58 protein-coding genes and 1 pseudogene (1 of these 59 only partly in view) are annotated in these 57329 nt (G+C 66.8%); 36 read left to right on the top strand and 23 right to left on the bottom strand.

Annotated features, from left to right (window positions below; genetic code table 11):
• Positions 1-1549 precede the first annotated feature (1549 nt).
• From I1A62_RS00580 to I1A62_RS00570, 3 genes are all read right to left on the bottom strand, one after another.
• Positions 1550-2464: a hypothetical protein gene (locus I1A62_RS00580; RefSeq protein ID WP_257890304.1), complete on the bottom strand. Its 915-nt coding sequence runs from the start codon at positions 2462-2464 to the stop codon at positions 1550-1552.
• A 582-nt stretch (positions 2465-3046) separates the two neighbouring features.
• Entirely contained in the window at positions 3047-3304 is a 258-nt protein-coding gene (locus tag I1A62_RS00575) for a hypothetical protein (RefSeq protein WP_219453401.1), read from the bottom strand.
• A gap of 14 nt (positions 3305-3318) precedes the next feature.
• Positions 3319-4503, bottom strand: a complete 1185-nt coding sequence (locus I1A62_RS00570; RefSeq protein WP_219453400.1) for a tyrosine-type recombinase/integrase — start codon at positions 4501-4503, stop codon at positions 3319-3321.
• A 684-nt stretch (positions 4504-5187) separates the two neighbouring features.
• On the opposite strand from I1A62_RS00570, the gene I1A62_RS46795 reads away from it, so the two are divergent.
• A complete protein-coding gene (locus tag I1A62_RS46795; RefSeq protein WP_308340731.1) occupies positions 5188-6171 on the top strand; it encodes a DUF3024 domain-containing protein in 984 nt (327 codons plus the stop codon).
• 421 nt (positions 6172-6592) lie between these two features.
• Here I1A62_RS46795 and I1A62_RS00560 read toward each other — a convergent pair whose 3' ends face one another.
• The 3 genes from I1A62_RS00560 to I1A62_RS46790 form a co-directional block, all read right to left on the bottom strand.
• On the bottom strand, positions 6593-6889 hold the full coding sequence (locus tag I1A62_RS00560; protein ID WP_219453399.1) for a hypothetical protein: 297 nt from the start codon (positions 6887-6889) through the stop codon (positions 6593-6595).
• A gap of 245 nt (positions 6890-7134) precedes the next feature.
• Positions 7135-7710 carry a hypothetical protein gene (locus tag I1A62_RS00555; RefSeq protein WP_219453398.1) on the bottom strand — a complete coding sequence of 192 codons (576 nt, stop codon included), beginning with the start codon at positions 7708-7710 and terminating at the stop codon, positions 7135-7137.
• A gap of 103 nt (positions 7711-7813) precedes the next feature.
• Positions 7814-8242 carry a hypothetical protein gene (locus tag I1A62_RS46790; protein WP_308340730.1) on the bottom strand — a complete coding sequence of 143 codons (429 nt, stop codon included), beginning with the start codon at positions 8240-8242 and terminating at the stop codon, positions 7814-7816.
• A gap of 429 nt (positions 8243-8671) precedes the next feature.
• Between I1A62_RS46790 and I1A62_RS46785 the strand changes: the two genes are divergently transcribed.
• Complete coding sequence (locus I1A62_RS46785) at positions 8672-8863, top strand: hypothetical protein (protein WP_308340729.1); 192 nt, start codon at positions 8672-8674, stop codon at positions 8861-8863.
• 1047 nt (positions 8864-9910) lie between these two features.
• On the opposite strand, the gene I1A62_RS00545 is transcribed toward I1A62_RS46785, so the two are convergent.
• Entirely contained in the window at positions 9911-10147 is a 237-nt protein-coding gene (locus I1A62_RS00545; RefSeq protein ID WP_257890303.1) for a toxin-antitoxin system, read from the bottom strand.
• A 165-nt stretch (positions 10148-10312) separates the two neighbouring features.
• Between I1A62_RS00545 and I1A62_RS46955 the strand changes: the two genes are divergently transcribed.
• Genes I1A62_RS46955 through I1A62_RS00530 form a run of 3 tightly spaced genes read left to right on the top strand, consistent with a single transcriptional unit; the run spans position 10313 to position 12749 of the window.
• Complete coding sequence (locus tag I1A62_RS46955) at positions 10313-11197, top strand: nucleoside hydrolase (RefSeq protein ID WP_374710654.1); 885 nt, start codon at positions 10313-10315, stop codon at positions 11195-11197.
• Positions 11198-11241: 44 nt separating this feature from the next.
• On the top strand, positions 11242-11733 hold the full coding sequence (locus I1A62_RS00535; RefSeq protein WP_219453395.1) for a hypothetical protein: 492 nt from the start codon (positions 11242-11244) through the stop codon (positions 11731-11733).
• Complete coding sequence (locus I1A62_RS00530; protein WP_219453394.1) at positions 11730-12749, top strand: DUF6545 domain-containing protein; 1020 nt, start codon at positions 11730-11732, stop codon at positions 12747-12749. Before I1A62_RS00535 ends, I1A62_RS00530 begins: the two co-directional genes overlap by 4 nt.
• Here I1A62_RS00530 and I1A62_RS00525 read toward each other — a convergent pair.
• Complete coding sequence (locus tag I1A62_RS00525; protein WP_219453393.1) at positions 12706-13074, bottom strand: hypothetical protein; 369 nt, start codon at positions 13072-13074, stop codon at positions 12706-12708. The genes I1A62_RS00530 and I1A62_RS00525 overlap by 44 nt on opposite strands.
• A complete protein-coding gene (locus I1A62_RS00520; protein ID WP_219453392.1) occupies positions 13067-13660 on the bottom strand; it encodes a helix-turn-helix domain-containing protein in 594 nt (197 codons plus the stop codon). Before I1A62_RS00520 ends, I1A62_RS00525 begins: the two co-directional genes overlap by 8 nt.
• Before the next feature lie 1023 nt (positions 13661-14683).
• On the opposite strand from I1A62_RS00520, the gene I1A62_RS00515 reads away from it, so the two are divergent.
• The 22 genes from I1A62_RS00515 to I1A62_RS00410 all read left to right on the top strand — a co-directional run bounded on the left by I1A62_RS00515 (position 14684) and on the right by I1A62_RS00410 (position 35981).
• Positions 14684-15742 (top strand): hypothetical protein, encoded by a 1059-nt coding sequence (locus I1A62_RS00515; protein ID WP_257890301.1) that lies wholly within the window; start codon positions 14684-14686, stop codon positions 15740-15742.
• A gap of 13 nt (positions 15743-15755) precedes the next feature.
• On the top strand, positions 15756-17312 hold the full coding sequence (locus I1A62_RS00510; protein ID WP_257890300.1) for a cutinase family protein: 1557 nt from the start codon (positions 15756-15758) through the stop codon (positions 17310-17312).
• Positions 17313-17376: 64 nt separating this feature from the next.
• Entirely contained in the window at positions 17377-18132 is a 756-nt protein-coding gene (locus I1A62_RS00505; protein ID WP_219453391.1) for a hypothetical protein, read from the top strand.
• Complete coding sequence (locus tag I1A62_RS00500) at positions 18129-19076, top strand: hypothetical protein (RefSeq protein ID WP_219453390.1); 948 nt, start codon at positions 18129-18131, stop codon at positions 19074-19076. Before I1A62_RS00505 ends, I1A62_RS00500 begins: the two co-directional genes overlap by 4 nt.
• On the top strand, positions 19076-19717 hold the full coding sequence (locus I1A62_RS00495; RefSeq protein ID WP_219453454.1) for a DUF6668 family protein: 642 nt from the start codon (positions 19076-19078) through the stop codon (positions 19715-19717). Before I1A62_RS00500 ends, I1A62_RS00495 begins: the two co-directional genes overlap by 1 nt.
• Positions 19718-19757: 40 nt before the next feature.
• The gene (locus I1A62_RS00490) at positions 19758-20042 is read left to right on the top strand and encodes a hypothetical protein (RefSeq protein WP_005561382.1); all 285 of its coding nucleotides are present in this window, start codon (positions 19758-19760) and stop codon (positions 20040-20042) included.
• A gap of 11 nt (positions 20043-20053) precedes the next feature.
• The gene (locus tag I1A62_RS00485; RefSeq protein WP_257890299.1) at positions 20054-20290 is read left to right on the top strand and encodes a hypothetical protein; all 237 of its coding nucleotides are present in this window, start codon (positions 20054-20056) and stop codon (positions 20288-20290) included.
• 17 nt (positions 20291-20307) lie between these two features.
• Complete coding sequence (locus tag I1A62_RS00480; protein ID WP_219453388.1) at positions 20308-21000, top strand: hypothetical protein; 693 nt, start codon at positions 20308-20310, stop codon at positions 20998-21000.
• Positions 20997-21896, top strand: coding sequence for a hypothetical protein (locus tag I1A62_RS00475; protein ID WP_219453387.1), 900 nt, complete (start codon positions 20997-20999; stop codon positions 21894-21896). The genes I1A62_RS00480 and I1A62_RS00475 overlap by 4 nt, the downstream gene beginning before the upstream one ends.
• The gene (locus I1A62_RS00470; RefSeq protein WP_257890298.1) at positions 21872-23440 is read left to right on the top strand and encodes a hypothetical protein; all 1569 of its coding nucleotides are present in this window, start codon (positions 21872-21874) and stop codon (positions 23438-23440) included. Before I1A62_RS00475 ends, I1A62_RS00470 begins: the two co-directional genes overlap by 25 nt.
• A 13-nt stretch (positions 23441-23453) precedes the next feature.
• Positions 23454-23624, top strand: coding sequence for a hypothetical protein (locus tag I1A62_RS00465; RefSeq protein WP_219453386.1), 171 nt, complete (start codon positions 23454-23456; stop codon positions 23622-23624).
• Positions 23621-25117 carry an SCO6880 family protein gene (locus I1A62_RS00460; RefSeq protein WP_219453385.1) on the top strand — a complete coding sequence of 499 codons (1497 nt, stop codon included), beginning with the start codon at positions 23621-23623 and terminating at the stop codon, positions 25115-25117. Before I1A62_RS00465 ends, I1A62_RS00460 begins: the two co-directional genes overlap by 4 nt.
• Before the next feature lie 17 nt (positions 25118-25134).
• The gene (locus I1A62_RS00455) at positions 25135-26805 is read left to right on the top strand and encodes a hypothetical protein (RefSeq protein WP_219453384.1); all 1671 of its coding nucleotides are present in this window, start codon (positions 25135-25137) and stop codon (positions 26803-26805) included.
• The gene (locus tag I1A62_RS00450; protein WP_185950159.1) at positions 26802-27104 is read left to right on the top strand and encodes a transposase; all 303 of its coding nucleotides are present in this window, start codon (positions 26802-26804) and stop codon (positions 27102-27104) included. Before I1A62_RS00455 ends, I1A62_RS00450 begins: the two co-directional genes overlap by 4 nt.
• An 8-nt stretch (positions 27105-27112) precedes the next feature.
• Positions 27113-28801 carry a peptidoglycan DD-metalloendopeptidase family protein gene (locus I1A62_RS00445; protein WP_219453383.1) on the top strand — a complete coding sequence of 563 codons (1689 nt, stop codon included), beginning with the start codon at positions 27113-27115 and terminating at the stop codon, positions 28799-28801.
• 35 nt (positions 28802-28836) lie between these two features.
• A complete protein-coding gene (locus I1A62_RS00440) occupies positions 28837-29520 on the top strand; it encodes a hypothetical protein (protein ID WP_219453382.1) in 684 nt (227 codons plus the stop codon).
• A 4-nt stretch (positions 29521-29524) separates the two neighbouring features.
• Entirely contained in the window at positions 29525-30121 is a 597-nt protein-coding gene (locus I1A62_RS00435; RefSeq protein WP_219453381.1) for a hypothetical protein, read from the top strand.
• Between the two features lie 102 nt (positions 30122-30223).
• A complete protein-coding gene (locus I1A62_RS00430; RefSeq protein WP_219453380.1) occupies positions 30224-32011 on the top strand; it encodes a type IV secretory system conjugative DNA transfer family protein in 1788 nt (595 codons plus the stop codon).
• The gene (locus I1A62_RS00425) at positions 32008-32727 is read left to right on the top strand and encodes a DUF4913 domain-containing protein (protein ID WP_219453379.1); all 720 of its coding nucleotides are present in this window, start codon (positions 32008-32010) and stop codon (positions 32725-32727) included. Before I1A62_RS00430 ends, I1A62_RS00425 begins: the two co-directional genes overlap by 4 nt.
• Before the next feature lie 21 nt (positions 32728-32748).
• Positions 32749-34269 carry a hypothetical protein gene (locus I1A62_RS00420; protein ID WP_219453378.1) on the top strand — a complete coding sequence of 507 codons (1521 nt, stop codon included), beginning with the start codon at positions 32749-32751 and terminating at the stop codon, positions 34267-34269.
• Between the two features lie 34 nt (positions 34270-34303).
• Complete coding sequence (locus I1A62_RS00415; RefSeq protein ID WP_219453377.1) at positions 34304-35128, top strand: hypothetical protein; 825 nt, start codon at positions 34304-34306, stop codon at positions 35126-35128.
• A 151-nt stretch (positions 35129-35279) separates the two neighbouring features.
• Positions 35280-35981 (top strand): hypothetical protein, encoded by a 702-nt coding sequence (locus I1A62_RS00410; RefSeq protein ID WP_219453376.1) that lies wholly within the window; start codon positions 35280-35282, stop codon positions 35979-35981.
• A gap of 339 nt (positions 35982-36320) precedes the next feature.
• Here the strand turns inward: I1A62_RS00410 and I1A62_RS00405 are convergent, their stop codons facing one another.
• The 7 genes from I1A62_RS00405 to I1A62_RS00375 are packed head-to-tail and all read right to left on the bottom strand — an operon-like array spanning position 36321 to position 43209.
• On the bottom strand, positions 36321-36782 hold the full coding sequence (locus I1A62_RS00405; protein ID WP_219453375.1) for a MaoC/PaaZ C-terminal domain-containing protein: 462 nt from the start codon (positions 36780-36782) through the stop codon (positions 36321-36323).
• Complete coding sequence (locus I1A62_RS00400) at positions 36782-37540, bottom strand: SDR family NAD(P)-dependent oxidoreductase (RefSeq protein ID WP_219453374.1); 759 nt, start codon at positions 37538-37540, stop codon at positions 36782-36784. Before I1A62_RS00400 ends, I1A62_RS00405 begins: the two co-directional genes overlap by 1 nt.
• A gap of 44 nt (positions 37541-37584) precedes the next feature.
• Positions 37585-38730, bottom strand: coding sequence for an acyl-CoA dehydrogenase family protein (locus tag I1A62_RS00395; protein ID WP_219453373.1), 1146 nt, complete (start codon positions 38728-38730; stop codon positions 37585-37587).
• Positions 38731-38739: 9 nt separating this feature from the next.
• Positions 38740-39516 (bottom strand): enoyl-CoA hydratase-related protein, encoded by a 777-nt coding sequence (locus I1A62_RS00390; RefSeq protein WP_219453372.1) that lies wholly within the window; start codon positions 39514-39516, stop codon positions 38740-38742.
• Complete coding sequence (locus I1A62_RS00385; RefSeq protein ID WP_219453371.1) at positions 39513-41183, bottom strand: long-chain-fatty-acid--CoA ligase; 1671 nt, start codon at positions 41181-41183, stop codon at positions 39513-39515. The genes I1A62_RS00390 and I1A62_RS00385 overlap by 4 nt, the downstream gene beginning before the upstream one ends.
• Positions 41184-41191: 8 nt before the next feature.
• Positions 41192-42367: a thiolase family protein gene (locus tag I1A62_RS00380; RefSeq protein ID WP_219453370.1), complete on the bottom strand. Its 1176-nt coding sequence runs from the start codon at positions 42365-42367 to the stop codon at positions 41192-41194.
• Positions 42364-43209, bottom strand: coding sequence for a CoA transferase (locus tag I1A62_RS00375; RefSeq protein ID WP_219453369.1), 846 nt, complete (start codon positions 43207-43209; stop codon positions 42364-42366). The genes I1A62_RS00380 and I1A62_RS00375 overlap by 4 nt, the downstream gene beginning before the upstream one ends.
• Before the next feature lie 50 nt (positions 43210-43259).
• Between I1A62_RS00375 and I1A62_RS00370 the strand changes: the two genes are divergently transcribed.
• From I1A62_RS00370 to I1A62_RS00360, 3 genes are all read left to right on the top strand, one after another.
• The gene (locus I1A62_RS00370) at positions 43260-43928 is read left to right on the top strand and encodes a TetR/AcrR family transcriptional regulator (RefSeq protein ID WP_219453368.1); all 669 of its coding nucleotides are present in this window, start codon (positions 43260-43262) and stop codon (positions 43926-43928) included.
• A gap of 378 nt (positions 43929-44306) precedes the next feature.
• Positions 44307-44858, top strand: a complete 552-nt coding sequence (locus I1A62_RS00365; protein WP_219453367.1) for a hypothetical protein — start codon at positions 44307-44309, stop codon at positions 44856-44858.
• Between the two features lie 207 nt (positions 44859-45065).
• Positions 45066-45281 carry a hypothetical protein gene (locus I1A62_RS00360; protein WP_219453459.1) on the top strand — a complete coding sequence of 72 codons (216 nt, stop codon included), beginning with the start codon at positions 45066-45068 and terminating at the stop codon, positions 45279-45281.
• A 513-nt stretch (positions 45282-45794) separates the two neighbouring features.
• On the opposite strand, the gene I1A62_RS00355 is transcribed toward I1A62_RS00360, so the two are convergent.
• Both I1A62_RS00355 and I1A62_RS45545 read right to left on the bottom strand, forming a co-directional pair.
• Positions 45795-47513: a relaxase/mobilization nuclease domain-containing protein gene (locus tag I1A62_RS00355; protein WP_219453366.1), complete on the bottom strand. Its 1719-nt coding sequence runs from the start codon at positions 47511-47513 to the stop codon at positions 45795-45797.
• Positions 47510-47908 carry a plasmid mobilization relaxosome protein MobC gene (locus I1A62_RS45545; protein ID WP_374710653.1) on the bottom strand — a complete coding sequence of 133 codons (399 nt, stop codon included), beginning with the start codon at positions 47906-47908 and terminating at the stop codon, positions 47510-47512. The genes I1A62_RS00355 and I1A62_RS45545 overlap by 4 nt, the downstream gene beginning before the upstream one ends.
• Positions 47909-48510: 602 nt before the next feature.
• Here I1A62_RS45545 and I1A62_RS00345 point away from each other — a divergent pair.
• The 6 genes and pseudogenes from I1A62_RS00345 (at position 48511) to I1A62_RS00320 (ending at position 54335) form a co-directional block, all read left to right on the top strand.
• Positions 48511-48867: a hypothetical protein gene (locus I1A62_RS00345; protein ID WP_219453364.1), complete on the top strand. Its 357-nt coding sequence runs from the start codon at positions 48511-48513 to the stop codon at positions 48865-48867.
• Between the two features lie 409 nt (positions 48868-49276).
• Positions 49277-50392 (top strand): annotated as a pseudogene (locus I1A62_RS00340) (tyrosine-type recombinase/integrase).
• Positions 50389-50715 (top strand): helix-turn-helix transcriptional regulator, encoded by a 327-nt coding sequence (locus tag I1A62_RS00335; RefSeq protein WP_219453363.1) that lies wholly within the window; start codon positions 50389-50391, stop codon positions 50713-50715. Before I1A62_RS00340 ends, I1A62_RS00335 begins: the two are co-directional and overlap by 4 nt.
• A complete protein-coding gene (locus I1A62_RS00330; RefSeq protein WP_219453362.1) occupies positions 50712-53009 on the top strand; it encodes a hypothetical protein in 2298 nt (765 codons plus the stop codon). The genes I1A62_RS00335 and I1A62_RS00330 overlap by 4 nt, the downstream gene beginning before the upstream one ends.
• A 95-nt stretch (positions 53010-53104) precedes the next feature.
• On the top strand, positions 53105-53731 hold the full coding sequence (locus I1A62_RS00325) for a hypothetical protein (RefSeq protein WP_257890296.1): 627 nt from the start codon (positions 53105-53107) through the stop codon (positions 53729-53731).
• Between the two features lie 97 nt (positions 53732-53828).
• The gene (locus I1A62_RS00320) at positions 53829-54335 is read left to right on the top strand and encodes a hypothetical protein (RefSeq protein ID WP_257890295.1); all 507 of its coding nucleotides are present in this window, start codon (positions 53829-53831) and stop codon (positions 54333-54335) included.
• A gap of 323 nt (positions 54336-54658) precedes the next feature.
• Here the strand turns inward: I1A62_RS00320 and I1A62_RS00315 are convergent, their stop codons facing one another.
• The 5 genes from I1A62_RS00315 to I1A62_RS00295 form a co-directional block, all read right to left on the bottom strand.
• Positions 54659-54820: a hypothetical protein gene (locus I1A62_RS00315; protein ID WP_219453361.1), complete on the bottom strand. Its 162-nt coding sequence runs from the start codon at positions 54818-54820 to the stop codon at positions 54659-54661.
• 36 nt (positions 54821-54856) lie between these two features.
• Positions 54857-55174, bottom strand: a complete 318-nt coding sequence (locus I1A62_RS00310) for a WhiB family transcriptional regulator (protein ID WP_257890294.1) — start codon at positions 55172-55174, stop codon at positions 54857-54859.
• Positions 55175-55243: 69 nt separating this feature from the next.
• Complete coding sequence (locus I1A62_RS00305; protein ID WP_219453446.1) at positions 55244-56353, bottom strand: alcohol dehydrogenase catalytic domain-containing protein; 1110 nt, start codon at positions 56351-56353, stop codon at positions 55244-55246.
• Positions 56354-56464: 111 nt separating this feature from the next.
• Positions 56465-57085, bottom strand: a complete 621-nt coding sequence (locus I1A62_RS00300; protein ID WP_219453445.1) for a cysteine hydrolase family protein — start codon at positions 57083-57085, stop codon at positions 56465-56467.
• 29 nt (positions 57086-57114) lie between these two features.
• A protein-coding gene (locus tag I1A62_RS00295) for an LLM class flavin-dependent oxidoreductase (protein WP_257890311.1) crosses the window boundary here: on the bottom strand, positions 57115-57329 show its end. It continues 487 nt past the right edge of the window; 215 of the gene's 702 nt are visible here — the last part of the coding sequence; its start codon lies off the right edge, out of view; it ends in the stop codon at positions 57115-57117.

Below are 57329 nucleotides of genomic sequence, written 5' to 3'. Positions count from 1 at the left end.
GGTTGTGTATCTCACGGGTATTGCACAATTTGCGTGGGCGGCGACGTCTGGCGCTCGGCTGCCGAGCGCCGCGCCGGCATCCGGATTCGAGCGGCGCGCATTGGCGGCTGTGCGGGCCGTTGCGACGCACAACCGGCCGCCGGCGCTAGTCGGGGTCCGGGCGAGGCATTCAGCGATCGCAGAACGGCGCTCAGGCGGCGGCGTCGAAGACGGAGAATTTGGCCAGCCGGCGAAAAGCGTGGGGAGAAGTCGAATCGGGAGCGCCCGTTTTGCCGCCTCATTGCCCCGTAGAGCGCCGAAACCGGCTTCCGTGAGGGGATTGGACGCCAAACGGCCTTCGGGACGCTCAGAGGCGCGCGGTGAAATCGGTGTCCGGAGTACCGGCGACGAGGTCGCGCGCACCCGGCGATCGGCGGCCCGCGGAACGGCTTGGAACCGGCCGCGGCTGGTCGGCTCGCGGGCGGGCACCTCGTCGGAGTTGCTGAAAGTCGCGAGGGCGCCGGCGCCGACGCCCGCGATGGCGAGCAACAGGTGCGGCACCAACGCCGGAACGCTGAGAGCAGCGACCAGCTCGGCGACGATGCTCGGAATGTGTGGCCGACCCCGGCCCTTCACCCGGTGTTGCACGCCGATCCGGCGGCGCCTCCGGCCGCTTCAATCTCCCCAGCTGTCGATCGGACAGCGGTATCCCGGGGAGACAGCCGGCGGTTCGGGAGACACCGCGGCCACCGCGGAAGGAATCCGCGGACAGCTTCACGATTGGGGGGGAGTTGCCTGGGCGGTGCACCCAGCGCCCCTGAGCCGCGAGTCCGCGGAACACCCATGCCAAGAACGCGTATGGGGCCGACACCTCGAAAGGTGCCGGCCCCGTCGTCACGCCGCGCCCAGACGACCACCAGAGGCACCTGGACGACAGCCCTGCGACCACCATCCGACTACGCGGACAGGGTCGGATTCCTCGATCGGATCGGATCCCGCTACCACCACGGAGGGCGGCGTGAACGATCTCAGCCTACGTCGAACGCGCCTTGACGACCGGTGAACCCGTCCGCGCACCTGCGGCGTGTCACCGAGCCCGCGGGCGGCTACTGGCTCCGGCTGCCGCCACAGCGGCCGGTCACCGCCCCAGCGGGCCGCCAGTTCGGACAGCACGCCAGGGGAGGAGCTTGCCTCGTTGCTGGATGCCCGCTGCCGCGCGTTCTTCCATCGCACATTCGCGTTGGCCCGGTTAATTCCGCCGAGCACCTGCTGGCACTGCCGCCACGGCACGGCCAGTTCCCGGGCGCACACCATCGCTGCACCAGTCACCGCGGTCGCCATTGTCAGCCGGCCACGCTCGTCGACGTCCCGGGCCTACGCGCCACGCAACGCCTCCAGCGCCGCGGCTTGCTATATCCAGGAGCGAGGAAGGTGTCAGCCGCCATGTTGCTCGACGTATACGAGAAGGTGGGACAGGCCCTGTCCGAACAGCTTCTCCCTCATGCTGGCAGAGGGTAGAGAGCAGCTTCTCCACCCTGGAATTGGTTGTATTAGGGGCGGCCTCACCACCTCAGGCGGTTGTGTCTTGGTTTGAGTCCGCTGATTCGTCGAGGGTGTCGAAGATGGCCTGAATGCGGGCGAGGAGTTCGTCGGTGCGGTCGTCGAGGTCTTCGAAGGTTGTCGTCAGGTCTGCCATCGCTTCGGCTGTGCCGCGACGTGCTGCCAAGCCCGATTCATACCGGGCCGCGATCTCTTCGGAGGACAGCTCGGGTTGTTCGACAGGTGTCGTGTCATCGCCGCCGTTGATGGCCTCGACGACATCCTCGACAGCGTCGGTCCAGCCGTCGTCGAAGAATTTCACCTGGCGTTGGATGCGGGTGTGGGTGGCGCCGGTGAGGTGTGCGGTGAGGATGCGCGTGGTGGCGCGACGGGAGAGTCCTGCCTTGCCCGTGTTGGCGTGGCCCCACTTATCGAAAGAGGGCAGCAGCGGCCCGTTGTCTCGGATGGAGGGGAGCAGTTGGAGGCCGGTGATGGTGTCGTCGGTGACCGGGGTGGCGGTGGTGAGGGAATCGCCGAGCCATCGGTTCGACGGCGTTCGGTCGGTGAATGCCTGCAGCCGGGCCCATCGCAGGTACACGGCGACCGTGTCGGTGCGCGGTGATTCGTCGAGGTCATGGTCGACGGTGATTCCGTGGCTGGGGATGCGGACCGTGTGTCCGTCGAAAGTAACGTCGCTACGCTTGAGTCGCCCGATCTGGATGGGGGAGAGCTGCAGTCGGCACGCGAGGGTGAGGAGGAGCGCGTCGCGTCGACCGAAGAGACCTCCGGGCCAACCTGTGGTCGGCAGCCGGCGGATGACCTCGTCAGCGGCGTCCCGAAGGTCCGGGCGAGGGCGGTTGCGGCGGGTTAGGCGTTCCCGCAGCGCATGTGCAGTTCCCGGTTTCGGGTAGCCGCTCCGGTGATGGACGGTGTTAATCGCAGTCACGCGGCGCCGGTGAGTGCTTGTGGCGGCGGAGTGTTCGTCCAGGTACATTGCGATCGTGAGCGGGTCCGCAGGCAGCGCGGACAGGTCAACCGCGGTACACCAGTCAGCAAACAGCTCCCAGTCGTATCGGTATCTGGCGCCGACCGCGATGGCCGGCGCCATGTTCACTCGCGGGGAAAAGCTCACGGAGTCATCGTCGCATCACTCTCGTCCAGAGCGCGCGTGCCAGGGATTGACGTGCTGTGGGGACCTAGAGGCATCCAGCAATGTCTGCCTCCAAAATCGTCCACAGGTCGCGGCGGCCCGCCTCCCCTCGATGGTGGGGGACGGACCGGTGATCGTTGATGCTGGGGCTGGGGCTGGGGCTGGTCAGGATGCTAAGCAGCCCGACCGCCTGCGGTAGGCACTCTCGGCGATGTTTCGGCGCTCTGCGACCGTGTGCATCGGCGTTGTGCTGGTGGTATCCCTATTGCGGAGTTTCACCCTCGTCGGACTGGGGCCCGGGCTCAACCACGGCTTCCGCTTTGCGGCAGCGGGCACGAAAATCGATGTGATCATTCCCCGTCGGACTCCGCCATGGTCCTAGTCGGGCTTGTACTTGAGGCCTACGATTTCCGAAAGGGGCTTCTGCCCACTCAAGCCGTCGACAATCGCCTTGAGGATGTTGCTCCGCGTTTCGGCCGACATGCCCTGCACGACGCCTTCAAGTTGCGATGCATGCTCCACCGCTTCAGCAAGTGGCAGCAGCCAGTTTCTGGGGCCTTGCCGAGGTGCGAACTCGCCATGTTCGAGCCGAACGAGTTCTCCTACGGTGATCCCGTCATCGGCTTGCGTTTCCACTGCCGGCGTGGAAATTAGCGGGCGAAGCGGGTGACGGCGTTGCCGGTCATCGGGTTGTGCTCGCGGGCGTAGATCCCGACCGTGGTGGGGGAAGCGTGCCCGGTCTGCCGCTGGATCTCATGCGGCTGGGCACCGTTGCGGAGGGCTTCGGTAACGAACCCGGCGCGGACGGAGTGGCCACCGAGCTGCGCGATCTTCGCTGGGGACAGCCCCCCAGCTTGGGCTGCCCTTCGGTACACCGCGTGGATGGCCTGACCGGACAGGGCGGTGTCACCGAGATTGCCGTTAACGCGGATCGGCCGGAACACCGGCACATCCACCTCGTCGATGTCGGGGTGGGGGAGATGGCAGACGTGACCGGTGGCCTCATCGGCGGTGCGGAGCAGCCTGATGATGCCAGGCCGGCCGGCCTGCTGGTGGGCGATGAGGACGTCGAGCCAACGGCGGTAGGTGCACGGCCCACAGATGGTGTGGGTGACCGCGACCGGTGCGGCCTTGACGAGGCCTTGACCGGTCTGGTCGGTCTTCGAGCGGCGGACTCGCATGTGTAGTCCGTCGCTGGAGTGGATGAGGACGTCGCGAATCTGCAGGTCGGACAGCTCAGAGCGGCGGAACGCGCCGAGAAACCCGAGCAGCAGCAGTGCGGAGTCGCGGCGTTCACGCATCCGGGCCTGCCAGGCCGACGCCTGCGAGCGGAGTGTGGTGACGATGTGTTCGATCTCGGCGAGCTCAAGCGGGGCGACGCGTTTGACGGGGCGGTCGCCGGCTGCGGCGTACGTGCGGCGTAGACCGACGACCGTGTCTTTGACCAGCTGAAATTCTCCGGGGCCACGGTGGTCGACCGCTCGGTGCCAGTAATTGATGGATGCCACCCAGCGGGCGAGGGTGTTCATCGAGTAAGCGCGTTCGCCGGTCTCGGTGCGCAGGTCAGCGCAGTTGGTGAGGTAGTCGGCGACAACTGCGGGGTGCGCTGGCAGCGCGATGTGGCCGTTCGTGGTGCACCAGGCGGTGAACTTCTCCCAGTCCTGCCGGTAGTTCCGAGCGGTGGACGGGGCATGGCGCTGCTCAAGTGCGGCGACAATGCGCGCCTCGGCGGCGGGGGAGAGGACCGGCAGGGCCGCAACCTCGTTGGTCACGCGGACGGTAGAGGTGGTTGCCGCGATGACAATGGCCGCGTCCGTCGTGGTCTCGGTGGTCATCGCCGCTCCTTTCCTGTTCAGAGGGAGCCTACTGAGCTACACCGACGATTCTGCGTAACCCCAGCTCATACGCCGCGGCCCCGGCTCACTTGGGGCTGGTCCAGGTCGGTCGAAGGGATTCTGGGGCACTGTTTCATCACTGTGACGTTTCGATCGAGTTCCTTGCCCGGGGCGGGGGTGCCGAAGCCGGGAGTTCGCGGGGGAATGAGGCGTCCCAAGGGAGAGCACTGGAGGCGTCTATCTGCTGCCGCGGCCCGAAGTAACCCTTGTGCCCCGAAATAACCGAAATCGGCGTCTGCCGAGGTCATTCAGCGCCCGCGACCCGGAATCTCGGCCTCCCGTGGTCATCGAACTGATGATGGCGCTAACTGCCATTAGCGTTATTTAAGCCATCAAAACGGGCCGCTACTGAAACTGGATTCCGATCCACTCCTAAAACCCAGGTCGTGTAGGTTCCGCAAACCCGTGTTCTCCAGAATCGGTCTGCCTCATGAGACATGAGAATTCTGGCGTCGAGGCTGGTCAGCGAGGGGTTCGTGCCGGGCGGTCGGAATGGCTGCACCGACTGACTCGTGAGATGTCGCCCGCCGGCTGCAGGGCTCGCGATCACGGTGGCCGGCGGTGATCGCCGACGGCGACGAGTCGACCGCGGTGATCGAGACGTAGTCGAGTACCTTCTGCAGCGTGCTCGTCACCGATCTGCGTCATTTCCTCGATCTGCCGGATGAGGTCCCCGGGCCGGCCCGCCGTCTCGCCGAGCAGCTGTACGACCTGGTTCGCGCCGCCACCGCCGGTGACACCGGTGCCGCCTGGGTGAGCGCGCTGCCGTGCCGGCGACGTCCGGGCAACCGCCGCTGCACCGGCAAGATGCTCGTGCTCCGCGCCGCTACCGAGGGCCCCATTGCCTGGGAATGCAGCACCTGCGGCGACGGGGGACGCATCAGCGACTGGGAGGGCTCACCGTTCGACCTCCGACGCGCTCGACCGAGGGAGATCAGCTCGGTGCACCACCTCCGCATCCCCGACGAGGTGGCTACGACCCTGCGCGGCATCATGCTGCTGGACGCCGACTGCGAACGCGTCGTCTTCCGCGCGTATCTCGACGGCGACGACATCATCCTGCCCATCCCCGACGACGACCTTGAGGAGCTGATCGGGTACGTCGCCGCCGACGCCAACCACGAACCGAACCGGCGCCGCCAACAGCGCCTCGACGCCGCGTTCACCGTACTCAGTGAGGCCGTCGAGAACCCGCACAGCTCACCCCCGGCACTGGTGGCTGCCGGCGACAGAACCGGCGATGTGCCGCCGTGGCCGGGACCGGCGGTTCCCCGTCTGCCGGAGCTGGATATTGCGCGGGTGCAGCGGTGGTGCGGTGCCCGCGTTCCCGAGCACGCCCGGCATGAGGTTCGCCTCGAATGCGAGATCGCGGCGCGACATCTGACCATCGTCGAGCGGCGCGCCCCCTGGTGCGACGACGTCGGGCCGGAGTGGACCAGCCTGCCGATCGCCCGGCTGCGCTACACCAAGGCCACGAAGACCTGGAGTCTGTACTGGCGGGACCGCAATCTCCGCTTCCACGCCTACGAACCGCTCGCGCCGTCACCGCATCTCGAGACCCTGCTGACCGAACTCGACCGGGACCCGACCTGCATCTTCTGGGGCTGATGAACCCAAGTGCGTCCGATGACGGGGGTGCCACATCAAATCCCCGCACGAAGCGACACTGCGGGACCTGACACCGACACGATCGCCGGAATCCGTCATCGACACATCTCCGGAAAAACTCAGATCAGGATGACATAACTGACATCGCCGGTGCGGCCTCACTGGCGTGAGCAGGGACGACGTTGCGCTCCGAGCGCCCGGTTCCCGCACCCTCACCGGCTTCCCCGGGTGGCGACTGACCGGCAGGGAGCAGGTCAAGCGTGGCCATCGGGCCACGAACGGGCCGTGGTGGTTCTCCTCCTCGGGCGGCGGCCGATTCGACCTCCAGGCCCCGCGGGGTACCTGCTACGTCGCCTTCGACGAGAGGACCGCGATCCGGGAAATCGTCGGGGAGGCGCTGGCGTCGCTCGGGGTGGATCGCTCACGCCTTCGCCGCCGAACGGGCCCTGTCGACCCTACGGGTACCGGGCGCCCACGAGCTCGCCGACACCTGCGCCGAGCCGGCCGCCGACTTCGGGGTCACCCGCGAGTTGTGCACCATGACGCCGTACGACGTGCCGCAGGCCTGGGCGGCGGCATTCGATGCCGAGTTCGACGGCATCCGGTACCAGACGCGGTTCACCACCGGAGCGACCGCCAACGCTGCCGCCGTGTTCGGTCCGGCCGGCGGGGCCTCCTGGCCGGAGCCGTTCGCGGCGGCGGCGCAGCGTTGCGGCATTGCGGTACAGCCGCTCCACGAACGGTGCGCATCGTCGACCCGCCGATCTGACGACCTGACAAAACCGCGCCCGACCCGTCGGCGGCCGACCCAACGTCTCGTCAACCCCGAACGGCCCAGCGACTTTCTCACCGTCGGGCGCTGTCACCGTGCGGCGAATCGACCGATTCCAGCGCCCAAGTGCTGGCACCGCCCGGTATAGGCGATGCGACACGGCATTTCGCCCCACAGCCGGTCCTTCGCGGTCACCGGACCTGGGTGTTGCTGCGGGCGGGTCCGTGGATGGTGACGCCGCGTTGCGCTGTTGCGTGGGCGCCCTCGTCGAGCAGGATTCGGCTGTTGTCGGTGGCGTGGACGGTGGTGTGTCCCTCGGCGTGGACGGTGACCTGGTCGTAGGCGTAGATCGTGGATTCGTCGGTGCCGCGGACCTGAGCGCGGTCGACGGCGTAGACGGTGGTCTTGTTGCGGGCCTCCACCCGAGCGTCGTCGAACGCCTCGATGACGGCGATGGTGTACGCGTAGCAGCGGGTGTGTCCTTCGAGCTGCACCAGCGCCGCGTCGGTGACGACGATGGTCGGTGACTTCGTCTGGTTTTGCGGTGTGCTGGTGGTGATGCGGACGCGGGAGGTGCCGGTGATCCGCAGGGTGCCGGCGCCCTCAAGATCGTGGAGTTCGAGGATCTGCTCGGGTGGGGCGTCGATGACGACGGTCTTCGCGCCCTGGGCGAACCGGGCGACGACGTCGGTGGCGGTGCGGCACGGAGTCCGGGGTGCGCGGCACTGCTGCTTGCGTGTACGTGTCGAGGTGGTTGGGCGCCTCATGCTCGACAACCTAGCCGCGATCGCCGCCGGGGGATGGGTGCCGCGCGGGAGGCGACGACGTGAGTCATCGCGACAACATTCGCCGATGCCGTCGATCGTGCTGTCATGCCGCCGACCGACCGGTGGAATTGATCTGAGCCACAATGGCCCGGGCCCTGGAGTAGTCAGCCCGCCCGTTCGATCTGGTGGGGAACCTGCCATAGCGGACCCTCGCCGGCGCTGAAATGGGGAGCGCAAGCGCTCCGGTCGAAGTATTCCGACGTGTCCCGCGCTTCTTACCCCGCGTGGTTCTCCACTCTTGCTCTTCGTTCCACCAGGTAAACAGCTCGCGGTCGACGAGATGTCGGGAGGCACGTCGCGCGTTGAAGCCCGCAACCCCAAGGGTCTGCGCCGCCATCTCGAACACCCGCAGCAACTGCTCACCCGCGGCATTCTCAGTGAGCAGCCCCGCCGAATGCAGACGGGTGAGTGCCCTCTGAATGAAATTTGTGCCGTAGCCGGTCTTCTCCGACAATCCGTTCAGGCTCTCCACCCCGGACCGATAGAACCAGTGGACACGTGCGGTTGCCCCGCCGAGTCCGCCGCACCTCGGCGGACTCCAGAGATCGTGGGTGTGGTGAGGCAGGAGCGAAAGCCCGGATCCAGAGGCGGGGGCGGGTTCCCCTTGTGTTGCATGAGAAGAAGTCTCTATGCCCACATCAGACGGCAGGTTCAGGGTCCACCTCGCAGCTCGTGTGCCTGCGCTGGGAGTGGTCAAAGTGACCCAGCCTTCCCCCGCCAACACACGCAGCCTCCGCGATACCGTGGAGGCGTCCAGGGCGCACGCCTGTGCCAGACGCCGGCAATCGATGTCGAGAACCCTAGTCCGGGCGGTACGCGCCAACACGGTCAGCGCGTGCAGGATCCGCTCGTCACTGGCCCCGCCGCGCCGGCCCCAACGCGCCGCTGTCGCTACGAGGGCATGCTCGATGCCGTCGAGTTCGTCGTCGATCGGTTCACGCGGCGCCTGGCCAGGGTCAGCGGTGAAGGCGGCGGCTCGGGCGAGGGCGCGGGACCACTGGCGTTCAGTGTCGCCGCGGCCGCGGGCCGCGTCCTCACGAAGCCTAATCAGCCCCGGGGCGGCGGCAACGGCGGCCCGGGCGTCGTCCAGTGAGTGCCCAGCCCGCGCCATGGACAGGAAGATCGTGTGGGTCAGGGCGCTGCGGTCGGTGCCCGGCGCCGGTGCGGCACCTAGTAAGGCTGCGGTGCGGTGGGGAAGGGGTCGGCGGGGGCGGTCAAGCCGGGGACCCGCGGAGTCCTCCACGATCCGCAGTGCGGGCGAGCTACGGGCGACGGCGGATGGATGCGGTTCACTGTGGGGATGGCGCGCGAGTAGCCAGGTGACGACTTCGGGGGTGGTTCCGCGGCCGACTTCATCGAGCACCGCCGAGAGGGCCTGGCCTTGCAGATGTGGGGTCGAGCGGCCTCCTGCCCGGTGTGGCGCTCCCGGCGGGCGCATCGCACCCGTCACCGGATTCGTCAGGGCCGAGGTGTCGAGACTGGGGTAGTGCTGGGCGAGGGCATACGCCAGTCGCCGAACCTTGTCCGGGTCTGCGCCGGCTTCGGCAAGCCGGACCCATACGTGTTGCCCGCCGGTGGGTCCGGAGTGAGTTCGCAGATGCGCCACTCCCAGCTCGGTCAGCTGAGAGGCGAGACGGTCCGAATCCTCGAGCGCGATGCCGCGTCCATGGCGGCCGCTGTCGAAGTCGAATCCGAGCAGGCGAAACCGCCGGTCGGAGTCGGTGAGGTAGACCGCCCACGGAAACTCCGGCAGCTGCGCTGGGATGGAGACAGTGGCACTGTAGTTGTGTTGTCGGTCGGGATCGATGCGGACTCGTCGGCGCGGCGACCACAGTCGAGTACACGTGCTGTAGAGCCGTTGTGTGTTATCGGGGTCACCACTTGGCGGGGTGACACGCGCATGGGTTTCTAGACCTGCATCAGGGCGTGAGATACCCTGAGACCAGACCGGCAAAGTCTGTCCCTTCGGGGAGATGCAGTACCACTGAGATTCGAGCTGGTAACTCGAATCTCACCAACCTCGAAAACCCTCGGCCTACCCGCCGGGGGTTTTTGGTTTCTCAGCTGGTCAGCGGCACCGCGGATAAGTATGTGGCGGCTCGCGAGTCATCCTTTGGTGTCGGAGTCCCGCTTTCGCGTCCTATGCGGAGAGTGGCAACACCCCCTGGTCCAGTTCGCGCACTAGCTCGGGATGCCCGGTATGCAGGGACAACAAGTCAGAGACGTACTGGCTAACTGAGCTTGCCCCAGCCTTCTCGGCCAGTTTTTCGAGATCGCTGTACACGGCAGTCGGAACACGGCCCAAACGGCCACGATCGCCTTTGCTTGGCATAGCCATCCGAATCTCCTTGCCTTGAAGCTTCTCTACGACGTCCATCCTGGTCCAGATTGGACCGCCAAGGCGCTCCGACACGCTGGGTAAATCCAGATATTGTTGCCGTCATGTCCGAGCAAGTCGTTCCGTTCCTCTAGTTATGTTAGCGGTACATGAGCGATATGGCACTTAACTATATCTGGGAGACTCGATTTGCGACACGTTCTCGTGGACAGCGACTGCGGGGTGGACGACGCACTGGCATTGGCCTTTCTGGTCGGCTCGACAGACATCGAGCTAGTAGGTGTCACGTCGACCTGGGGAAATTGCACGGCAGAAGAAGCGGCAGCGAACGCCCGATACGTGCTCGACGCGGTGGACGCAAACCACATACCGGTGACCAGCGGGTCTCATCCACACACTTCGTGGCGGCGCGGCGACGCTCACGGACCAGATGGCCTCGGTGGGACCGAAGTGCCTCGGCCGCGGTGGGCCGGTCCAACGAATGCAGCAGAGATGCTCGTTCGGTTCGCTCGTGACCATGCAGGTGAAGGTGAATTGCTATGCATCGGGCCTCTGACGAATCTGTCGGCAGCTCTAACGCGTGAGCCACGGTTACCCGAGCTGCTCAAACACGTAGTGATCATGGGTGGTCACGGCGCGAGCAATAGTGAATGGTTGCGGCAGGTCGGAGATACCAATACTCGACATGATCCGGTTGCCTCCCAGCATGTCGCGTCCTCGGAACTGCATGCACTCTGGATAGGAATCGATGTCACTCGCACCGTGCTGCTCGCAAACGAGGACTTCGGCGGTAATGCGCCCGGCAGAATTCTTCGCCGAGTCCATCAGGACTACGGGGTCAGCCGAGGAGCGGCCTACGGGTACGACCCTCAGGAGTGCTGGCGGGTTCCGGCACACGATGGCGTCACTGCCTCGTGCTTGGTGGACGCGGCGGCAGCTGGCCTTGTGACGGAGTCCGGCCGGCTGAGCGTGGTCGACGGATCTGATTCCGGACCTGTACTGAAGGTTGTAGGACCAGGTCCTCACCAGATCGCGACAGGAATTGACGGAGAAGCAGTCCGCACGATGTTGCGGCGGGGGACGCAATGATCGGGCTGAGACGGTATCTCACTCGATTGAAGGCGCGACGCATTGTGGCGCAGGCACTCAGCCACCACGCAGTGACGGTCGAGGACCTGCGCCAGTTCTGCTCCAACCGCACAGGCAGGAACGTTCTGCTCGTACCCTTCCCGGTCTCTGGTCTGGAGGATCGGCCTTCCGGATTCCTCTTGCGCGCCCGAAACAACACCGATTACGTGTTCTACGATCACAGAGCAGGATCGTGGCGGGCCACCCTGATTATCTGCCACGAACTAGCACATATCCTTCTGGACCATAGCTGCGGAATGACCGAAGTACTGGACGACCAAATGCTGACCGCTTGGTTCCCGTCACTGTCTCCGGAACTGCTCAAGGACGCACTCAAACGAACCGAATACGACACGATCGCGGAGTACGGAGCCGAGTACTTGGCTACCAAACTGCTGATCCTGACGCTACTCGATGATCTGGACTTCAAAGCGTTGCGTAGCTCTGTGCAGATCGTGTGTGCCAACAACATGATTCAGGCCTACGCGAGCCGATGAGAAACCACTTACCACTCGCTCTCGATCTCGGCATACTCATCTTTGCCTGGATCGTTGTGATCTCCCGCTTCTGCCTGGTCCGCAACAGACATGCGCGGATCGTCACCGTGCTCATCCTGTGCTTCACCGCGGTAGACACTCTTAAGGCTGGCCCCATCAACGACGCGCTCACCTTCTACCTTGATGCCCGCACGGTCCGGTTGGCTGCACATGTCCTGTGTGTAGCAGCAGCCGCGGCTGCAGCTTGGGCAGCAGCAAGTGCAGCGAAACGGCTACGGCCCGCACGCCTCGCCTCCGGGGTCGTCGCTGCATCAGCCGGCCTTATCGCTCTTGACGGGCTGGCTGGTCAACGTGACCATGTCATTGAAGCGGTGCATCCGCAGGGCATCGCGGTCGCTTATTTCACAATCTATGCAGGCTCGATCGTCGTGTTCGAAGCGTATGCCGCGACAGTTCTCGCCGCCGCGATCCGAACCGATAGGCCGAACCGCGGACTGCTCGCGCCTTCGGCTACGGTCGTTGCCCTCTTCCTGGCCACAGGTCTCAATGCGCTCACGCTGTTGTGGTACGCAATTCGTGCCGCCGCCGGCGATATTGGACCGGTAGAGCAATTCCAGCGGAACTCAAACGGAAACCTCTTCGCGTACTTCACATTGGTGGTGGCGTTGGTCGGTGCAACAGCGGTGATGCGACGAACGAGTGGTGAAAGTGCTGCCAACCGTTCATCCGTCAACGTCACCGAACTTCAAGCTCTGTGGGGAGACCTGACCGATGCCGCGCCGCACGTAAAGCTCGATATGAAAGACCTAGACCCAGACGCGCGCACAGTGCGGATGATCACGGAGTGCATTGACACCCTCTATGACCTCGGACTAGACCCAGCGACAGTCACCATCACAGATCTACACTCCAGCTCTACCGCGCCGAACCTGAAGACCCTCACTGATTCCCGCGTCACCGCAACTGATGTCATCAATCTTGCGCGACGCTGGGATTCCCAATCTCTTCGAGACTGACCAGGAGGGCTTTACGCTGACTAGCGCTAGCAGACCCACGCAACATGACGCACTCGGGCCCCGCAGCGACCAGCACCTTCAGCAGCCGGAGTTCAGTGTAGGCGTCATTCTCACCAGGAGTTCCGAAGTACGTGGCGTGAGCGGTACTTCTGTCGTTGAAGACACCGCTGATCTCAACGAAACGATGCTGCTGGTCCGCTGTGAGGTCGCCAGCCAAGAGAGCCTGCTCGCTGCAACCGATCGCCGCCGCAACTTCACCACTACTCAGCGCCGTAACACTGAGAAGCAACTCAACCTTTTCGTGGTCGGTGACTTCCTCAGACATCTGCATCATCATCCTTTGTCAGGTCGTGGGCAAGAGAACGACGTCGAATATTGGCCTTCGTTCGGGCCGGGGTGATGTCGTCCGGAGGGACGGACCAAAATTCTTCAAGCGCTTGCGCAACCCATGTCGGGCTGATGTGCCCCTGTTCTCCTCGATCTCGGAGCATGGCCGATGCGACTCTGCCTATGTGCGGCGAAATCAACGTTCGTAAACGGTCGACAGCGGCAGCCAGCTCTGGCTCGTCAATATCGTTGGCAAGCCGACGAAGCTCGGCGCTCACCTCAACAAGTTCGCCCAATGCTGAGTAGGTAATCGATACTTCACCAGCTGGTACACCGACCTCAACAGAGTCCAAGGGTGTCGGCTCGCCACCCTCGTACGCCGTCGCGGCACTTCCCTCGGCCCACCGCAGCACGTGGTCAAGTTTCTTGAACGTCGCGACACGCAATGGCGGTGACTCCCCGCTTTCAATCCGCACCATCGTCGGCTCAGATGGCCCGCCTGATGCTGCGACAGTGGCAAGGCTCAGCCCCAACTGACGTCGACGCAGATTGACCACATCGGCGAACTGCTGCATGTCGGGCATGGAAGCAGCGTACTTAAAGAGGCCAACCGACTTTGACCCCAATACGCCAATACGCTCACCACACCCACATCATACTTAAGCGTTGCGTAAACACAGCTCGGTTAGGTACATTCTTATCGCTAATGTATGCAGCTTATGTAAGCGCAGCAGACGACGTTAAGCGGGTACGACGACTTTCGGGGGAGGGTCTGCCAGGTGACTAACCGACGTCAGTATCGACCGGTCCCAAGAAGCCGCGGTGCCATTGCCGACGGCTCGCCGTGCAAGTCCTCAGGTGCGTTAGTGATTGGCGTCTCTGCACGCACCTGGGGTCTCCCGCTCCCTGCATTTAGACGCGTTGCGCATCCATGCCGCAGGATCTCAGATCCTCGCGGGTCGTTTCCGCACCCATCTGGAGGAGCCGATGAACTCGGGCATTCGGCCGTACCCGTCTGCTGATCGTACCGACGCATCGAACCTGTTACAGGCGACTTCCGCCTCGACGTCCTCGTACAAGTCATTCGACAGCGTGCGCCGCCCGGTTGGTCTCGTCGAACTATGCCCCGGCCGCCAGCCGGGGCACATCTGTTACCGCCTCAGACTGTCAGGTTTCCCTGTTTGTCCAGTAGGCCACGCGCTGGTTCCGTACACGTCACCGACGATCGGTCTTCAACCCGCCATCTGATCCAGATGACGGAAATTCATTTCAAAGTTGTTGTCATTCATATATTTCCGATTCGCCTTCGGTACCTGCGGTTGCACAGAGGTGCATCGCAACGGCGTTTCTTCGAGAGAAAGCGAGTAGCGATGAGTAGATCAGGTGGGGGCCGGCATCGTCGGCGGGCGGAGCGGGCGGCGGTGTGGTGTGCGGTTCCTTTGGCGCTGTGTGTGGCGTGTGCGGGTGTGGCGCAGGCTGCTCCGTCGCAGCCGGGCACCGGTGGTGGAAGTCAGCCTGGGACCGGTGGTGGGAGCCAGCCCGGAACGTCTGCCCCGGCGCCGGAGCAGGCACGGGATTATCTGCCTGGGTACACGCCGTCGCCGAATGTGCAGAACTCGGAGTGGCGGCAGTACTCGGATTGGGAGACCGGGTACCAGCAGCCCCAGTACGAGGCACCGCAGTACGCGCAGTGGTCGTCTCTGCAGACCGACGACGACGCGGCGCCGTCGTACCAGCAGTCGTACGTCGAAGAACCGGGCCAGGCGGCTCCGTCGGTTGGCGAGCCCCTCCCTGCTCCGCCGATGGTCGAGCGAAAGGGGATCGCGCCGGTCGAGGCACCGGAGGGGTACATCTTCACCGGTGCCGGCCTGGTCAAGCAACCGGATTGGATGCCGGATGAGGACCGGGACCGGATCACGAACACGATCGCGGCATTGCAGGCCGACGCCGGAAACGCCCTGACCGACGCCGGCGTGAACGCACCACAGGCGGACCGGATCACCGGCGGTGCGATCGGTGGCGGCCTGCTCGGCGCGGGAATCGTCGGTACCGGCCTGGCTGTGCCAGCCGCTGCTATCGGTGCCGGTATCGGCGCGGGTATCGGTGCTGGCATCGGTGCGGCTGTGACCGCTCCGACCGGCGGATGGGGTGTCGGTCCGGGTGCCGCGATCGGCGCCGGTACCGGGGCGGTCGTCCTCGGTGCACCCGCGTTCGTGCTGGGCGCCGGGTTGGGCGGTGTCGGCGGCGCGGTGGCTGGTGCCACCGTCTTCGGCGGCCAGGACGTGACCGTTCAGGAGCCCGCCCCGGTACCCGCTCCCGAAGCCGCTCCGGAGCCGCTGTGGACACCCCCGGTGGTCGACACCACGGCGGTATCGGCTCAGACCTCCGCTGTTGTCGAGCAGGTTCAGGCCCTTCCCGGTGGTAGCGAAGTTGTCGAGCAGGCTCGGGATTTCGCGGCCGCGGCACCTGTGTACGTCGAGCAGGCGACTCCGCGAGTTGATGCGTCCGCTGCCCTGGTCCGGGACGCGGCGCTGGCGCAGCCGGGTGGAGACCAGGTCGTCGCCTCGGTGGAATCGGCCGGGACGAACGCGGCTGCTGCGGCCGCACCGGTCATCTCGCAGGCGGCCGCGTTCGCGGGCGCCGTCGTCCACGGCCTGAACGCCTGAGCGGGGTGAGGACATGAAGTTACTTCCCCGGGTGGCCGCGGCAGCGGCGGTGGCGGTGATTGGGGTCGGGTCGGCGGGAACGGCGTATGCCGGGCCCGCCGGGCCGGCGAGCGAGCTGGTCGGTCACTCGTGCCCGGTGTTGTTCGCTCTCGGGATCCAGGGAACGGGGGAGTCGTCCCCGGACACTCCGGCGACGCTCGACACCGGCATGCTCTCGCAGGTCTTCATGCCGATGATGGTCAAGACCACCGATTCTGCGGGGGATACCCTCGCGGGCCGCGCGTATGTGCCGTATCCGGCCGGGTTCGGTGGTGCGGTGCCCGGTGCGAATGTGCCGTATTCGCAGTCGGTGGAGGAGGGCCTGCAGAACCTCATCGACACCGCCGCAGAGGTCGCGCAGGCGTGCCCGAACACGGTGTTCACCGGGGCAGGGTATTCCCAGGGTGCGCATGTGATGAGCATGTTCGCCAAGCGTGTCGGCGCCGGTGAGGGGCCGATTCCGGCGAACAAACTCGTCGGGGTGGCACTGTTCGGCGATCCGACGCGCGCACCGGGTTCGCCGTTGTTCCCCGGCGCCGCAGGCCAGACGTCACCGAAGCCCGCCCCGGGCACGACCGGCGCCCAGGTCGGGAAGATCTCGGCCCCGGCGCAGGCGACTCCCGAAGGCGGCGGTATCGGACCGACCGCGGACACCGCGGTGGCCTATGGGTCCCTCACCGGGCGTGTGGCGTCGATCTGTGAGCCGGGTGATCTTTCGTGTGATGCACCGGCGAATGCGCCGATCATGCGGGCGGTGACCAATATCGCCGGGCAGAGCGAGCTCTCGTCGGGGGATCCGATTCGGTCGTTGACCTCGATCAGTGAGGCGTTGGCGCTGACGACGATCAAGACGGCAGTGCCGGTGATCAATGAGGACATCCAGGGCACCACGCTGGCGAACTTGTCGATCGACCCGAAGAAGTCGTTGTCGGAGCGGGTGGCGATCGCCTCCGATCCGCGCACGGAAATGCCGACCGCGCAGGAAGCGATCAGCGCGGTGTTGAAGGTCGGCACGATCGGGTTCAACGCCGTCAAGACGGTCGCGAAGGAGGTCCTCACTCCGGCGAACATCGCCGAGCTGGCCACGGTCGGTCTCGCGAATCCGGCTGCCGGCGTCGCGTTGTTTGCCACGAAGTTGGTGGGGGCGATTCCCAAGCTCGTGCCGCCGGCGACGACGTCGCGGCTCACTCGGCAGGCGTTCGACGTGGTCAAGGACAACATCAGCGACAACGCCGACCTGGTGTCGACGACAGCGCTGACGAAGTACTGGAACACGGTGCGTGCGCACGGTTCCTACGGGTCGACGCCGGTGACCTCGACCGGGCAGTCCGCGGCGCAGTTCGTGGCCGAGTGGTTCGCCGCTCTCGCCAAGGATGTCGCGGCCGCAGCCGTCTCGTCGTCGGTGACGTCCACACCGCGGGTGACCTCGCCGACCACCACGACCCCGCGCACCAGTGCGTCCGCTACCCCCACGTCGTCGGGGGCGACGAGTGCGCGTCCGACGTCGACCAGCCCGGTCGCTGCCGGATGACCGACCCGGTTCCCTGGACGGGTTTCGTCCGGGGAACCGGATTCGCACAGAAAGGGATTCGATGATGACAGATACCAACTTCCGCAGGCCTGACCCCACAGCTGGTGAGCTGACCCGCTGGTATCCGTCCTTCACCCCCGCCGCTGCTGCCCTTGCGGACACCTCGCCGGTCGAGCGCCCCACCGAACCCACCCCGGTCCTGCCCGTGGACCCGGCCCCGCCGGTGGCAGCGCCCGCACCGGCACCTTCGGTGGCAGGGGGCACGCGGCACCGGATTTCGCCGCGCGCAGTCGCCGGACTCGGGTCCGCTGCCGCGACAGCTGCGGTCGCGGCGGGCCTGGGGGTGTGGGCGCTCGGTGGCGGGCAGGACAGCTCGCCTACCGCTGCTGCCGTGACCGCGCAGCCGACCACGGCTCCACTGTCGTCAGCGGCTCCGCGCCGATGGTGCGATCCGGCCGCAGCCGTGGACGGCGTGATCATCGGCAACGGCCCCGGTGGAACCGACTCCGGCCCCGCCGCGATCCTCGCGTTCGACTTCGCCTACTACGTGCAGCGGTCCGGAGAAGCGGCACGCGCCGTCGTCGCTCCCGACGCCGTCGGTGTCGAGCCCGCCAACCTGCTCCAAAGCGCCATCGACACCTACATTCCCGCCGGCGCGGAGCACTGCGTGACCATCCGCGCGGCCGAGCCGCAGCGATTCCTCGTCACGCTGCGCGAACGCCAGCCGAGCGGGGAAGAAGTCGCCTACACCCAGCAAGCCATCACCACACGAGTGGTCGATGGACGTCACGTGATCACGTCGATCGGAGAGGCATCATGAGCACCGAACCCGAATGGATGCAATGGCTGGGCCAGGAGCCGGAGCCCGAAACGGACCTGCCCCCGGCAGCGGTGGTGCCGCTGCGAGGGGCCGACAGCCCGGCCGCGACCCCGGACAGTGCGGCGCCAGCCGAGCACCCGGCACCCGCACCCCGAGACCAGGACCCGCAGCGCGAGGCTGCGGCCACACCGGTGTGGCCGCAGCCTCGCGCTACAGCTCCGCCGCTGGTACTGGTCACCGGCGTAGGCGGGGGAGCGGGAGCCACAACGACCGCGGTCGGCATCGCCGGGGCATGGGCGACCCACGACGCCCACTCCTCGGTGGCGGTGGTCGATCTGACCGTCACCGGCGGTGATCTGGCCTCCCGCGCCGCCGCCGAGGACCGGGTCACCACGATCGACACCCTCATCGAAACCGCTGAGCCTGCCGCGATCGTAACGGAACTGCCCCGGTCGACGGCCGGCGCTCGGATCATCGGGCGGGGCGAGAGCCGGTTCGACGACGCGGTAGTGCACCGGGTGCCTGACCTTCTGCGCTCTCACGTCCACACCGCGGTCTACGACCTGGGCGCGGACGCGCTTGGCCTGCATGAGTGCGTCCGGCTGCGGGAGGACGCCGATGCGGTGTTCGTACTGGTGGTGCAGGCCCGGGCGGATGCGTTCAACCGGCTGCGCGGCTACCTGGACCTGCTCGCTAACGCCGTCGGGGAGTGGGTGTTCGGGCGCACCGTCGTGGTCATCTCGCACCAGAATTCCGCCGAGCCCGATGTCGACCCGTCCGAGCTGATCGCCCATCTGGCTGGGCTGGTGCGCGTCGAGGAAGTGCCCTACGACCCGCACCTGGCCACCGGGTTGGCGATTGCGAGTTGGGAGCTGCGCGCGGCCACGGTCACCGCATACGACCGGATTCGGCGGGCGACAGCATCCGCCGAGGGTCGGCAGTGATGATGTCTGCCCGCAGCTTCTCCCGCTGGTCACAGCCGCAGGCAAGCGGTTCGGGCATCCCCGTCCGCCCCCCGAACAGGGTCGCGGAGATCTGGGATCGGCCGGTACCGCGCGGGCTGGGCAGCCCGGCACCGCTGGTGTGGCTGCTCGGCGCCCACGGCGGCGCGGGAATCAGCACGCTCGGTCATGTCCTCGACTTCGCGAGCGAGTGCGGTCAGAAGTGGCCGGCACCGTTCGAGGGGGAGTCGCCCTTCGTGGCGATTGTCGCCCGCGAGCGCGTCGATTCCCTGGACATGGCCGGTGACCTGATCCGCCAGCATGTTTCGGGCATGGCCGGTAACAGCACGCTGATCGGTCTGATCACCATCGCGGACCGGCCCGGCCGCAAGATCCCGAGGGAGATCGACCAGACCCGAAAGATCGTCGGAGGCCTGGCCCCGACCACGTGGCGGATCGAGTGGATCGAGCACTTCACGCTCGTTCGCGACCGAAGAGAACTTCCGGTCTGGTCGCACCGCGACCCGGTACCGGAGAACAAGAAACGCGCAGCCCACGACCCGACGGTCGTTCCCAGCGAAATCGCAGAGATCGCTGGGGCGCTTCGCAATTCGATCATCACCAGGCTGGGCCCGGGCACCTGACCGGGGCCTGGAACAACAAGGGAAAGGGACAACTCGAATGATGCTGCTACAGAGCACACTCGACACGATCAGCGTGCTGGCACAGGGGATCGAACTGCCCCCCGAGCCGCCGCCGAAGTCGGAGAAGCTGCTCGAACTCGGCCGTTGGGCGTCGTGGGTGGTGATGTTCGCCGGCGTTCTCGCCTTGGTCTACGGCGGCGGGAAGTTCGGGTGGGAGAAGTTCAACGGTGGCTCGCTCGAGTCGCCGAAGATCATCGCTGGCGCCCTGGTCGGCGGTGTGATCGCGGCCAGTGCCGGCGGAATCATGGCCTCGGTCGTGTCGTGACGGTCGTCGCGATGTGGATCCCCTCGGACGCGGTGACCGAGCCGCTGCTGCAGCTCGGCCGGTGGGTGATGTGGATCATCTTCGCGATCTTGACCATTCGCCTCGTCTGGTACGGCGGGCTGTTCGCCTGGAACAAGCAGCGCAGCCCGTACGAATCCGAACCCGCCGCTCGAATCGGGATGACGCTCGTCGCCGCGGTGCTGTGTTCGGCGGGCAGCGGTATCGCCGCAGCTCTTCTGACGTTCTGACAAGGAAGGACCATCTGATGATCACAACCCGCCTGGCGGCAGCGGCACTGGTCGCTGCCGCCGCGGCGGCGCCGATGATCGCTGGTTGCGGTTCCACTGAGGAGACCACCGCAACCGACTCGGTCACCACCCCGGCGCCGCCTGACCCGACCACCCCGCCCGCACAGATCGAATGGGACCGCTTCCAGTCGATCTGGCTTCCGTTCGCCGAGGAGGGCCCCACTCGCAACACGGGCAACGGTGCGGTGTCCGGGTTCTCGCACACCCCGCAGGGTGCTGCCCTGGCAGCGATTCATCAGACCGTGCGCATGTCGGTCGCCCGCGACGACCAGTGGGCGGCCGTTGTTCACGACGGTCTCGCACCGGGACCCGAACGTGACGCGTTCGCCGTCAGCCGCGCTCAGATCAGTGTCACCGCGATCGCCGACCCCGCCGAAGCGCCGACGCTGGGTGGGTATGTCGTCGCCGACTACACCGATGAGCGCGCCGACATCGCGATCCGCACCTCGTTCTGTGACCAGTCGGCCGCGATCACCGACACCACGGTCGTGTGGACCGGCACGGACTGGCAACTCCAGCTCCCGGCCGCCGACGATTCGGCATCCCGCGTCCATGTCTACGACCCGCAGACCACCACCTACGACACCGGCCGTGAGGTGGCTCTGGCCGCGCCGAGCCCCGCATGCACCGACCAGGAGGGCACCCCGTGACCACGGACAACGCCGAAGGCACCGACCAGAAGCCCGAGGGCTCCGAGTCCGCCGACCAGCGACCGCGCTCGGGCCGCACGGCAGCGACGAAACGCGGCCTGGGGTTCACGTTCTGGCTCGCCGTCGTGTTCCTGGTGATCGTCGTTGCCGGCGGCAGCGCCGCGTACTTCGCGTTCGGTGACACCGACGACACTGCCAGCGCCCCCGCGCCGGCGGTCACCGTTGCTCCGCAGACCGAACGGCCCGACTGGGGTCTTCCGTTCACCGACGACCTCGGCCGCCGCGTCGAGGTCCCCCCGAATCCCGATGGAGTCGCCCTCGAGCAGGACACCGACGTCCGCAAACCTGCCACCGACATCACCGGCGCCCCGGGTGGTCTGCAATGGCAGCAGATCCGCAATTTCCCGCTGCCGTTCTCCACCACCGACGGACCCACCGGCATCGACGGCCGCATGGCCACCGGATTCGCCCAGACCCCCCGGGGTGCGGCACTGGCCGGTCTCCAGCTCTACACCCGCGGCGGCGCCACCATGGCCGGTGCCGCCGAGTTCTACGCCGACCGGGTCATCCCCGACAGCGACCCACTCGAGCAGCTGCGCCAGGATTTCCTGCGCCGGGCCACCGATGCGATCGCATCCGGTCGAGGCGACGAGCGGGCCCTGTTGCCCTACTTCCGTGTCGATGCCTACCGAGTCACCCAGTGGGACCCGCAGCGCCCGGACTACGCGGTGGTCGAGTACGCGATGCTCAAGGAGAGCCGCACCGGCTGGGTCTCGAAGTCCGCGGAACTGCTCTGGCGCGACGGGGACTGGCAGATCAAGCTCACCGCGGATCTCTACGGCGGGCAGAAAGAGGTCAGCAATCTCGGGGGGTGGACCCAGTGGCCCGCCCGCTGACCCGCATCGTCACTGCGCTGGCGGTTGTCCTCGCGATCGTGCTCGGTGCGGCGACCACCGCGGCCGCGCAGGACACCGAACCCAAACCCGGCGAGGACCGGTCGGTGGTGTGCCAGGGCGTGGAGGTCGCCGGCCAGGGACTCGGTCAGCTGATTCCCGGTTTCGGCGGAGTCAACGTCCCGGGCCTGCCCAGCACCGGCGATGTCGTCGGCAACTTGTCCGGCAGTCTCTGCGACAACAACGGCAACCCCGTCGGCGCGGTCAAGGACTTCGCGAGCGAACAGCTTCAGGAGCAGTGGGATTCGCAGTTCGGCAATATCGTCTCCTCGATCCTCGAGGGAATGTCTCAGGCGATGGTCATGGCGATCACCTGGTGGATCAAGATTCCCAACGCCGACCTCGAATCGTTCGGCCCCCTCGCTCAGATCAACGAATACACGCTGTGGATCCAGTCGTTCCTTCTGATCATCTCGATCGGATTCATGTCACTGCGGCTGGCCGCGGCCCGGCGGCAACTGATGGTCGAGCAAGCCGAAGAAACCTTCCGGACCTTGTTCCGTGTGGTCGTCACCGCGGCGACGATGTCCGTGCTTGTCGCGCTCGCCACCCGCGCCGGTGACGCGTTCGCGATCGAGGTGGTGGGCGCGACCTCGAACAACGACCCCGCCGGGACCGTGCAGTCGATGATGATCCTGGGCGCGTACTCCGGGATGGCGCCGGGACTGATGCTGATCATCGGGTTCTTCGGCGCGTTCGGCGCTCTCGCACAGGCGTTCTTGATGCCGATCCGGCAAGGGTTCCTCATCGTCGCCGTCGCCGCTCTGCCTGTCGCGGCCGCGGCGAGCGGAACCAAGACCGGATCGCAGTCCTACGACAAACTCCTCGCCTGGGTGATCGGGTTCTGCCTGTTCAAACCGGTCGCATCGTTGGCGTATGCGATGGCGTTCTTGACCACCCAATCCTCCGCGCTCGACGTTCCCGAAGGTCAGACCCCGACTCTCCAACAGTTCCAGTACTCGCTGATCGGAATCGCGCTGCTCGCCTCCACGGCGCTCGTCCTTCCGGCACTGATGCGGATCATCACCCCCGCAATCTCGGCGGTCGGCAGCGGCGGCTCCGGGGCAAAGGCCACCGCCGGGGCGCTTCTCGCCGGTGCGGCCCTGCTGACCGGCGGCAAAGCTCTCGGCGGCAAGCTCGCCGGCGGCAAGGCAGTCCCGCCCGGCGGCGGATTCTCCGGTGGCGGTGGCGGAAGCGGCACACCCGGTCTCGTCGGCGGCGGCGGAAACCCGGGGAACGGCGGTGGCAGCCGCGGGAACAACAGCGGAAGCCGAGGCACCCCGTCCACCCCCGGACCCCGCCAAGGCGGGCCCCGCGGCAACGGGGCGAATGCCGGCAGCGGCCCGAAGAAGGGCAGCGGCGCGAAGGCCGGCAAATGGGTCGGAGCCGGAGGAGGCCGCGGCAGCCGGTCCGTCGACAGCGCCGCCGGTGACCTCGCCGGCGACAACTACGCCCACCCCACCAGCCGCCACAACATCCCGCGATGACCAGGAGATACCGATGACCAGTGAGATTGCGCGAATCCAGCTCGGGAAGACCGGCGACGTGTGCGAGCTCTACCGAGCTGGCGTGTTGCCGCCGGTAGAGGCTTTCCGCGCCGCCGATCCCGGCTCGTGCGAGGTTGACCACGCACCGACCTTGCTGCCGCCCACCGGTGGTGATCGTCGGTGAGCGCGACCCGAACGAACAGCGAACCGCAGGTCTATCTCGGGGGCCGGGCACCTCGAAATGAAGGCGTCATGGGCCTGTCCGGGCCGGTGACCTGGTTCATCCTCGGCACGCTGATCATCTCGCTGCTCGTGCTCATGCGCTGGGGCCTCAAAGTCGGCGCGATCACCGGCGGGATCCTCCTGCTGGCCGTAGTCCCCATGGTCCTCAAACGTCACGGCCTCACCGGATACGAAAGGTCCCTTCTGGCAATGCAATTCTTCGGCGCACTCCGACGTAAGGAGAACATCTACCGCGGCGGCTTGTTCTCCGAGATGCCCGGCGGGAAATCGCAGCTTCCCGGTGTCCTGGCTCCGACGAAGATGTACGAGGGCGAAGACAGCGCCGGCTACCGGTTCGGCATGATCCACATGCCGAAGACGAACCAGTACACGATCGTGATGCGTGCCTGGCCACAGGGCGACGAGGCCGTCGACCGGGGGCTGGTCAACCAGTGGGTCGGGGAGTGGGGAATCGTCCTGGCCTCGGCGGGTCTGACCAGTGACATCGAGGGGATCGTCCCGGTCCTCGACACCGTTCCCGAGACCGGCAACGCCCTGCTCACTCAGGCCCGGGCCATCACCCGCGTCGACGCCCCCGCACTGGCGAAGGCCGTGGTGTTCGAAGGCGCGACCGAGTTCCACCGCGACGAAGTGCAACTCGCGGCCCGCGTGGCGATCACCTTCGCCGCGACCACCGATGAACGCAAGAAGGACCCCGGTGCGCAGGCCGTCGAGATCGGGCGCCGTCTGCCCGGCATCCGCGCCGCCATCGAGGCCTCCGGTGTCGCGGTGCGCCCGATGACCGCCGCCGAGATCACCGGGGTGGTGCGCCGCTCGTTCGACCCGGCATCGCAGCTGACGATCGAACGGGCCGAAGCCACCGGCGACGACCACGGGATCACCTGGGACAACGCCGGTCCCATCTCGCACGAGAACAAGTGGGAAGAGTACTGGCACGACGGCGGCCGGTCGGTGACCTGGCTGATGAGCGCGGGCCCGAAGAGCGCCGTCGACGAATCGACGCTGCGCCGTCTGATCGCCCCGCACCCGGACCTTCCCCGCAAGCGCGTCGCAATCGTCTACCGCCCGCACCGTGCCGCGGACGCGGTCAAGATCATCGACGACGACTACCGCAACGCGATCGTCGCCGCTCAGAACCGCAACCGGGGCATCAGCTCGGCCGCCGCCCAGATCGACGTCGAACTCGCCGAACGGTCCCGCGACGAACTCGCCCGCGGACACGGCGCCACCCGCATCGGGCTGCTGATCACCGTCACCGAACCGATCGAGGCCGACATGCCCCGAATCGATGCCCTGGTGGGCGACCTGGCTGTGCAGTGCCAGCTCAACATTCGCCGCTGCTACCGGTTCCAGGACGCGGCATTCGCCGCCTCCCTCGGCATCGGTGTGCTGCTGCCCGACCACGCGTCGATGCCGTCGGCGCTGACCGCCTAGAAGAAGGACGCACACTGATGTTCGAGATCATGACGCCCGAACAGCGGGCCAAGTATCAGACCCGTGTCTACGCCGGTGGAATCGGCGGCGGCTGGGCGAAGTTCAAGATCCGCACCGACGACAACCGTCGCCGCAACGCGAGCGCCCGCGAGCGCACCGAGCTCGCCGCCACCGCGGGTGGCCCGAAGCTGAGCGATCGGGGCCACCGCGGGGCCGGCGGCGGCCGCGCCGCATCGGTCGGCAAGCAACCCGAACTGCGCTCGACGAGTGTGCACGCTGCCGGCGCGTTCTGGCCGTGGTCCGTCGGCGCCGGTGCCCCCGCGGTCGGGCCGGTGATCGGCAGCCACCTGGTCACCCACGCCCCGGTCTCGTTCGGGCTGCTCAACTGGTTCCGCCGCGGCTTCATCACCGCCCCGGTCGCGTTTGTCCTGGGCCTCAACGGCTACGGCAAGTCCTCGTTCGTCCGCAAAGTGATTCTCGGCGCGATGGCACAAGGGGTGACCGCGCTATTCCTCGCCGACAAGAAACCCGACTACCGCAAGATCGTCGAGGAAGTCGCCGGTGAGGACGCGGTCGTCGATGTCGGCTACGCCTTCGGGCACATCAACCCACTGGCCGGTGGTGTGCTCGGGTCGATCATCCCGCGACTGGCCGCGTTTCCCGATCTGCAGCTGCGTTGGCTCGAGGAACTGCGGGGCCGCCAGACCGAGACTGTGAGCGCCCTGATCGAATTGCGGCGCGGACAAGCGATTGAGGACTGGGAAGAGTCGATCGTCGGCTCGGCCATCGCGATCCTGTTCGACGAGAAGGGCTTCACCCCCGACGAGCCGCCGCTGCTCGAGGACATGCTCGGCCTGATCATCGAGGGTCACCCCCAGCTCCTCGAGGACGCCGGAGTCGACACCATCGAGGACTACCGCGAGGCGGTGCGGCCGCTGCGCCGATCCCTGCGCGCCTTCGTCAATCCCAAGAGCCGGTTCGGGCGGATCTTCAACGGACAGACCACCCACCCACTCAGTCTCGATCACCCGGCGATCGGCTTCGACGTCTCCCACCTCCCCAACGGGGACAAGAAGCTGCGCGCTGCGGTGATGCTGGTGTGCTGGTCGGACGGATTCGCCCTGATCGACGCCGCGAACGCCCTGACCGACGCGGGCCTGGCTCCGCAGCGGTTCTTCGAAGCGGTGATGGATGAAATCTGGGATGTGCTCGGACTGGGCCCCTTCATGGTTGACCGGATCGATGCCCTCACCCGCCTGAACCGGCAGATCGCCACCGGGCTGTGGATGATCACCCACTCGATGGCGGACCTCGAGACCGCCGCCGACGGCGCCACCACCTCCCGCGCGGTCGGATTCCTCGAACGCGCCCGCGTGAAGATCATCGGCCCGATCCCGGAGAAGGAAATCGACCGCCTCGACGGCGTGGTCACCTTCACCGACACCGAAGCCGACATGGTCACCAAGTGGTCGTCCCCGCCGCCGATGACCGGTGAGCAGCCTCGGGAAGACCAGCCCGCCCCGCCCCCGCCCGGAACCGGAAACGTGCTGATCAAGACCGGTGACGACCCGCGCGCCCCCGGAATCCCGGTCCACGTGATCTTCACCCGCTCCGAGATCGAATCCGGAGTCCACAACACCAACGCCCGCTACATCGACACCGCCGCCCGTGAGGAGGACGCCGCGTGATCCCGCAACGCCGCTACCGGGACGTCTCCCCGGAACTGAGGACCGCCGCCGTCAAAAGTGTTGCCCTCCTCCAGAACGAGGTCTCCTCCCGCTGGCGGGCGATCCAGCTCGTCGCCGAAGCCACCGGCGTGCACCCGAACACGCTGCGCAACTGGGTCGAAGCGCACCCCGACGGACCCCGATCCCCGCGCCGCGACCTCGAACGCGAACTGCGCGAACGGGATGCGGCGCTGGCCGCGGCGTCGGAGATGATCGCCGACCTGTCGTCCCGGATCCCGGGCCACGCCGGGCGGGACTGAACCCGGCCGTGGACATCAAGAAGCTGGTCGCCGCCGCCGTGGCCGCCGTGTTGGGACTCGTACTGCTGGTGGTCGTCGTCGCCTCCGACAGCGGCAACGAGTGCCCGGCCCCGGCGACGCCCGGCGGCAGCACAGCTCCTGCCGGATCACTGGTCAAACCGACCAAGTCCGGCACCACCACACTGACCTCGGGGTTCGGGCCGCGGTGGGGGACCGAGCACCGGGGCATCGACTTCGCCGGCGAGGTCGGCACTCCCATCTACGCGTTCACCGACGGCCGGGTCATCGCTGCCGGTCCCGCCTCCGGATTCGGTAACTGGATCATCGTCGACCATCAGATCGACGGGAAGGTGTACTCGACCGTCTACGGGCACATGTTCGACGACGGTGTGCTGGTCAAGGCCGGTGACCGGGTGTCCGCCGGACAAGAGATCGGCCGTATCGGCAACGCCGGCGACACCACCGGCGCGCACCTGCACTTCGAGGTCTGGGACGGGGGCCGTCTCCCGGACGGTGTCGGCACCGCCGTCGACCCGGCTCCCTGGGTGGACCAGGCCATCGAGCCCGGCCAGGCACCGGCTCCCGAGACAGGGGAGAGAGACGGTGGGGCGCCGACCTCGCCCGGCACCGGCGCGGCCCCGGGGCTCGCGGTCTACAACGCCCGCCAACTCGCGATCGCCAAGCAGGCCGTCGCGATCGGGGAAGCGATGGGTGTCTCCGAGCGCGGCATCACGGTCGCCCTCGCCACGATCGGCCGCGAGTCGACGTTCCGGATGCTCGCCAGCTCCGTGGTGCCCGAATCCCTGAACTACCCGCACGACGGCGTCGGCAGCGACAACAAGTCCGTCAACCAGTACCAGCAGCAGGTCGGGATCTGGGGATCGGTCGAAGAGTTGATGAACCCGGTCACCGCGAACGTGAAGTTCTACCAGGCCCTTCTGCAGGTCTCCGGGTGGGAGTCGATGCCGGTCACCCTCGCCGCTCAGACCGTGCAGGCCTCGGCGCACCCGGAGGCGTATGCCCCGTGGGAAGACGCCGCCCACGCCATGTACAGCGAGTTCAAGGGTGCAAGTAGAGAACTCACCACCGACGAACTGTCGCAGATTTCCTCCGCCGGCCGGGCGACGGCCGTCGCAGCGGGAGGAATCTTGCCCGATGCGTGCCCACCCGCAGGTGGGGAGCACGGTCCGCTCGCACCGGGCCCGTTCGGGCAGAAGGTCATCGAGGCCGCGTCCCGGTGGCTCGGCACCGAATACGCGTGGGGCGGCGGTGACGTGAATGGCCCCACCCTCGGGATCAGCGACGGCGGCGGTGCGGCCGACGCCCACGGGGACACGGGCAAGATCGGCTTCGACTGCTCCGGCCTGACCCTGTACGCCGTCTACCAGGCATCCGGGGGTGCGATCAGTCTGCCGCACTTCACCGGAGATCACTCCAACCCCGGCCAGCTCTACGACGCTCGCGGGCAGGACATTCCGTTCGAGAAGAAGCAGCCCGGTGACCTGATCTATTTCGGGTCCGGTGGCAGCACCCACCACGTCGGCATCTACCACGGCGTCACAGACGGCCAGGACATGCTCCTCAACGCCCCGCAATCAGGTGATGTCGTCTCCATCCAACCGCTGTCCAACTGGGCCGGCGAAGACATGTACGTCCGCCGATTCGGCGACCAACCCACAGAAAGGCAACCCCAGTGACGAACACGATCCAGGACACGAAGGGGACAGGGCACATGACGGACAACGTGATCGAGAACCCCGCACCGAAGAGCGTGGCAATCAAGAGTTGGGGCCAGGAAGAAGTCGACCCGCACAACTGGGCTGCCACGGTGCTGGGCGAGCAGACCGACATCCTCGAGGCGAACGGATGGCAGATCACCGAACGTCAACGCGACATCGCGTATCTGTCGGCGCTGGAAGCCCTGGATGCCGAGGTTCTCCGGCGGCCGCTGCGGGGGCGGGGTCAGCCCTCCCCGGCGTACGCCCGCACGATCCACCAGATCACCGCCGCCGAACTGCGGAAGGTCGCCGGTCAGCCGGACCCGGTCCGGCCCTGGGAGATGGTGTCGCGGTGGCTGCTTCTGGCGGCGGCCGCGGCCACCGTCGCCCTCACCTGGAAGGTGGCCCGCGACACCGCCCGTGAGTTCCTCCGGATCGACGACACCCTCTGGTTGGGGCCGCAGCGGCAACAGATGGCAGCGAACTGGTTGTTCTGGCTCGGGCAGAGCGGTGCCGTCGCCGCCGGACTCCTGCTGGTACCCGCGCTTATCACCACGATGGTCACCCTCGTGCGCCGCGTCCGACCCCGATACAGCCATGAGGCGACGGTCCTGGTCCGCGTCGCATTGGTGGTGTGCATGTCCACTGTCGCCGCGATGCTCACCAGCGCGATCACGCTCGCCGGGCTGGGCCGGTGACGACATGAATCGGCATTACAGCAGGACGATCCGCGGCAGCGTCGCCGCCGCGATGGTGGCAGCGGCTCTGTTCGCGGCCGGGTGCGGCAGCTCCGACGATGGGCATGACCATGGGGCCGAACCGATGGACTCCGGTGGCCCGACCGCGGCATTGACCACTCCACCACCGCCGCAGCTGCCGGAACAGTTCAACGGTGTCGATCAGAACGATCCGGAAGCGGTGATGGTCGCCGCCGCCCAGGCCCTGTTCAGCTACACCCCCGCGACGGACCCGACGCAAGCCGCTGGCGCCGACCGGGCCGCAGCGCTGCTCGACGAGCGGTTCTACGCCGAGAACAAGGCGGCGTTCTCCATGCTGGCACCGATCACCGGCGCCCAGTGGGACCGGTGGGCGAGTGCGAACGCGACCGTGACAGCCCGCGTGGCGGTCACCGGTGACAACCATCCACCGGATGCACCGGCCCGGATCTCGCGGGTGGTCGCCGTCACCCAGACCGCGACCACCCCAACCGGAGCGGTGCAGGGCGAATCCACGCTGGCGGTCTACATGAGCGCAACCCGCCTCGGGGTGTGGCGGGTGAGCGCCCTGACCGTCCGCTGACACCGGCAGACGTGACCGACAACTGCAACGACATTCAGGAGTGATGATGACGAGTTCGACCAAGACAGCCTCGGCCACGACCCTCGGGCGAGGGGAGCGGCGATGAGTGACCGTGGAGTCAAGGATCCAGTCAATTCGGCACGCGAGATGTATCTGATCGCGGCAATGGTGGCCGTCGTCGGAGTAGTGGGCGGCGGGGTGATGCTGGCGCTGCGCCTGGGCACCGACCAACAGGTGCCGGCGAACCCGGCCGTGGTCCTGATCGACCTGGTGAAGGGCCACCTTCAGTGGTCGACCACCGCAACGGTGATCATCACGGTGTACGCGCTGCTGGTGCTTGCGGCAGCGTTCCTGATTTTGGTGCTGGTGGCCCGCAGCCGCGGCAAACGCACCCGCGTCGACACCAAGGCCAAGCACATGGGCCGGTTGCGGGACGTGGGATCGCTGACCGAGAAGCAGTGCCGTACGGAGTCCGACCGGTTGGGTGTCGTCCTCGACGAGGGTGCCGCGCCGGGGGTCCCGATCGGCAAGCACCTGTTGTCGGGGCAGAACCTGTACGCGAAGTACGAGGACATGCACGTCGACATCTGGGGTCCACGTTCGGGAAAGAGCAGCTCCCGGGTGATTCCGGCGATCCTCGAAGCGCCCGGCCCGGTGCTGACCACCTCGAACAAGCGGGACGTAGTCGATGCCACCCGCGACCCGCGTGAAGCCAAGGGCGGGAAGGTGTGGATCTTCGACCCACAGAAAGTCGCCGACGGGGAGAACACCTGGTGGTGGGATCCGCTGTCGTGGGTGACCGACGAAGTCCGGGCCGCGGACCTGGCCGCGCATTTCGCTGCCGGCGACGACGGCCTGGACGCGAAAAAGGATGCGTTCTTCGACCCGGAGGGACAGGACCTGCTCACCGCCCTGTTTCTGGCGGCCGCGTCCGCGAAGAAGCCGATCACCCAGGTGTACACGTGGGTGACCGAGGAGACGAACGTCGAACCGGTCAACATTCTCCGCAAGCACGGCTACGACCTGCACGCATCCGGTCTCAGCGGCCAGTACAACGCGCCGGCGAAACAGCGCGGCGGTGTCTTCGGCACGGCCCGGAAGATGATCCGCTGCTTGAAGATGCAGTCCATCCGGCCGTGGGTGTCGACCGACGGCCAGCGAAACCGGCTGCCGCATTTCGATCCGCGGGCGTTCGTCCGCTCGAGCGACACCATCTACCTGCTCTCCCGTGAGGGCAACGGGTCCGCCGGACCGCTGGTGACGGCGCTGACCGTCGCGATCTGCGAGGCGGCGGAGGAGCTGGCCACCCGGTCGAAAGGCGGGCGCCTGCCGGTGCCGCTGCTCGCCGCCCTGGACGAAGCCGCCAACGTCGTCCGCTGGACGCAGCTCCCAAAATTGTTTTCCCACTACGGCTCTCGCGGAATCGTGATCATGGCCATCCTGCAGAGCTACGCCCAGGGCACCGAAGTGTGGGGCAACAAGGGCATGGGCATGCTGCACTCGGCCGCGAACGTGAAGGTCTACGGCGGCGGCTGCGAAGTCGCCGTCGACGACAACTACCTCCGATCGCTGTCCACCGCGATCGGGGAGCACTGGGAATACAGCGGATCGGTCTCCTCCGGCCGCGGAGGCCGCTCCACCTCCCGCCAGCGCACGAAAATCACCACCTTCACCGAGTCCGAACTCGAAGAACTGCCCCGCGGCCGCGCGATCGTCCGCTCCTCCGGGAACCGGGCCACCCTCGTCAAAACCATGCCCTGGTGGGAAGGCCCCTACGCCGACCAGGTGCGGGCATCGATCGAACGCCACGACCCCGAATCCGACAAGACCCTCGCCGACGCGGTGACCCCCACCGACGACGCCGAACCGAAGGAGGTCCAGCCGGTATGACCAGCCTCGACGAGTTCGACCTGCCCGAACCGCCCGTCGAGGACCTCGCCCCACCCGAGGATTCGTGGACGCCGCCGCTCGACGGCCTGGTGCCCACACCCGCCTCGACCGACGGGAACGGTGCCGGCGACGCCCTCGCGCTGTCCGATGAGCTGAGCGCCCGGATCGGGAAGGTCACCGGGACGCTGCTCAGTACGCAGATCAAGGCGATCGCCGAAACCCAGCTCGCCGAGCTGCTCACCCCGGAGATCTATCAGCGGATCGAAGAGCTCTCCCGCCGTCGCCTCGCCGCCGAGCTGGAGACGCAGCTGGTCGCGCAGGCGCAGGCGGCCGCGGAGGCGGAAACCCCGCCGACCACCGTGTTCGGGTCGACCGAAGAGTTCGTCCGGGTACGCCTGGCCCCGGGGTACCGCCGCGACGTCATCGACAACCATGAAATCCGCTGGTGCCCGCAATGGTGGCGACACGAAGAAGCGATCTCCCGACTCGAAGCGCTGTGGCGCACATGGGAACACTTCCGCCGCGACCCCACCACCGGAATGAGCGTGTGGTGGCGCGACCACGCCGACCACCACATGTCGGTGCTGATGTCCTCCGACGGCCCGTTCAGCAAATGCAGTGTTGCGCACGGCCACCACACCGCGGACAACGCCATCGCACCGCTGCCGACCGACCCGGCGCCTGCCGGGATGTTCCCGGACACCCGGAACCTCTAAGCACCAGGGAAAGGAAACCCCATGGGAATGCACGACGATGACGGCATCTACACCGCCACCTGCCACTACTTCCGCTACAACGGCACGCAAGGACTGCCGCATGGCAGCTCCACCACCCAGCACACCTCGCGGGCCGCCGCATTCGAAGCCCTCAACCACGCACTCCGAGCAGCACGAGCCGACCGCGCATCCCAGGTCGACGTGTCCCTCACCCGCGACGACGGTCCCCACACCCAGGTGGTCTTCGCGTCCGGCCTTCGACATGTCGACGGCGTTCACCCGGAGCTCGACGAACAACGCTCTCCGTACTCCCGCGCATGGGAGATGCTCACCACCCATGCCAACGAGATCCTCCCCGAGCTCCGGAACCCGCACTCACCCGTCCACCAACCGCTCTCGCCGGACCTCCACGACGTCGCCTGGGCAGCCCGAAACGTCTACGACGCCGACCGCATGGGGGTCAGGGGGCACGAAGAACCGGCCGACGACCCGTTCGGATACGTACCCGTCACACCCGCCGACTACTACGCGCAGCAACACGAACTCCTCCAAGACCATCTCGCCGGCGAACTCGACCGAGCCAAGGCCCGTGCCCGCGACGCCGGACACAGCGAAGCCCAAATCGACGCCGCCACCCGGACAGACCCGGACCTGGACATGGCATCTCACCGCCAACACTCCGCCGGCATGCTCGCCGCCGTCCGCGCCCTCACCGAACACCCCGCCCTCACCCCGCAGCAGCGACAGGCTCTGCTCACCGCCGCCGACCGCGCCGAGGACACCGTCGCCGAGCTCACTGCGTCCGCCGGCGCTCCACCGGTCGCATCGCCTGTCAACACCACGCCCGGCATCGACACGGCCGTAACCCGTGCCCTGACCGGGGAATCGGAGATCACCCCGGACCAGCAGTTCACCCAGGATGTCGACACTCGTGCGAGCGAACTGATGCAGCTACTGCGGCAGCTCCGAGACGATCGCGAAGTAGTGATCGACGGCGATGTGATCGGCGCCGACTCGTATGACCTCCACAACAAGATCGAGTTCGAATACGGCAAGCTCGGTCAGTCGCTGGCCCAGGACGTGTTACGGCGGACACCGCTCGACGCTGCCTTCGAGGAACAAGTGCACACCCGGGTCGAGTTCGACATGCGCGCGAACAGGCTTCACGGCCAACTTTTCGAGTACGAGCAACTACATCGAATGGCCTTCGACGGCCCCGGGGCCAACGAGCGGCGCGAACAGGCGATCAGGGAGGTCGCTTCGGAGATCGACGCGCACGGACAGTCCGCACGTGAACTCCGGGTGTCCATCAACACCCTCGACACCAGTTCGAATGACGAGTCCTTCTCCGTCTACGTACGCAACGCCCTACGAGCCGATGCACTCGCGACGCAGCAGCAAGCGAGCACCCCACCAGCGCACGTCCTCGACTTCCCCTACCCTCCCCGGGCACCTGGCGCCGCATCAGCACAGACCGTGCTGAGCACCGACGACGCACGCAACCGGTCACCGCGGAAGCGCGACGCCGACCTGGGGCGTTGACCCCGAATCCTCCGAACACCGTAAGGAGAACGACATGTCCGAAGGTCCCGAAGTCGACTCGGCGAACCACGAAGTCAACGCCATGATGCGGGTCGCACTGCAACTGGCCTCCCGCATGGCCGAGAAGATGGCCCGCAGCCGTGAGCGTGACCTCGAACAGGCGCGCCGCGAATCGGCCGAACGCGCCCGCGAACTTGCACAAAGGCTAGAGACCAGTCGCGCGGCCGCCGAGGCATACCTACGTGCCTCGTTCGATGACCAGTGGTGGAACCGTGCACAGCCCGGCGAGATCGCCGACCAGTGGCAGCACGCACAGGCGTGGAAGGAACACTCCCAGGTCGCATCGGAAGCCGTCGAACGGATCCGCGCCGAAACCGCCAAACGGTATGGCATCGACGTGGACGCCCCGAGCGCGGACGAGAAGATCGTCGACGCCCTGCTGCGCGATGCCGAGAACCGCAAAGCTCGCGCCGCCGCTGAACACGGCCGATCCCAAGCCGACACCACGACAGCCAGCCAGATACTCGACGAGGCCGAGCGGACGGATGCCGAACGCGCCGACGAGAACGAACGCAACGAGACGAACAGCGAAGACGGCGAACCGCAGGCACCTGGCGGTGATTCGCTGCGCTCGGCGGCCGACCACGACTACGACTCCGCCGAACGACGCGGCGAGGACGCCGACCAGATGAGGGCCGCCGGCATCGACGAAGAGGAAGTCGCCACCCGCATGCGCGCCGACCTCGACCAAGCCAGACACCCGATCGAAGCAGTGGCCGGCGCGGGCAGCCATCCCAAGGCCCGCAAGGGTCGGGCCAGACGTGGTAAGTCTGCCGAGCGGACGATGACTGGCCGGTGAGCATGCAACGGCCGGCTCAACAGAGGGAGGGACAATGACAGCACAGGACGAGGCGGTTCGAGACGCAATGCGCGGCGCGGTATCCGAGGCTCGCCGCCGTGCACGGCAAGCCACGGAGGTTGACCACCAGGTCCGCGACAAGGCCGTAGGTGTGCTGGTCACCGGCGGGATGAGCGTGCGGACGGCGCGACGTGCGGTGGGCATGACTCACCGCGAGCGTGCGCACGCATCAGCACAGACGGCCGGGGCTATGCTGCGTCGGTGGGCCGAGCGGACGGGCGATCGCATCCGAGGGTCGAGATACAACGTGAATTCGCCAATGGGGCCGGAAGACAGGCAGCATCTTCTGGCCGTGCACGGCGCGCTCGAAGAGATCTGGACCGTCGCGAGCGCAACCACCTCACCGTGGCACCGCGAGGATCTGGAATCGGATCTCGTCATCGCCCGTCATGGGTGTCCAGTGCCGGACGACCGCCGGCATCTGCGGCAGGACGCCCCTGCCGCAGAGTTCACCAACGTCGTCACCGGTGAAAAGGTGCTGGTGTACTCGTTCGAGCGGTGGAATGGCGGTCCAGACGCAGACGGGCGCGGCACGTACCGCATCCTCCGAATCGACCCATCCGGGAAGCAGTTCCCGCAAAGCCCTGTCGACTACGGGCTCGGTGAGAACGCGGACCGCTTCGGTGGTGGGTGGTCTCCACCGGCGTCGGGGGACCACTCCGTTTTCGAGGCACTCGTCGAGGCCATTCAGACACAGCTCGGCATTGTGCCCGACGCCCTCGATGCAACTCCGGCGTCGGAATTGCATGAAGTTCGCCGCCAGCGATCGCTACCGGACCCGCGGCGTCCCTAGCCGGCCCGGGACTGCTGTAGCTCCGGCGAACGGCAAGGGTGGCGAACAGATCCGGTCCGACGCGGATCGGCTTCGTGGCGTTGCTGAAGTTCTTCGAGATCGAGGCCCGGTTCCCGCAATACATCGAGTGCTATCCAGCAGTGAAACCGCAGCTCAGTGGGTATCCCCGTCACGGCTTTGCCGGGGCCTTGATTAGAATGTCAGTGCTTTGGGGCACAGTATTTCGTACTCTCACGTGATCTGCGTGAGAGTACGAATGGCCGTCGACCCCGTACCTGGTCGACGGCCATTCGTGTGGTGTTCTGGTCGTGCGAGAGCGGTGCCCGGTGGCGGCGCCGCTCAGCGAGGTCGGCTGTGCAGGAAGACCACTGCGGTGACTGTGAGCACGAGGTCACCCTCACTGTTCACGAGCTCGGCAGTTGTGGTGACACGACCACGAGCGCGGTCATCGAGTGACACCTCGGTGATTACCATCGATCCGGTCAGCACGTCGTTCGGGCGCACTGGTCGGACGAAGATGGCCTCCTGGATCTTCCTGCCTGCGATTGCCTTCCACCGGCCGTCGACGCGGAGCACGGTGAGCCGCTGGTAGATCGCGAGGGTGTGCAGGCCGCTCGCGATGAGCCCGCCGAAGCCATGGCTCGCGGCGGCAGCGGAATCGATGTGGAACGGTTGTGGATCCCACTTCGACGCGAAGTCGACCACCTCTTCTTCGGTCACCGTGTGGTGTCCGAGCTCGTACTTCTCTCCGACGACCAGATCGTCCGCATAGATGTCGGCGCTCGGGTGATTCTCCGGCATTACTGCGGAGGCATCCGGACGGCGCCATCGAGGCGGATGGTCTCGCCGTTGAGCATCGGATTGGTGACGATGGCTTCCACCAGATGCGCGAATTCTCGGGGATCGCCGAGGCGGTGCGGGTGCAGCGTCAGCGCCTCGAGCGCGGTCATCGCGGCTTCCGGAAGCGAGGCGAGCAGCGGCGTCTTGAACAGCCCCGGGGCGATGGTGTTGACGCGGATCAGCAGCGACGCCAGGTCACGCGCGATCGGCAACGTCGCCGCCGCGACCGCACCCTTGGATGCCGCGTAGGCGGCCTGGCCGATCTGACCATCGAAGGCCGCGCCGGAGGAGGTGTTGACGATGACGCCGCGCTCGCCGTCGACGGGCTCGTTCTGCGACATCGTGTATGCCGCCAGGCGCAGGACGTTGAACGTTCCGATCAGGTTGATCTTGATGACCTTCTCGAACGCGTCGAGTGGGAACGGGCCCTTCCTGCTGACGGTTTTGATGCCGTTGCCGATGCCGGCGCAGTTGACGACGATGCGCAGGGCGTTGTTGGTGTTGGCGAGTTCGACGGCCTTGGTCACCGCGTCCTCGTCGGTGACGTCGGCGGGCACGAACTGGACGGTGTCGCCGAGCGCGGTCAACGCGTCGGTGTTGGCGGATGGGAGGTCGATTGCGACCACGCCAGCGCCGGACTTCGCGAGGGCTGCCACCGTGGCCAGGCCGAGTCCGGAGGCGCCGCCGGTCACGAGTGCACTGGTACCTGCAATCTCCATGGGTGTTCTTCCTTCTTGTTGTGCAGTGCTAGTCGAAAGGTGGCCTAGAGGCTGCGGGCGATCAGGACCTTCATGATCTCGTTGGTGCCGCCGTAGATCTTCTGCACCCGAGCCGCGGCATACATCTGCGCGATGGGGTATTCCATCATGTATCCGTAGCCACCGAAGATCTGCAGGCATCGGTCGATGATCTGGACCTGCTTGTCGGATCCCCACATCTTGACCATCGACGCCGTTGCCGGGTCGAGGGTGCCGTCGAGGTAGCGCTGGATGCCGTAGTCGATGAGCGCCTTGCCGGCGAGCACCTCCGCCTTGCATTCGGCCAGCACGAACTTCGTGTTCTGGAAGTCGAGGATCGGCTTGCCGAAGGCGGTGCGTTCCTTGGCGTACTTGATGGTCTCGAGCACCGCGGCCTCGGCCATTGCAACGGCCTCGATGCCGATGGTGAGCCGTTCGCGCGGGAGCTGCTCCATCAACTGGGCGAAGCCCTTACCCTCGACGCCGCCGAGCAGGTTCGCTACCGGCACCCGCATGTCGGTGAACGAGAGCTCACGGGTGTCCTGGCCGTGCTGGCCGATCTTCTCGAGTACCCGACCGCGCTCGAACCCGGCGAGGCCGCGCGTCTCGGCGACGATCAGGGAGATCCCGTTCTCCGTCTTCGCCACGATCACCAGCAGGTCGCAGTGGGAGCCGTTGGAGATGAACGTCTTCGATCCGTTGATGACGTAGTCGTCGCCGTTCCGGACGGCGGTGGTGCGTATCGACTGCAGATCGGATCCGGTGCCGGGCTCGGTCATCGCAACCGCGATCACCATCTCACCGCTGACCAGTTTCGGGATCCACCGCTGCTTTTGCTCCTCGGAGGCGTAGCTGCTGATGTATTGCGAACCCAGCACCGAATGCACTCCGAAGCCGAACGCCGTGTCGTGCGCGTACGCACGTTCCTGCATGACCACTACTTCGTGTCCGAAACTGCCGCCGCCGCCGCCGTACTGCTCGGGCAGGTTCAGGCACAGCAGTCCGGCGGCGCCGGCCTTGTTCCAGAACTCGCGGTCGACCTGCTGCTGCTTGGCCCACTTGGCCTGGTTGGGCGTTGCTTCCTTGCGGAAGAATTCTGCGGCGTGCTTGCGCAGGAGCCGGTGGTCGTCGGTCTCCCACGGAGAGACATACTCGGGAAACAGTTCAGACATGGGTGTTCTCTACTTTCCGGTGAAGTGGGGGGCGCGCTTGCCGAGGAACGCGGCCTGCCCCTCGAGGCTGTCGGCGGAATGCACCGCCACGTAGAAGTTGCGTTTTTCGTGTTCGAGGCCCTGCCTCAGTGAGGTTTCGAAGGAGGCGAGGGCTGCATCCTTGACCAGCGCCACCGCCAGTGGGGAGTTCTGGGCGATGCGCTGCCCCATCGCGGTCGCGTGGGCGAGCGTGTCGCCGTCAGCCACCACCTCGGCGACCATTCCCGCCGCGCAGGCGTGTTCGGCGTTGATGAAGTCGCCCGTCAGGAGCAGGGCCATCGCCTTGGGTTTTCCGACGGCCTTGATCAGCCGCTGGGTTCCGCCGGCGCCGGGGATTGCCCCGATCTTGACCTCGGGAACACCGAACCGCGCACCTTCGCCGGCGATCACGATGTCGCAGGCCAGCGCCAGTTCGCAGCCGCCGCCGAGGGCGAACTTCTCCACCGCCGCGATGACCGGCTTCGGGAACGCTTCGAGGATCGACCAGAAAGTCGCACCGGTTCCCCCGCCGACCAGCGGCTGGGCGCGGATCTCGTCGAACGCGGTGATGTCGGCGCCGGCGCAGAACACGCCGCCGGCGCCGGAAATAACGACCGCCAGCACATTCTCGTCGGTTCGCAATGTCGTGAGCTCGGCTGCCAGCGCGTCCAGCAGCTCAGTGTTGAGGCTGTTTTTCGCCTTCGGTCGGTTGATCTCGAGGAGCGCGACCGCGCCGTCCCGGGTCGAGTTCAGAATCTGTTCGCTCACAGTGCGGCATCCTTGTAAATGTCGGCGTGCCGGGCCCGCATGACCTTCTTGTCGAGTTTGCCGACGCTGGTGCGCGGCAGCTCGTCGACGAACAGGACTGTGTCGGGGAACTGCCACTTGGCGAACGAGCCTTCGAGGACTGAGACGATGTCATCGCGCGTCAACTCTGCGCCCTCGACGGGAACGATGAGGGCCAGCGGGCGTTCCTGCCACTTCGGGTGTGCGATACCGACAACCGCAGCCTCCTGCACCAGCGGGTGCCCGACGATGGCGTTCTCCATGTCGATCGACGAAATCCACTCGCCGCCGCTCTTGACCACATCCTTGATGCGGTCGGTCAGCTTGAAGTACCCGTTCGGGTAGATCGTCCCGACATCGCCACTGCGCCAGTACCCGTCGAGGAAACGATCGGAGTCGTCCCCGAGCTTGTGGTACCGCTCGATGACCCACGGGCCGCGCACCAGCACCTCGCCGACGCTCTTGCCGTCGTGCGGCAGGTCGTTGCCCTCCGCGTCGACGATCCGGATGTCGACACCGGACGTGGGCAGCCCCTGGAAGCGCTTGAGGTCCCACTTCTCGTCATCGGTGATCTTGCCCTGCAGCGACGGCTTGATCCCGAGATTCATGGCAATCAGCGGGGTCGTCTCGGTTGCGCCGTAGCCCTGGACGAAGTCCGCGCCGGTCAGCTCGTAGAACTCGCGCATCAGCGACAGCGCCGGCTCGGTCGCGCCGGAGAGCAGCCGAGTCTTGCTGAAGTCCGGCTTCGCGTCCAGCGTCTTGATGTAGTCCAGCATCGGCTGGAAGATGGCCGGTGCACCGTTGGCGACGGTGACGTTCTCCGCGATCATCTTGTCGACCAGCAGCGAGGTGTTCTCTGCCATGTAGCGGCCGGGCAGGATTATCTTCGCTGCCGCCCACATGGTGGTGTGCGGCAGCGACCACGACTGGCCGTGGAACATCGGGGTGATGAGCATCGCGGTGTCATCGCGGCGCATGTTGGTGGCCGCGGCCATCGCCATGGCGTGCAGGTAGCTACCCCGGTGCGAGTAGTAGACCCCCTTCGGGCGGCCCGTCGTTCCGGACGTGTAACACGCACTGTAGGTGGAGTTCTCGTCGATGACGGGCCAGTCGATTTCGGTGTCGGCCTCGGCCATGAGGTCCTCGAGGTGCAGGACGTTCTCGAGCGTGGTGTTGATCTCGGCGAGCGGCTTGTCCGACATCACGATCCAGCCCTTGACCTTCGGGGTGTGCGGAGCCAATGCCTCCGCGATCGGCAGGAGGGTCTCGTCGACCAGGATCCACTGCGCGTCGGCGTGGTCGGTGACGTAGCTGAGGTCTTCGGTGGACAGCCGGATGTTCATCTGCAGCATCACCGCGGCGAGGCCGGGGATGGCCCAGCTGAGCTCGAAGTGTCGCTTGCTGTTCCAGTCGAGGATTCCGACGGTGTCGGCCGGGCCGACACCGAGGCCTGTGAGGGCGTTCGCCGCCCGCTTGACCCGGACGTACGAGTCGGCGTAGGTGTACCGCTCCCAGTCACCGGCCGTCGTGCGGTACATGATCTCCTGCTCCGGGTAGGTGCGCACCGCATGCCGGATCAGATTGGTGGTGTTGAGTTGATAGTGGTCGCCGTGTGTCGACGGCAGGCCCTTGACGATGTTCGGGACCATGGTCTTCCTCAGATCCGTTCGATGATGGTGGCGTTGGCGGTGCCGCCTGCCTCACAGATGGTTTGCAGGCCGTATCGCTTTCCGGTGCGCTCGAGTTCGCACAGCAGATCGGTGAGCATCCGCGCGCCGGTCGACCCGAGGGGATGTCCGATCGCAATCGAGCCGCCGTTGACGTTGAGCTTGTCGTCGGGGATGCCGAATTCTCGTTGGACCGTCAGTGGGACCCCGGCGAAGGCCTCGTTGACCTCGAAGAGGTCGATGTCATCGGGACCCAGACCGGCCTGCTTCAATGCCTTGCGGGTGGCGTCGAGGACCGCAGTGAACTGGATGACCGGATCCGCCGCGGCGGCCGCCATCGCCAGGAATCGGGCCCGCGGGAGGAGTCCGTGGCGTTCGGCGTAACCCCGGTCCGCGATCAGCAGCGCCGCGGCGCCGTCACTGACCTGGGAGGAGTTGGCCGCGGTGGTGCTGCCGTCGGCCGCGAAGATGGTCCTGAGCGAGGCGATCTTGGCCGGATCGATCCGCTCCCGGATGCCCTCGTCGGCATCGATCGTCGGCGCCGACGGATCGAGCGGATCGGCGGTGATCGGCACCAACTGGTCGCGGAACCTGCCGGCCTGGGTCGCGGCGAAGGCGCGCTGGTGGCTGCGCATGCTGAACTCGTCGAGCGCGTCGCGGGAGATGTCGAACTTGGAATTGAGCAGCTCCGACGCGGCTCCCTGGGCGACCAGGTTGCCGTCGTAGCGGGCCAGTTCGAGGGGTGCGTACTGCGGCCCGAGCGGCGCGCCCGGCATGAATGCCGCCGGGATCGACACCTGCGACATCGACTCCACACCACACCCGATCGCCACATCGTAGGTGCCGGCGATGACCCCAAACGCCGCGAAGTTCACCGCCTGCTGGCCCGATCCGCACTGGCGGTCGATGGTGACCGCGGGAACCGACTCCGGCAGGCCTGCGGAGAGCACTGCGTGCCGCCCGAGGTTTCCGGACTGGTGCTCGTGCTGCATCGCGCAACCGGCGACCACGTCGTCGATGTCATGAGCGTCGATTCCGCTGCGTTCAACCAGGTTTCGCAACGTGTGACCCAGTAGGTCAGCGGGGTGCCACCGGCTCAGGGCACCGCCCCGCTTGCCGACCGGCGTGCGCACCGCACCCACGATTACTGCTTCCCGATCGGTCATTTCGCGTCTCCCTGTGTGTGATTTCGGATACCGATGAGCGGAATGTCCACGCGTTCGGCGAGTTCCTCCCAGTGGGTGGAGGTGGCGGAGGCGAAGACTTGTTCGAGGTCGTCGCGCGTGTCGGCCACACCCAGTGCCTCGAGCACCCTCGACCGGAAGTGTGGCTCGATTGCCCCCAACGCGACATAGCCGTCGGCGGTCGAATAGATCCCGTACGTCGGGGTGGCGCCCCCGAGCGGCGCACCGACGCCTACCAGTCCGTGTCGCACCGCCGCACCCGCGTCGGCGGCAGCCTCCTCGAGCACGACCCGGATGCGCCGGCCGGTGCCGGATCCGGCCTTGTGTCGCAACGCAAGCAGGGCTGCGGATACAGCGTGTTCGGCGCCGAGCAGGTCGGCGACCGGAACGGTCGGCATCATCGGGGGTTGCAGGGTGCCCTGGGCTGCCTGATAGGTCAGGTCGTGACCGGGAACCTCCTCCCACTTCCCATCGTGACCGACGATCTCCACATGCGACAGGCCGGGGTACCTCTCGTGTGCGTTCTCGAGCCCGAGCCTGCGCAGTGCCGAGGGGCGCATCGCCGTGATCAGCAGGTCGGCACCGGTCAACTCGGCGTCCAGCTGGGCGCGATCGGTCGTGTCCTTCAGGTCCAGCACTGTCACCCGCTGCTTGTCGGTGAGCTCGGCATACCAGCCGGGCGCGGCCACGGCCAAGGGGTCGCCAGTGGGGGGTTCGATCTTGCTCACCGACGCGCCGAACTCGGCCAACCGGGAGGCCGCGAGCGGTCCCGGAAGGTTCACCGCGAGTGAGACGACGCGAACGCCGTCGAGAATGTCGTGCATTGGGCTCCTTCCACCTGCTTCCCTGTACGACTGTATAGCATTCTGCACGAATGTCTAGCGGTTTGCACGGGCTGTATGCTTTTGCCCTGACCGAGGGAGCAAAGTTGGGACCGAGAACCGATCCGCGCGCGGGCGCGGACGACCTGACCGCAAAGGCACGTATCCGCAACACCGCCATGGACCTGTACGCGGAATTCGGCGAGGAACGCACCTCCATGCGCGCAATCGCCGCGGCCGCAGGTGTCACGGTCGGGCTCCTCGTGCACCACTTCAAGACCAAGGACGGCATCCGTGACGCCGTCGAGCAGCTGGTGGTCGACCACTTTGCTCAGGCGATTGAGCAGGCCCCAGCCAGTGGTGACCCCCGAGAGAGTGCCTCGGCACGCGATGCCGCCGTGGAGGAGATGCTCGAGTCGAATCCAGCCGTGGTGAACTACCTGCGCCGAGCCTTGCTGGACCCCGCGGGGTCGAAAGGACAGCTACTCGAGCGCCTGACGGATTTGACCCGCACCGAGCTCGCCAAAGCCCGCGACGCCGGCCTCGCGTCCCCACACAGGCGCGACTCGACACAGATCATCGACATCATGGTCCGTCAGCTAGGTCAGCTCTTCTTGCAACCAATGATCGACACCATGTGGGACCAGGTTTCCGGGTCTGACGAGTCCGGCGCCGAGAAGCCGGTGCTGACGGTGACCGTTCGGGACCCCGACCCGCATTGACAGCACCTTTCATCCCGTAGACGACGCCGGCGCCCGGGCTCACACAGTGTTGCTCGTCATCGTAGGTGCGGGTTCGATCGCGTCACGCCCGAAGTACCGTGGGCTCCCCCTCATATCGTGCACATATCTCCATAAGGAGGTGCGGCGATGCCGCCGCGACGGAGATTCGATTGGGGTCACACCTGACGTGATGGTGGACACCATACTGGCGGGACGGGCGATTCCCGCTGGAAGATATGCTCGCCGAGTGCGGGGTGGCGGAGATCTTCTCGGCCGCCGGGATCGTGAGCGGGAATCCTTCTCGGATCTTGTGCCGTATCTTCCTGTCCCGGAGGTCGGTTCGCCCGGGTGGCGGCGGCTGGTGGGAGAGCAGCAGTGATGGCACCGCGGACACCGGAGCAGATCATCGAGCAGTACACCCCGCGGATGCCGGCGCAGCAGTGGGAGGAGATCGCGCCATTCGTGCGTGACGTCGTCCGGCGGGGGTTCGGCCCGTGTTGCACGCGGCAGTGGTTGAACCGGATCTCGACCGTGCCATCGATGGTGGCGTGGGCGCGCGAGCAGGGGTTGCCGCTCGATGTCGAGGAGATCTTTCATCCGGCGACGGTGAACCGGTATGCGGTCACCGTCCCCGGGTTGGCGGATGCGACACGGTCTTGCCGCCGGGCAACGCTGACGGCGTTGTCGCGGCGGATCACGTGGCTGACACCGTGGGAGCCGCCCCCTGAGGCATTGCCGCACGGTCCGGTGTCGGCGCCGTACACGAGCGAGCAGGTGGAGACGTTGCTGTGGTGGGCGCCGCGGCAGGCGAGTGCGGTCCGCGGGCGGGGTTTGGCGGCGGCGGTGGCGCTTGGTGTCGGGGCCGGCGTGGCCGGCGCGGAGATGTTCAATGTCGGTGCCTCGGAGGTGCGGGTCGCGGCGAGCATGTGATTGTCACCGTGTCAGGGCGGCGGGCGCGGCAGGTTCCGGTCCGGCCGGGCTTACACCGGCGCGGTGCTCGCGTCCGCGAAGCACGCGGGCGGAGGGCACCTGTTCCGGGACCGGTTCCGCGGGTCGAGTTCGTCGGGGAAGTGTCGAAGCATTGTGATCTCCCGCCCGGTCTGCGGCCGGTGCCGTCGTCTCGGTTGCGGTGCCCTGGTGAGCGCGAAGAGCAGGATTCGTCGATTGCACGAGGTCCCCACCGCCGTGCATCGGACCGAACCATGGCAGTTCACGCGGGTGGTCGCGGTGATCAAGCACTGTGCGGCGGGGGAGTTCGTGCGGAAGGTGTTCGACCACCACCGCGGCGCGCACCGGGTCTTCACCGCCGATGCGTTCCTCGCCGCCTACCTGCTGACATCGATGCTCGTCTGACTTACGCGACCCTTGGGGATGTCGACCTTTCCGGCGCGGTCCTCTTCAAACGCTCATGTTCCAGGCAAATGTAGCCGTGTTGTCACCGCCCCAGAAAAGTCGGGGTCTGAGCCGTGCCGTTCTGATCGAAGTGCACATTGAGCGTGCATCGCGGTTCTCCGCGAGCAGGATCAGCGTAGTCATGGACGAGGAAACGTTCGGACGCTCGCTGAACTACATGAGTGCCGGCAAACCCGGGCCGAAGCCGAAAACCGGGACCATATCAGCAGCAGACAGCACCGGGCCTACGTCAGTCGACTCCTGCAAACCAACAACATCGGTTTCCCCATCGAGCGACTGATCCTCGACCAGCTAAGGATCGAAAACCCCGCGGTGAATGCAGACGAACTGACGCAACTAGTGTGAGTAGGTCTGCACCATAGGGGGCATTCCCTGATACGCGGCACGTCGACCGCACCATGGTGGCAAGGCGCGCCAATGTCCGTCGGACGACCTCTGAGGCGGACCGATTTCCTACCTTGCGTTGCCGTCGCTACCGCGTGCGCGGTCGCGACCGGCGTGAGTGCGGGAGGCCGGGTCGAGCGGTGCGGGAATCGGTGACCCGAGACGCCGCGCTGCCTCAGATGGTGGTGCTGCGTTGTCGAGTGCGACAAGCCGCCGCACCTCTTCCTGCTCTGGTGTGAGTGTCGCTGTCGTCGTGCGACCCTGCTCCGTCGATACTTCGTCGCGAGCGGAGTCCGGCAGCGACTGCCGTGGCTGCGCGGCGTGGATGGTGGCAAGCTCGGTGCGCACCAAGTACTCGATGTCGAGTGCGCGGTGCAATTCGCCTGACGCGCGATGCGCATCCGCGATCGCCTCCATGGCTTTCATCAATTGCCGCAGCAACAGCATCGCGGACACACTCTTCGGGAGATGCCCACTGGTCTGCATCACGATCAGGGCGGCACCACCCGCAGACATGGCGCCCTTGGGTGCCCGGTACGCCCGGTGCGCCGGAAGTTGTGCGGACCGTGCGAGCTGACGCGCCGCCGCGGCCAAGGGTCCAGGTGTCGGTTCGATCTTCGAGGACCACGCTGCGAACACCCCGGCCGTACGGCCGGCGGCGCGCGCCCACTGTGCCCGGTCGTCGAGCGGGATGGATCGCAGGTAGGTGTTCCACTTGCCGATGTCCTCGGTCGCGCGGTCCAGCAATTTGGGGTCGAGTTCCTGACTCTCACGTCCAGACCGCACCGTCGGTCGGTCCCGGCGAGCCGCGTTCCACTCGTCGACCGCCGCGGCTGATGCCTGCGGGCTGTCCTCCCACTCGCCACGCAGCCGCGGCAGGGTGAGGTCCTTGGCGAGATGCCCTCCGCCGTAGAAGATTGGAGCGCGCCCTGGGATGGGTCGAATCGCCACTTTGTAGCCGACGACGACGTCGCCGCGCCCGGACGCGAAGCGTGGCCGGGCAATCAGACCCTCGCCACGAAGACGGCGCACGAACTCGGCCTCGGACTTAGATGCGGTTGCGCATGCGCGTACCCGGCGGGCGAGCAGTTCGCGGTCCAGTTCGGTGCCGCCTTCGCGGTGGGCGCGGTGCTGTTCGGCGCGGTGGTAACCACGTTCGCCGGTCTTGGTGTTGCGGGACTCGATGACCGCGAGACCGTGTCTGCGTTCGAGTTTGTTGACGGCTTCGCTTGCGCGGTTCCAGTCACGGTAGAGGTCGACCTTGGTGCCGTCCTCACGCACTGCGGAGGCAGCGATGTGGATGTGGTCGTTGCCCCTGACCGAGAGGCCGTGGCGGACCGCGATCCAGCGGGCGGGGGAGCGGCCGGAGGTGTCAGTGAAGCCCATCTCATCCATGAACTCCCGCGCGATCACACCCCATTGATCGTCAGTGAGCTGTCCTTCGTCGGCGTGCAGTGACAGCGAGCAGTGCCAGACGTTTCCGTCACGGAACGGATCGATCGGGTCCCGGACCTTCTTGCCGTGCGAGTCCCGCACGTCGCTCCCGTGGTCGTCCCGCAGGAAGTTCGGGATCTTCACTTCCGTGCCGAACACACGGCGGGGTTGGTCCAGCTGACGGGCGATCTCGATCGCGTCCTCGTGCGATAGTTCGTTGTCGTCGTGCCACGTCATGATCGCCGAATCGCCGGCCACGAGATGCTGATCGGTGTGTTCGTTCGACCGGCCCGGCCCCTGCAAGTACAACAGCAGCCCGGTCATCTTCTCGCCACGCCCGATCTTGACGATCATCGCGCATCGAACCCATCGAGAATGCCGTCGATCCGCATCGCCAAACGGCGCACCTCGCCGAGCGTGACACCGAGATTCTCGGGCAGATCCCCAGTGGCGTTGGTGGCCTTCGCCATCTGGTTGATGTTGTTCGACAGCGCCGACAGAAGCCGGAACGCACCGAACAACTCGATCGCCAATTCCTGCCGGTCGGTGGCGGTCTCACGGCCCTCCGCCATGGCGGCCTCGACCAGCAGCCGCGGCACGCTCACCTTCGCCTTCTGTGCCCGCGCCAGCAACTCCGACTCTTCCTCCGGAGTGACCTTCACGATGTGGCGATGCTGTCGGCCGCCAAGGACGTTGGCGCGCCTCTCCCGCCGGAACCGGCGCGGACGTTCAGCCGACTCGTCACTCAACGTCCTCACCTCTTCCGGCCCAGCGCAGCGCCCCCACCAAAGTGGGGCTACACGACAGTGTCTCAGGTGAAGGCGGGCACCGCCGAATCTGACACGCCGGATTAGGTCACCTAAACCACTATCTTGCTCCCGCCGGGGCTCGATCAGTTGGCACGCAGCGCCTGCGTCGTGTGCCCGCTTTTGAAAAGAGCACAGGACGAGCGCAGCGAGTTCCTTTGCGCGGTTATCCGGCCGTCCCACCTGTGGTGCGGACCCGATTGTGGGTGCCTGAGATCGAGCGGAGCGGGATAGGGAATCTCGGGCATCCATATGAGGATCAGGGCGCTCCACACTTGTGGTCGGCCAGGCGGCCCGAACGGGCTGACAAAGGGGCCGCGCTGCGCGCGTCCGACGCGACTTCGCCACGGGGGAGTTGTCCCCAAGTGGGTACCGGGCTTAACGGCATTGGGTACACACGACATTTCTCCGCTCCGCTGTGTCGTGTGCACACAACACCTACCCGGACACCCACCTGGGGACAACGGAATCGAGCGCGTGTTCAGTCGGGGGAGGAGCCGCGTGTACGGCTCGAGATTCGCGGTTGCGACCGATACGATCGGGGCATGGAGACACAGCCTCTCGATGACGTATTCGCTGCTCTCGACGCACAGATCCGACAGCAGGCGGAACAGAAGATGAAGACCATTCGTAGCGTCGCCTCAGCGCACCGCACGCTGACAGCCGCGCGGGAAGACTTCGCGCGCAAAGATGCCGAGAACTCGCGGGCGCTCGGCGCCGCACTCGCCGAAGCCAAGGCAGCCGGATTCACGGACGCCGAGCTGAAAGAATGGCGGGCCGACGACGAACCCAAGCGTGCAGCCCGGAAGCCCGGGACCCGCCGGACGAAGCGCGCCACCAACGACACTCGCAACACGGCCGAGACGGGCGAGCCCGCGCTCAAGGCGGTCTCCAACACATAGGCGCGCACCCGGTAACTGCTGACTTGTCAGTGGGCACCGCTAGCGTTCGCCTGTCATCCCCGCGGAATCCCGTGGCGGTGGAGCGAATAGCTAGGAGGCGGTTGCCGTGTCAGCGCAATCCCTAACGGTTCCCGGCCCGGGCAGTGTGGAACGGTTACGCTTCGAGAAGTTCATTGTCCGCGGACCGCGCGATACCGACTGCTGGCTGTTTTCCGGAGCTATATCAACGGATGCGTACGGGCGTAACTAGGCGGAGTTGCATCCGATGACGCATTCGACGCTCTCGAAGTAAGACGCAGCCACAAGCGTAGTTCGTCGGCCCGACACGAGGAAAACTCGAGCGCGTTGCGCGTTCCACCTCGCGTTATGGGGGTTGCCTTACATGCCGCAATGATGCATTCTATGCAACGTGGCCGACACGGCGGATCGCCCCGGTGTCGCCCACTTGGTCCTCGCACCCGGTGTCGCGCATCTGGACCCGGAGACGGCGGTATTCGGTGCGATGTTGGACGGGTGGGCTATGCAACAGGGCGCCCGTTTCCTCCAGCCCGCGACGATCGAACAGCGCCGCGCATTGCTGCGGCGGCTCGCCGAATTCACCAACGACTATCCGTGGAACTGGCAGTGCGCCGACCTCGAGGAATTCATCGCCCACTGTCATCGCGGCACCAAACCGATCGTGGTGTCGACGGCACGGATCTACGAGATCACGCTGCGACAGTTCCTCGACTACGTCACCGACCCACGCTACGGATGGCCACACGAGTGCCGGGAGCGTTTCGGTGTCGCCCCGAGGCAGCTGCTGCACGAGGAAAACTCGATCGTGCACGTCACCGAGCACGAGGGTGACCCGCGTCGGCGGCCGTTAACCTACGACGAGATCCAGGCCCTGTTCGACGCCGCCGATGCGCGGGTCGAACAGATTCGCGCGCACCACCGCAAGGGTGCGGCCGCGGCAATGCGGGACGCCGCACTGCTGAAAACGATTTACGCGTTCGGGATTCGCCGGCGCGAAGCATGGGGGTTGGACCTGGCCGATCTCCGGCACAACCCGAAGGCGCCGTAGTTCGGCCGGTTCGGCGCGTTGTCCGTGCGCTGGGGTAAGTCCTCCCGAGGCAGTCCACCGAAACGGCGCACGGTACTGACGGTTCCGGAAATGGACTGGGTCGTGCCCGTGCTCGAGCAGTGGTGCAGCGAGGTGCGGCCGCGGTTCGGCGCCGACGGGCATCCGGCGGTGTGGGTGACCGAACGCGCCAGTCGGATGTCGCTGCGCCGGATCAACGAGGCGTTCGCCGTGACCCGCGATGCCGCCGGTCTCGATCCGGCTCTGGATCTGCATTGCCTACGACATTCGAACATCACCCATCTGGTCGAGTTCGACTATCCGGAGAAGTTCGTCTCCGCTCAGGCGGGACATTCCTTCGCGGCGTCGACCGCGATCTACACCGGCGTCTCCGACGAATACCGCAACCGACTGCTGCAACGATCACTGGCGAAATTTCCCGACCTCTGGGGGCGAACATGACCAAGAAACTGGGCTGCCGATGGCACCTACGCAACGTCATGGCCGAGCACGACATGTTCGCCACCACCGACCTCGTTCCCCTGCTCGCCGAACGTGGCGTGCACCTGTCCCGGGAACAGGTCTACCGCCTCGTCACCAAAACCCCGCAACGGCTGAGCCTCGACACCCTCGCCGCACTCTGCGACATATTCGACGTCGGCGTCGAGGACCTCATCGAAGTTGCTGTTACCGACGAACCGATCCACAAGAAGGTCTCCGGCACCCATGCGACACCGCCGCCGCCCGTGCGGCGCACCACCATCCGACGACCCCGCGGACTGTGACCTCCGGCGCCGACATCGAGAAGCGGCAGGCGGCGGTGGCCGACCTCGCCGGACTACTCGCGGAGCGGCTGCCCGATGCCGATATCGACGAGCTCACCGAACAGATCGCGGACGTACACCTGACCGCACCGCAGGCGCGGGCGGTGCTCGACCATCTGCGCGCGTATCCACACGGTCTCACCTCCGGTAGCTCCGAGGGTCCGCCCGGGCTGGAGCGGCTCCTCGCCGCACTCGCCGAACGGCATCCCCAGGTTCAACGGATGCGGTGCGCCGACTGCGGCGACGTGCGGGCGTTGCCGTACCGACGGAGCGGGGCGAAGATCTGCAGCCGCTGCTACGGCCGAACCCATCTGATCGTGTGCGTACGATGCGGCAGACAAGGACACCCAGCGGTCCGCGACCCCGACGGCGGCACTGTCTGCATCCGTTGCGTCAGGGCGGATCCGACGCGACACGAACCGTGTACCCGGTGCGGCAAAACCACCACGGTCGCCTACCGGATCGACGGCGCACCGCTCTGCCAGAACTGCGGCCCGCGCAAACGGCACACCTGCAGCGGCTGCGGGCGCACCAACCAGATCGCCCACGCGATCACGGACGACGGGCCGCTCTGTCCGCGCTGTTACCGCCGCGACCATGTGCACGACTGCGGGCGCTGCGGCCGCAGCACGAGGAATGTCCGCGTCGACGACCGCACTGCTGGTACCTGGATCTGCTACCGCTGTTGGACACCGCCGACTGCGGCGTGCAGCAGCTGTGGGAAGGAGAAGCCGTGCGACCGCCGCACCACAGAGGGCCGGCCGATCTGCTCCAGCTGCCGCGCCCGGCAACGCCCCTCGCACCGATGCGCGCAGTGCGGCAACGTCCGGCCGATCCACACCACGCTGCCGCTGGGCCGAATCTGCGGCCCCTGCTACCGGCGCCTGCGGGGTAACCCGGAGCCTTGCACCCAGTGTGGGCAGAGGCGTCCGCTCGTCGCCCACGATGGCGCTGGGGGGCGGGTGTGCGGTCCCTGCTCGGGTGACGACCGCAACTGGTACTGCGTCCGCTGCGGTCGTGTCGACCTCCTCGTCGGCGGCACCCACTGCCTCGCCTGTGACACCCACCTTCGCAGCCGCCAACTCCTCACCGGGCCCGACGGGCGAATCTCCGCGCAGCTCACCGGCCTGCACGCCCTGCTTACCGAACCGGACGCCGTTGAATCCGCACATCGGCTGCTCGCCGGTAACAGCACCTGGATACGGTTGCTCCGCGAACTGGTCGCCGCCGGTGACCCGATCTCCCACACCGTCCTCGACCACCACGGGACCGACATCCCGGTCGAGCATCTGCGCAGCATCCTCCTCCACACCGGCGCCCTCGAACCCCGCGGCAACGCCGTCGATTCGGTTGCGCCGTGGCTCGACACCCTCGTCGCCGACCTGCCCACGGATCTCGCGGCCACGGTGCGCGCGTACGCGTCCTGGTCGGTATTGCGCCGGGCCCGCGGCCGCGCCGCACGTGGACATCTCAGTGTCAGCGCACCCAAGTACGCGCGTGTCCGCCTGCAGGTCGCCGTTCAGTTTCTGACGTGGCTCACCGACCACCACCGCACGCTGACCGAGGCGACTCAGGCCGATGTCGACCGCTGGCTGGGGGAGGGGGCCAGCACCCGCCACCGACTGCGGGACTTCCTGCGCTGGGCGCACCAACACGATCGTGCCGCCGACCTGCACGTGTCCTGGCTCGGCCGCGACGGTCTTCCCTCCCAGCTTCTCGCCGACGACGAACGCTGGTCCGCCCTACGCCGGTGCCTGACCGACGACGGCCTCGACCTGCGAGTGCGGGTAGCCGGCGCCCTCGTCCTGCTCTACGGCCAGATCCCCACCCACATCGTCGAACTCACCACCAGCGATCTCGGCATCGACAGCCGAGGTGACAGCACCCTACGGTTGCGCGATCGTCCCGTCCTGCTGCCGCCGGCACTCGCCGCTCTGACCACCGAGCTCACCAGCAGGCCGGATCGCCGCCGTCGCGGGGCACGTTCGTCAACGACGCCGGAATGGTTGTTCCCCGGCCTGCGTCCCGGCGCACACCTCGATTCCGGTCGGCTCGCCCTCCTCCTACGCACCGCCGGGATCCCGGTACGGCCCGCCCGCGGCGCCGCGTTGGCGGCACTCGCCGCCGATCTGCCCGCACCCGTACTCGCGGACCTCCTCGGCATCTCTGTCAGCGCCGCGACTCGCTGGAGCGCCCTCGCGGCCCGCGACAACGCCGAATACCTCGCCGCACGTGTCGAACATCCACCCCGCTGACACACCGCACCCGAGCACGAGCGAACCCATGGTGTCGGTCCCCGCCCCTACCCTCACCGGTAACAGCACCAATGAGCAGCGAGCGGAGGGAAGCCATGGTCACCGCCGCCGCCAGCGCACCGATGCTGCCGGGAATGCCCGCCTCCCCGGCAGTCTCTGAGATCGAGCAACTCGCCCTGATCGGCCAGCCGCAACCGATCCGGGTCCCCGAACTGCTGTGGCGATCCTGGCTCGACGACCCCACCGTCGTCGCGCGATTCGAAGCGAAGACCTACCGACGCCCGGTCGGCCGGTGCACGGTGTGGCTCGGCAGTGTCTCATCCACCGGTCACGGATCCTTCCGTGCCGCCAGTTTGCCCGGCCCGTCCCGGCGCGGCACTGTTCCCGCGCATCTGTTCGCCTACCAGCTCGAGTACGGTGTCATTCCGCGGCTGGGGTGGTCCGGTACCGACGACGCGGTGTTGTGTCACCAGTGCGACTTCGCCGGCTGCGTCAACCCACAGCACATGCGGCTGGGCACCAATACCGTCAACCGCACCGAGTACCACCTGCGGCGCCGCAACCTGGCCAGCCCGCTTTCCGACGTCCGTGGCCCGGCCGGGCGTACCCGTGCGATCGCCGCCGCGATCCGGACAGCCCTTAGCTGTGAAGTGGATCCGGACAGCATCGAACAGCGGATCAGATGCGCCGAAGCTGCGGGGTTACCCCTCACCCTCTGGTAGCTGGTCGACACAGCGAACTTGCCGGGACCACGAGAGGAACTGACCACGGCCGTACGGCCTGCAGAGATTGTCGCGAGTGGGTGAGAGACTGCTCCGCGTGCATGCGTTCATCGACGAATCCAAGCGGGGCGAGTACGCCCTGTGCGCGGTGACCGTGGCGACCGGCGACCTCACGGCGCTGCGGAAGCAGATGAACGCGCTCCGCCCGCCCGGACACACCCGCATCCACATGACCGGTGTCGGCAAGAAGCTGGCACCGAAGATCGTCGCCGAGGTCGCCCGACTGGAGGCGACCAGCCGGATCTATCTGATGAGCTCGCGGAAGGTCAACGAACGCCAGGCCCGCGACGCAACCCTGGCTGCCGCGGTGCGGGATCTGGCGCAGATGCCGGTGACAAACCTGGTCATCGAGTCATGCGATCAGGACCACGAGGACAACCGCATCATCCGCGACGAACTCGGCGCCGGGGCCCCGTTCCGGTACAGCCACGACCGGCCGAGCAATCCGCTCCTATGGTTGCCCGACGTCCATGCTTGGGCGTGGGGCCGAGGCGGCAGCATGCGGGCGAAGATCGCACATCGGATCACCGTCGTGCGGGTGTAGAAGACACGAGAACGCCCCTCTAGACGCGAGGGGCGTTCGTCGTATGTTGGTGGGCGCGCAAGGCTGGAAACCGCTAGGTGGGGCTGCCTACAGGGGTACTTACGCCCCGGAGACCTCCTACACGAACCACTTCCCTCGGCTACTGCCTCGGGCACCCACATTATGTGGTGGCGGTTGCGTCGACGCAACCGCGAAGCCCCTGGCCTGCACAGAGACGCAACTGTGGTGCCCGCCGGAGAGCGCTTGTGTACTACGCCGGCGCCCAGCGTCTTACCCGACCCTGGAGAGCTGAGACTGCTCTCGCAAACCCGACCGGTGATAGGTCAGCGGTGCTCGGCATCGTCCTGGGCTGCGATCAGAGCCGACCATCGCATGACCGCATGTGATTGGGCGAGCGCGGCCACCGGCCTCGTCAGCGGTGCCGACAGCCACCCGCCGACGACGCTGAATCCGGCGATCACGGCGTGGAGGAGGAAGATCGGCATGGGCATTCTCCGTGTTCGTCAGGATCGGCCTTGTCCTCACGCGCTGCGCTCGGCGGCGTTTTCGGCACGGCCTCGGCCGCGGCCGAGGATGCGGTCGCGGTCCTCTTCGGACATCCCGCCCCAAATTCCGAAGGGTTCTCGCACGGCGAGCGCGTGGTCCCGGCATGGCCGTTGAACGGGGCACCGGGAGCAGATCTTCTTGGCCTCGTGGATGCGCTTCTGCCTCTTGGTGCCGCGCTCGTTGGCGGGGTGGAAGAACAGTGCGGGACTGACCAGCCGGCACATCGCGGCGAGTCGCCAGTTCAGTTCGTCGGCCTCGGGGTCGTTGTGTCTGACGGTTCGGAAGGCCCGCACAGCGGTGCTCCTTGTGCTGGAGGGCGCCCCGGCGCCCCGCACCGGTGGGTGATGCGGGGCGCCGGCGGATCAGGGGACGCTGATGAAGTTGGTGAAGCCGCCGTGCCGGGCCGGGAGGTCGGCGAGGGCTTCGTTGATCTTCTCGAGCGGGAAGCTGTGATGCTCGAAGACCGACAGGTCGAGGACCCCGGCGCCGGCGAGGTCGGCCATGTCCTGGGCCTCGGCGGTGGAGAACCACAGGCTCCCGAGGACACTGATCTGGCTGCACATCAGCGAGAACATGTCCAGCGGTGGGCGTTCCATCATGCCGCCGATGTCGACGGCCACGCCGCCGCGGCGCAGGGCGGTGATGGCGTCGAGGAACGATTCTGCCGGTGCGCCGGGGCCGAGGGAGTCGATGACGATGTCGACACCCTCCCCGTTGTTGTGCTCGCGCACCCAGCTGCGCAGGTCGCCTCCGCCGGCGGACAGGACGTGGATGCGGTCGGGGGCGATCGCTCGGACGTCCTCGAGGAGATCGGCGTTGCGGCCGGTGCCGAAGATGCGGCTCGCACCGAGCGCGAGGGCGCTCAGGCAGGTGCCCAGACCCAGGGTTCCGGAGATGCCGTCGATCAGGACGGTGGAGCCGGGCCCGGCGCCGGCCTTGCGCAGTGCCGAGTAACCGGTGCCGAGGTATCCGAATCGGGCGCCTTCCTCGAACGTGACGGAGTCGGGTAGCTTCACCAGGTTACGTTGCGGCGCAGTCAGATACTCGCCGAGACCGCCGTAAGGGTAGGCGTCGAAGATCTCCTGGCCGTCGGCGCCGAAGGAGAAGTAACCCATGAAGGTGTACTTGTCGCAGTTCTGGTCCTGCCCCTGTCTGCAGGCGCGGCAGCCGCCGCAGGCGATGCCGGGGTTGACGTAGACGCGGTCGCCGACGGCGATCTCGGTGACGTGGCTGCCGACGGCGGCGACGACACCGGCGGAGTCGAGGCCGAAGATGGCGGGGAGCTTCGGAAGCGGCAGGTAGGGGAACCATTCGCTGTAGGTGGCGAGCACGTTGGACAGGTTCGGCACGACGTTGCAGGCCTTGACCTGCACCAGCACATCGGTGGGCCGCGGTTCGGGGATCGGGAGTTCCTCGATCTGCATCGGCTGGTTGATCTCGTGGAGGCGGGCGACGCGCATGGTCGACTTCATGAAAGGGAACTCCTGAGGGTGTTCGTCTGGCGGGTTAGCGGGATGGCGGGCACGCGGAGTGCTGGTGTGGGCGCCGCGGGGCGCCCACACCAGTACGGCGGTTCGGTGTGGTCAGGCGGGGGTGCCGGTGACCGATGCGGTCAGGGCGGTCCGGATGTCGTCGACGGTGGTGATCTCGGCGAGCAGTCCGAGCGAGTTGATGCTTGCTTCGTGCGCTTCGGGGGTGGCTGCCGAGCAGGCGTCTTCGGCGATCACGACGCGGTAGCCGAGATCGCTTGCCACGCGGGCGGTTCCCTCGACGGAGGCGTTGGTGGCCACCCCGGCGAAGAGCAGGGTGGTGATGCCCTTGTCCCGCAGGGTGGTGTCGAGGTCGGTGCCGGCGAAGCCGCCGACGCGCTGGTGGGTGAGCACGATGTCACCGGCAGCCGGGGCGAGGGGTTCGACGATCTCGGCGAGTTCGCTGCCGTCCTTGAGGCAGCCGGACTGGGCGACGATGCCCAGCAGCGGTGAGTTCACCTCGAGGTCGGAGAAGTCCGGTTTCCAGGCGACCCGGGTGTAGACGACGGGGGCGCCGGCGTCGCGGGCCGCGGCGAGGAGCGCGGCGATCTGGTCGATGACGCGGCGTTCGCGGACCTGCTGGTGGAAGAAGTCGGCGAAGGCGCCGGTGGGGCCGACGATGTCGCCCTGGCAGTGAACGGCCACGACGGCGGTGGTGCGGGGGTAGAGTTCCATCAATAGCTCCTGGTTCGGGGGGTGCGGGGTTACGCGTGCGCGAGGATCGAGTGCCCGATGTTGTCGATGTCTCGGGCTGCGGTGAAGGGGTTGGACAGGAAGACCTGGAGGATGTCGACACCGGCCTCGCGCATCAGCGCGGCCTTGTCCCGCAGCTCGGCGGGTGATCCGTAGAGGCACCAGTAGTCGACGAGTTCCTTGGTGATGATCGGCCGGTGTGCGGGGTCGAGTCCGCGCAGGTACT

The sequence above is a fragment of the Rhodococcus sp. USK10 genome (assembly GCF_019378875.1).
Taxonomy (GTDB): domain Bacteria; phylum Actinomycetota; class Actinomycetes; order Mycobacteriales; family Mycobacteriaceae; genus Rhodococcus_F; species Rhodococcus_F pseudokoreensis.
This window is presented reverse-complemented; position numbering and strand designations above follow the sequence as displayed.

Excerpts from the sequence above, each read along its gene's own strand:
- I1A62_RS00570 (WP_219453400.1), bottom strand. The coding sequence starts at position 4,503 with ATGACCACCGAGACCACGACGGACGCGGCCATTGTCATCGCGGCAACC.
- I1A62_RS00560 (WP_219453399.1), bottom strand. The coding sequence starts at position 6,889 with ATGCCGCAACGCTGCGCCGCCGCCGCGAACGGCTCCGGCCAGGAGGCC.
- I1A62_RS00555 (WP_219453398.1), bottom strand. The coding sequence starts at position 7,710 with ATGAGGCGCCCAACCACCTCGACACGTACACGCAAGCAGCAGTGCCGC.
- I1A62_RS46785 (WP_308340729.1), top strand. The coding sequence starts at position 8,672 with ATGCTCGATGCCGTCGAGTTCGTCGTCGATCGGTTCACGCGGCGCCTG.
- I1A62_RS00545 (WP_257890303.1), bottom strand. The coding sequence starts at position 10,147 with ATGGACGTCGTAGAGAAGCTTCAAGGCAAGGAGATTCGGATGGCTATG.
- I1A62_RS00530 (WP_219453394.1), top strand. The coding sequence starts at position 11,730 with ATGAGAAACCACTTACCACTCGCTCTCGATCTCGGCATACTCATCTTT.
- I1A62_RS00525 (WP_219453393.1), bottom strand. The coding sequence starts at position 13,074 with ATGTCTGAGGAAGTCACCGACCACGAAAAGGTTGAGTTGCTTCTCAGT.
- I1A62_RS00520 (WP_219453392.1), bottom strand. The coding sequence starts at position 13,660 with ATGCCCGACATGCAGCAGTTCGCCGATGTGGTCAATCTGCGTCGACGT.
- I1A62_RS00510 (WP_257890300.1), top strand. The coding sequence starts at position 15,756 with ATGAAGTTACTTCCCCGGGTGGCCGCGGCAGCGGCGGTGGCGGTGATT.
- I1A62_RS00505 (WP_219453391.1), top strand. The coding sequence starts at position 17,377 with ATGACAGATACCAACTTCCGCAGGCCTGACCCCACAGCTGGTGAGCTG.
- I1A62_RS00500 (WP_219453390.1), top strand. The coding sequence starts at position 18,129 with ATGAGCACCGAACCCGAATGGATGCAATGGCTGGGCCAGGAGCCGGAG.
- I1A62_RS00495 (WP_219453454.1), top strand. The coding sequence starts at position 19,076 with ATGATGTCTGCCCGCAGCTTCTCCCGCTGGTCACAGCCGCAGGCAAGC.
- I1A62_RS00490 (WP_005561382.1), top strand. The coding sequence starts at position 19,758 with ATGCTGCTACAGAGCACACTCGACACGATCAGCGTGCTGGCACAGGGG.
- I1A62_RS00485 (WP_257890299.1), top strand. The coding sequence starts at position 20,054 with ATGTGGATCCCCTCGGACGCGGTGACCGAGCCGCTGCTGCAGCTCGGC.
- I1A62_RS00480 (WP_219453388.1), top strand. The coding sequence starts at position 20,308 with ATGATCACAACCCGCCTGGCGGCAGCGGCACTGGTCGCTGCCGCCGCG.
- I1A62_RS00465 (WP_219453386.1), top strand. The coding sequence starts at position 23,454 with ATGACCAGTGAGATTGCGCGAATCCAGCTCGGGAAGACCGGCGACGTG.
- I1A62_RS00455 (WP_219453384.1), top strand. The coding sequence starts at position 25,135 with ATGTTCGAGATCATGACGCCCGAACAGCGGGCCAAGTATCAGACCCGT.
- I1A62_RS00440 (WP_219453382.1), top strand. The coding sequence starts at position 28,837 with ATGACGGACAACGTGATCGAGAACCCCGCACCGAAGAGCGTGGCAATC.
- I1A62_RS00435 (WP_219453381.1), top strand. The coding sequence starts at position 29,525 with ATGAATCGGCATTACAGCAGGACGATCCGCGGCAGCGTCGCCGCCGCG.
- I1A62_RS00430 (WP_219453380.1), top strand. The coding sequence starts at position 30,224 with ATGAGTGACCGTGGAGTCAAGGATCCAGTCAATTCGGCACGCGAGATG.
- I1A62_RS00425 (WP_219453379.1), top strand. The coding sequence starts at position 32,008 with ATGACCAGCCTCGACGAGTTCGACCTGCCCGAACCGCCCGTCGAGGAC.
- I1A62_RS00420 (WP_219453378.1), top strand. The coding sequence starts at position 32,749 with ATGGGAATGCACGACGATGACGGCATCTACACCGCCACCTGCCACTAC.
- I1A62_RS00415 (WP_219453377.1), top strand. The coding sequence starts at position 34,304 with ATGTCCGAAGGTCCCGAAGTCGACTCGGCGAACCACGAAGTCAACGCC.
- I1A62_RS00405 (WP_219453375.1), bottom strand. The coding sequence starts at position 36,782 with ATGCCGGAGAATCACCCGAGCGCCGACATCTATGCGGACGATCTGGTC.
- I1A62_RS00400 (WP_219453374.1), bottom strand. The coding sequence starts at position 37,540 with ATGGAGATTGCAGGTACCAGTGCACTCGTGACCGGCGGCGCCTCCGGA.
- I1A62_RS00395 (WP_219453373.1), bottom strand. The coding sequence starts at position 38,730 with ATGTCTGAACTGTTTCCCGAGTATGTCTCTCCGTGGGAGACCGACGAC.
- I1A62_RS00385 (WP_219453371.1), bottom strand. The coding sequence starts at position 41,183 with ATGGTCCCGAACATCGTCAAGGGCCTGCCGTCGACACACGGCGACCAC.
- I1A62_RS00380 (WP_219453370.1), bottom strand. The coding sequence starts at position 42,367 with ATGACCGATCGGGAAGCAGTAATCGTGGGTGCGGTGCGCACGCCGGTC.
- I1A62_RS00375 (WP_219453369.1), bottom strand. The coding sequence starts at position 43,209 with ATGCACGACATTCTCGACGGCGTTCGCGTCGTCTCACTCGCGGTGAAC.
- I1A62_RS00370 (WP_219453368.1), top strand. The coding sequence starts at position 43,260 with ATGTCTAGCGGTTTGCACGGGCTGTATGCTTTTGCCCTGACCGAGGGA.
- I1A62_RS00365 (WP_219453367.1), top strand. The coding sequence starts at position 44,307 with ATGGCACCGCGGACACCGGAGCAGATCATCGAGCAGTACACCCCGCGG.
- I1A62_RS00355 (WP_219453366.1), bottom strand. The coding sequence starts at position 47,513 with ATGATCGTCAAGATCGGGCGTGGCGAGAAGATGACCGGGCTGCTGTTG.
- I1A62_RS00345 (WP_219453364.1), top strand. The coding sequence starts at position 48,511 with ATGGAGACACAGCCTCTCGATGACGTATTCGCTGCTCTCGACGCACAG.
- I1A62_RS00335 (WP_219453363.1), top strand. The coding sequence starts at position 50,389 with ATGACCAAGAAACTGGGCTGCCGATGGCACCTACGCAACGTCATGGCC.
- I1A62_RS00325 (WP_257890296.1), top strand. The coding sequence starts at position 53,105 with ATGGTCACCGCCGCCGCCAGCGCACCGATGCTGCCGGGAATGCCCGCC.
- I1A62_RS00315 (WP_219453361.1), bottom strand. The coding sequence starts at position 54,820 with ATGCCGATCTTCCTCCTCCACGCCGTGATCGCCGGATTCAGCGTCGTC.
- I1A62_RS00305 (WP_219453446.1), bottom strand. The coding sequence starts at position 56,353 with ATGAAGTCGACCATGCGCGTCGCCCGCCTCCACGAGATCAACCAGCCG.
- I1A62_RS00300 (WP_219453445.1), bottom strand. The coding sequence starts at position 57,085 with ATGGAACTCTACCCCCGCACCACCGCCGTCGTGGCCGTTCACTGCCAG.